At 57.2% G+C, this 56540-nt stretch carries 55 protein-coding genes (1 of these 55 running past the window's edge); 37 read left to right on the forward strand and 18 right to left on the reverse strand.

The window, feature by feature from the left end; all coding sequences use genetic code 11:
- The first annotated feature begins 324 nt into the window (after positions 1-324).
- From mnmG to AC6I79_RS00110, 22 genes are all read left to right on the forward strand, one after another.
- Positions 325-2214, forward strand: coding sequence for a tRNA uridine-5-carboxymethylaminomethyl(34) synthesis enzyme MnmG (mnmG, locus tag AC6I79_RS00005; protein WP_021508183.1), 1890 nt, complete (start codon positions 325-327; stop codon positions 2212-2214).
- A 48-nt stretch (positions 2215-2262) separates the two neighbouring features.
- Positions 2263-2880: a 16S rRNA (guanine(527)-N(7))-methyltransferase RsmG gene (gene rsmG / locus AC6I79_RS00010; RefSeq protein WP_058758219.1), complete on the forward strand. Its 618-nt coding sequence runs from the start codon at positions 2263-2265 to the stop codon at positions 2878-2880.
- Between the two features lie 713 nt (positions 2881-3593).
- Positions 3594-3974 (forward strand): F0F1 ATP synthase subunit I, encoded by a 381-nt coding sequence (atpI, locus tag AC6I79_RS00015; RefSeq protein WP_021508185.1) that lies wholly within the window; start codon positions 3594-3596, stop codon positions 3972-3974.
- Between the two features lie 8 nt (positions 3975-3982).
- Positions 3983-4801, forward strand: a complete 819-nt coding sequence (gene atpB, locus AC6I79_RS00020) for a F0F1 ATP synthase subunit A (protein ID WP_031279833.1) — start codon at positions 3983-3985, stop codon at positions 4799-4801.
- A gap of 49 nt (positions 4802-4850) precedes the next feature.
- Entirely contained in the window at positions 4851-5090 is a 240-nt protein-coding gene (atpE, locus tag AC6I79_RS00025; RefSeq protein ID WP_003849523.1) for a F0F1 ATP synthase subunit C, read from the forward strand.
- Between the two features lie 108 nt (positions 5091-5198).
- Positions 5199-5669: a F0F1 ATP synthase subunit B gene (gene atpF / locus AC6I79_RS00030; RefSeq protein WP_021313757.1), complete on the forward strand. Its 471-nt coding sequence runs from the start codon at positions 5199-5201 to the stop codon at positions 5667-5669.
- 14 nt (positions 5670-5683) lie between these two features.
- Complete coding sequence (gene atpH / locus AC6I79_RS00035; RefSeq protein ID WP_021508187.1) at positions 5684-6217, forward strand: F0F1 ATP synthase subunit delta; 534 nt, start codon at positions 5684-5686, stop codon at positions 6215-6217.
- Positions 6218-6231: 14 nt separating this feature from the next.
- Entirely contained in the window at positions 6232-7773 is a 1542-nt protein-coding gene (gene atpA / locus AC6I79_RS00040) for a F0F1 ATP synthase subunit alpha (RefSeq protein ID WP_021508188.1), read from the forward strand.
- A gap of 52 nt (positions 7774-7825) precedes the next feature.
- Complete coding sequence (gene atpG, locus AC6I79_RS00045; RefSeq protein ID WP_021508189.1) at positions 7826-8692, forward strand: F0F1 ATP synthase subunit gamma; 867 nt, start codon at positions 7826-7828, stop codon at positions 8690-8692.
- 63 nt (positions 8693-8755) lie between these two features.
- Positions 8756-10153, forward strand: a complete 1398-nt coding sequence (atpD, locus tag AC6I79_RS00050; protein WP_021508190.1) for a F0F1 ATP synthase subunit beta — start codon at positions 8756-8758, stop codon at positions 10151-10153.
- 24 nt (positions 10154-10177) lie between these two features.
- Positions 10178-10597 (forward strand): F0F1 ATP synthase subunit epsilon, encoded by a 420-nt coding sequence (locus tag AC6I79_RS00055; protein WP_021508191.1) that lies wholly within the window; start codon positions 10178-10180, stop codon positions 10595-10597.
- A gap of 430 nt (positions 10598-11027) precedes the next feature.
- Positions 11028-12398: a bifunctional UDP-N-acetylglucosamine diphosphorylase/glucosamine-1-phosphate N-acetyltransferase GlmU gene (gene glmU, locus AC6I79_RS00060; protein WP_031279605.1), complete on the forward strand. Its 1371-nt coding sequence runs from the start codon at positions 11028-11030 to the stop codon at positions 12396-12398.
- Positions 12399-12578: 180 nt separating this feature from the next.
- Positions 12579-14408 carry a glutamine--fructose-6-phosphate transaminase (isomerizing) gene (glmS, locus tag AC6I79_RS00065; RefSeq protein WP_058775624.1) on the forward strand — a complete coding sequence of 610 codons (1830 nt, stop codon included), beginning with the start codon at positions 12579-12581 and terminating at the stop codon, positions 14406-14408.
- Positions 14409-14641: 233 nt separating this feature from the next.
- Positions 14642-15124: a fimbrial protein gene (locus AC6I79_RS00070; RefSeq protein WP_150361072.1), complete on the forward strand. Its 483-nt coding sequence runs from the start codon at positions 14642-14644 to the stop codon at positions 15122-15124.
- Positions 15125-15616 carry a fimbrial protein gene (locus AC6I79_RS00075; RefSeq protein ID WP_031279604.1) on the forward strand — a complete coding sequence of 164 codons (492 nt, stop codon included), beginning with the start codon at positions 15125-15127 and terminating at the stop codon, positions 15614-15616.
- A gap of 35 nt (positions 15617-15651) precedes the next feature.
- Complete coding sequence (locus AC6I79_RS00080) at positions 15652-16461, forward strand: MrpH family fimbial adhesin (protein WP_104094320.1); 810 nt, start codon at positions 15652-15654, stop codon at positions 16459-16461.
- A 143-nt stretch (positions 16462-16604) separates the two neighbouring features.
- Complete coding sequence (pstS, locus tag AC6I79_RS00085) at positions 16605-17648, forward strand: phosphate ABC transporter substrate-binding protein PstS (protein WP_127833474.1); 1044 nt, start codon at positions 16605-16607, stop codon at positions 17646-17648.
- Between the two features lie 86 nt (positions 17649-17734).
- Positions 17735-18697, forward strand: a complete 963-nt coding sequence (gene pstC, locus AC6I79_RS00090; RefSeq protein WP_150059680.1) for a phosphate ABC transporter permease PstC — start codon at positions 17735-17737, stop codon at positions 18695-18697.
- Positions 18694-19581, forward strand: coding sequence for a phosphate ABC transporter permease PstA (gene pstA / locus AC6I79_RS00095; protein WP_021506926.1), 888 nt, complete (start codon positions 18694-18696; stop codon positions 19579-19581). Before pstC ends, pstA begins: the two co-directional genes overlap by 4 nt.
- Before the next feature lie 44 nt (positions 19582-19625).
- A complete protein-coding gene (pstB, locus tag AC6I79_RS00100) occupies positions 19626-20399 on the forward strand; it encodes a phosphate ABC transporter ATP-binding protein PstB (RefSeq protein ID WP_021506925.1) in 774 nt (257 codons plus the stop codon).
- A gap of 14 nt (positions 20400-20413) precedes the next feature.
- Positions 20414-21148: a phosphate signaling complex protein PhoU gene (phoU, locus tag AC6I79_RS00105; RefSeq protein ID WP_021506924.1), complete on the forward strand. Its 735-nt coding sequence runs from the start codon at positions 20414-20416 to the stop codon at positions 21146-21148.
- Between the two features lie 119 nt (positions 21149-21267).
- The gene (locus AC6I79_RS00110) at positions 21268-22506 is read left to right on the forward strand and encodes an MFS transporter (RefSeq protein ID WP_136546230.1); all 1239 of its coding nucleotides are present in this window, start codon (positions 21268-21270) and stop codon (positions 22504-22506) included.
- Positions 22507-22655: 149 nt separating this feature from the next.
- On the opposite strand, the gene yieH is transcribed toward AC6I79_RS00110, so the two are convergent.
- A complete protein-coding gene (gene yieH / locus AC6I79_RS00115) occupies positions 22656-23318 on the reverse strand; it encodes a 6-phosphogluconate phosphatase (RefSeq protein ID WP_058758205.1) in 663 nt (220 codons plus the stop codon).
- Between the two features lie 151 nt (positions 23319-23469).
- Between yieH and AC6I79_RS00120 the strand changes: the two genes are divergently transcribed.
- On the forward strand, positions 23470-24783 hold the full coding sequence (locus AC6I79_RS00120) for an NCS2 family permease (protein WP_159377270.1): 1314 nt from the start codon (positions 23470-23472) through the stop codon (positions 24781-24783).
- Between the two features lie 27 nt (positions 24784-24810).
- Here the strand turns inward: AC6I79_RS00120 and AC6I79_RS00125 are convergent, their stop codons facing one another.
- Complete coding sequence (locus tag AC6I79_RS00125; RefSeq protein ID WP_031279602.1) at positions 24811-25575, reverse strand: 4'-phosphopantetheinyl transferase family protein; 765 nt, start codon at positions 25573-25575, stop codon at positions 24811-24813.
- A gap of 293 nt (positions 25576-25868) precedes the next feature.
- Here AC6I79_RS00125 and AC6I79_RS00130 point away from each other — a divergent pair, with 293 nt between their 5' ends.
- A complete protein-coding gene (locus tag AC6I79_RS00130) occupies positions 25869-26378 on the forward strand; it encodes a flavin reductase family protein (RefSeq protein WP_031279601.1) in 510 nt (169 codons plus the stop codon).
- Between the two features lie 41 nt (positions 26379-26419).
- Here AC6I79_RS00130 and AC6I79_RS00135 read toward each other — a convergent pair whose 3' ends face one another.
- The 8 genes from AC6I79_RS00135 to rpmH form a co-directional block, all read right to left on the reverse strand.
- Positions 26420-27010 (reverse strand): malonic semialdehyde reductase, encoded by a 591-nt coding sequence (locus AC6I79_RS00135; RefSeq protein ID WP_021506918.1) that lies wholly within the window; start codon positions 27008-27010, stop codon positions 26420-26422.
- 149 nt (positions 27011-27159) lie between these two features.
- Positions 27160-28470, reverse strand: coding sequence for a type II toxin-antitoxin system HipA family toxin (locus AC6I79_RS00140; RefSeq protein ID WP_159377269.1), 1311 nt, complete (start codon positions 28468-28470; stop codon positions 27160-27162).
- The gene (locus tag AC6I79_RS00145; protein WP_104094318.1) at positions 28470-28727 is read right to left on the reverse strand and encodes a helix-turn-helix domain-containing protein; all 258 of its coding nucleotides are present in this window, start codon (positions 28725-28727) and stop codon (positions 28470-28472) included. Before AC6I79_RS00145 ends, AC6I79_RS00140 begins: the two co-directional genes overlap by 1 nt.
- Positions 28728-28932: 205 nt before the next feature.
- Positions 28933-30297: a tRNA uridine-5-carboxymethylaminomethyl(34) synthesis GTPase MnmE gene (gene mnmE, locus AC6I79_RS00150; protein ID WP_021506917.1), complete on the reverse strand. Its 1365-nt coding sequence runs from the start codon at positions 30295-30297 to the stop codon at positions 28933-28935.
- An 80-nt stretch (positions 30298-30377) separates the two neighbouring features.
- Positions 30378-32024, reverse strand: coding sequence for a membrane protein insertase YidC (yidC, locus tag AC6I79_RS00155; protein WP_159377268.1), 1647 nt, complete (start codon positions 32022-32024; stop codon positions 30378-30380).
- 2 nt (positions 32025-32026) lie between these two features.
- On the reverse strand, positions 32027-32284 hold the full coding sequence (yidD, locus tag AC6I79_RS00160; RefSeq protein ID WP_071813586.1) for a membrane protein insertion efficiency factor YidD: 258 nt from the start codon (positions 32282-32284) through the stop codon (positions 32027-32029).
- Positions 32248-32607 (reverse strand): ribonuclease P protein component, encoded by a 360-nt coding sequence (gene rnpA / locus AC6I79_RS00165; RefSeq protein ID WP_040679622.1) that lies wholly within the window; start codon positions 32605-32607, stop codon positions 32248-32250. Before rnpA ends, yidD begins: the two co-directional genes overlap by 37 nt.
- Positions 32608-32622: 15 nt before the next feature.
- Positions 32623-32763: a 50S ribosomal protein L34 gene (gene rpmH, locus AC6I79_RS00170; RefSeq protein WP_000831330.1), complete on the reverse strand. Its 141-nt coding sequence runs from the start codon at positions 32761-32763 to the stop codon at positions 32623-32625.
- Positions 32764-33364: 601 nt separating this feature from the next.
- Between rpmH and dnaA the strand changes: the two genes are divergently transcribed.
- From dnaA to AC6I79_RS00225, 11 genes are all read left to right on the forward strand, one after another.
- Positions 33365-34768, forward strand: a complete 1404-nt coding sequence (dnaA, locus tag AC6I79_RS00175; protein ID WP_031279599.1) for a chromosomal replication initiator protein DnaA — start codon at positions 33365-33367, stop codon at positions 34766-34768.
- A gap of 5 nt (positions 34769-34773) precedes the next feature.
- On the forward strand, positions 34774-35874 hold the full coding sequence (gene dnaN / locus AC6I79_RS00180) for a DNA polymerase III subunit beta (protein WP_010617831.1): 1101 nt from the start codon (positions 34774-34776) through the stop codon (positions 35872-35874).
- A 171-nt stretch (positions 35875-36045) separates the two neighbouring features.
- Complete coding sequence (gene recF, locus AC6I79_RS00185) at positions 36046-37131, forward strand: DNA replication/repair protein RecF (RefSeq protein WP_136546224.1); 1086 nt, start codon at positions 36046-36048, stop codon at positions 37129-37131.
- A 17-nt stretch (positions 37132-37148) separates the two neighbouring features.
- Positions 37149-39557, forward strand: a complete 2409-nt coding sequence (gene gyrB / locus AC6I79_RS00190) for a DNA topoisomerase (ATP-hydrolyzing) subunit B (RefSeq protein ID WP_058758200.1) — start codon at positions 37149-37151, stop codon at positions 39555-39557.
- Between the two features lie 174 nt (positions 39558-39731).
- Positions 39732-40541 (forward strand): sugar-phosphatase, encoded by an 810-nt coding sequence (gene yidA / locus AC6I79_RS00195; protein WP_159377266.1) that lies wholly within the window; start codon positions 39732-39734, stop codon positions 40539-40541.
- 216 nt (positions 40542-40757) lie between these two features.
- On the forward strand, positions 40758-41456 hold the full coding sequence (locus tag AC6I79_RS00200) for a FadR/GntR family transcriptional regulator (protein ID WP_058770730.1): 699 nt from the start codon (positions 40758-40760) through the stop codon (positions 41454-41456).
- Entirely contained in the window at positions 41453-42331 is an 879-nt protein-coding gene (locus tag AC6I79_RS00205; RefSeq protein ID WP_058758195.1) for a 2-dehydro-3-deoxygalactonokinase, read from the forward strand. The genes AC6I79_RS00200 and AC6I79_RS00205 overlap by 4 nt, the downstream gene beginning before the upstream one ends.
- A complete protein-coding gene (locus AC6I79_RS00210) occupies positions 42315-42932 on the forward strand; it encodes a 2-dehydro-3-deoxy-6-phosphogalactonate aldolase (RefSeq protein ID WP_021506907.1) in 618 nt (205 codons plus the stop codon). The genes AC6I79_RS00205 and AC6I79_RS00210 overlap by 17 nt, the downstream gene beginning before the upstream one ends.
- Entirely contained in the window at positions 42929-44077 is a 1149-nt protein-coding gene (gene dgoD / locus AC6I79_RS00215; protein WP_058758194.1) for a galactonate dehydratase, read from the forward strand. The genes AC6I79_RS00210 and dgoD overlap by 4 nt, the downstream gene beginning before the upstream one ends.
- Before the next feature lie 244 nt (positions 44078-44321).
- Positions 44322-45614 (forward strand): MFS transporter, encoded by a 1293-nt coding sequence (locus AC6I79_RS00220; RefSeq protein WP_058758193.1) that lies wholly within the window; start codon positions 44322-44324, stop codon positions 45612-45614.
- A gap of 106 nt (positions 45615-45720) precedes the next feature.
- The gene (locus AC6I79_RS00225) at positions 45721-46983 is read left to right on the forward strand and encodes a YidR family protein (protein ID WP_159377265.1); all 1263 of its coding nucleotides are present in this window, start codon (positions 45721-45723) and stop codon (positions 46981-46983) included.
- On the opposite strand, the gene AC6I79_RS00230 is transcribed toward AC6I79_RS00225, so the two are convergent.
- Positions 46961-47320, reverse strand: coding sequence for a YceK/YidQ family lipoprotein (locus AC6I79_RS00230; RefSeq protein WP_040679624.1), 360 nt, complete (start codon positions 47318-47320; stop codon positions 46961-46963). The genes AC6I79_RS00225 and AC6I79_RS00230 overlap by 23 nt on opposite strands.
- Before the next feature lie 285 nt (positions 47321-47605).
- Here AC6I79_RS00230 and ibpA point away from each other — a divergent pair, with 285 nt between their 5' ends.
- The gene (gene ibpA, locus AC6I79_RS00235; RefSeq protein ID WP_010617843.1) at positions 47606-48022 is read left to right on the forward strand and encodes a small heat shock chaperone IbpA; all 417 of its coding nucleotides are present in this window, start codon (positions 47606-47608) and stop codon (positions 48020-48022) included.
- A gap of 58 nt (positions 48023-48080) precedes the next feature.
- Here ibpA and AC6I79_RS00240 read toward each other — a convergent pair whose 3' ends face one another.
- From AC6I79_RS00240 to AC6I79_RS00265, 6 genes are read right to left on the reverse strand one after another with little or no spacing between them, the layout of a single operon-like run.
- Positions 48081-48986: an EamA family transporter gene (locus AC6I79_RS00240; protein WP_021506902.1), complete on the reverse strand. Its 906-nt coding sequence runs from the start codon at positions 48984-48986 to the stop codon at positions 48081-48083.
- Between the two features lie 21 nt (positions 48987-49007).
- Positions 49008-49508, reverse strand: coding sequence for a YbaK/EbsC family protein (locus AC6I79_RS00245; RefSeq protein WP_058775617.1), 501 nt, complete (start codon positions 49506-49508; stop codon positions 49008-49010).
- Positions 49509-49534: 26 nt separating this feature from the next.
- Positions 49535-50335 carry a 2OG-Fe(II)-dependent halogenase WelO5 family protein gene (locus tag AC6I79_RS00250; RefSeq protein WP_159377278.1) on the reverse strand — a complete coding sequence of 267 codons (801 nt, stop codon included), beginning with the start codon at positions 50333-50335 and terminating at the stop codon, positions 49535-49537.
- Positions 50336-50339: 4 nt separating this feature from the next.
- A complete protein-coding gene (locus AC6I79_RS00255) occupies positions 50340-51050 on the reverse strand; it encodes a class II glutamine amidotransferase (RefSeq protein WP_058775615.1) in 711 nt (236 codons plus the stop codon).
- Positions 51038-52315, reverse strand: coding sequence for an ATP-grasp domain-containing protein (locus AC6I79_RS00260; protein ID WP_498027494.1), 1278 nt, complete (start codon positions 52313-52315; stop codon positions 51038-51040). Before AC6I79_RS00260 ends, AC6I79_RS00255 begins: the two co-directional genes overlap by 13 nt.
- Positions 52316-52332: 17 nt before the next feature.
- Positions 52333-53799 (reverse strand): hypothetical protein, encoded by a 1467-nt coding sequence (locus AC6I79_RS00265; protein ID WP_058775613.1) that lies wholly within the window; start codon positions 53797-53799, stop codon positions 52333-52335.
- A 171-nt stretch (positions 53800-53970) separates the two neighbouring features.
- Between AC6I79_RS00265 and AC6I79_RS00270 the strand changes: the two genes are divergently transcribed.
- Positions 53971-55416, forward strand: coding sequence for an aminotransferase-like domain-containing protein (locus AC6I79_RS00270; protein WP_058775612.1), 1446 nt, complete (start codon positions 53971-53973; stop codon positions 55414-55416).
- On the opposite strand, the gene AC6I79_RS00275 is transcribed toward AC6I79_RS00270, so the two are convergent.
- Positions 55413-56540: the 3' portion of a valine--pyruvate transaminase gene (locus AC6I79_RS00275; RefSeq protein ID WP_159377261.1), read on the reverse strand. 120 nt of this gene lie beyond the right edge of the window; 1128 of the gene's 1248 nt are visible here — the last part of the coding sequence; its start codon lies off the right edge, out of view — the gene reads right to left on this strand; the stop codon is at positions 55413-55415. The two genes, AC6I79_RS00270 and AC6I79_RS00275, sit on opposite strands and share 4 nt — an antisense overlap.

A 56540-nucleotide genomic window follows, 5' to 3' on the forward strand; every position in this document is an offset into this window, starting at 1 on the left:
CCAGTAGTTATCCAAAGAACAACCGCTGATGCTTTTTTACGCTGTGCATAAGTAGCAAAGTTGATCTCAGCTTATACGGATCAGGATCACCGATCATTCACAGTAAACGATCCTCGCTAATCCTCTGTTGCCACAACGCTTTTCCGGGTTATCAACAGCCAGGGGCGATCCTAATAAGAGATCTAACAGAGAGATCATATAAAAGACTTAAGATCCTTTCTTTTAAACCGCAGGATCCCGCGACTTTCGCCCTGAACAGAATTTCAGTAGAATCCACCGCCCAGGGCAACGATCCCTGTCCGAACACTAACGAGGACCCACTTCATGTTTTATCCAGATCCTTTTGACGTCATCGTAATCGGTGGTGGTCATGCGGGCACAGAAGCCGCGATGGCCGCTGCCCGAATGGGTCAGCAAACCCTGTTACTCACCCATAATATTGATACGCTGGGACAAATGTCCTGTAACCCGGCGATCGGTGGCATCGGGAAAGGACACCTGGTTAAGGAAGTGGATGCCTTAGGCGGTTTGATGGCCAGCGCGATCGATCAGGCCGGTATCCAGTTTAGGATACTAAACGCCAGCAAAGGCCCGGCGGTGCGCGCCACGCGTGCACAGGCAGACCGGGTACTGTATCGCCAGGCGGTACGCACTGCGCTGGAAAACCAGCCGAACCTGATGATCTTCCAGCAGGCGGTTGACGATCTGATTGTGGAGAACGATCGCGTTGTCGGCGCCGTGACCCAGATGGGCCTGAAGTTCCGGGCGAAAACCGTCGTTCTGACGGTCGGCACCTTCCTGGACGGCAAAATCCACATCGGTCTCGATAACTACAGCGGTGGTCGTGCAGGCGATCCGCCGTCGATTCCGCTGGCTAAACGCCTGCGTGCGCTGCCGCTGCGCGTAAACCGCCTGAAAACCGGTACGCCACCGCGTATCGATGCCCGCACCATCGACTTTTCGGTGCTCACGCCGCAGCACGGGGATGACCCGATGCCGGTGTTCTCGTTTATGGGCCATGCCGGACAGCATCCGCAGCAGGTGCCATGCTGGATCACCCACACCAACGAGCAGACACATGAAGTGATCCGCAATAACCTCGATCGCAGCCCGATGTATGCCGGGATCATTGAGGGGATCGGACCACGCTACTGCCCGTCGATTGAAGACAAAGTAATGCGCTTTGCCGATCGTAACGCGCATCAGATTTTCCTTGAGCCGGAAGGGCTGACCAGCAACGAAATCTACCCGAACGGTATCTCCACCAGCCTGCCGTTTGATGTGCAGATGCAGATCGTGCGCTCGATGAAAGGTCTGGAGAACGCGAAGATCGTGCGCCCGGGCTACGCCATCGAGTACGACTTCTTCGATCCGCGCGATCTCAAGCCGACGCTGGAGAGTAAATTTATCCACGGCCTGTTCTTTGCCGGCCAGATCAACGGCACCACCGGTTATGAAGAAGCGGCGGCGCAGGGGCTGCTGGCCGGCCTTAACGCTGCGCGTCAGTCAGCGGACAAAGAGGGTTGGGCGCCGCGTCGCGATCAGGCCTATCTTGGCGTGCTGGTCGACGATCTGTGTACGCTGGGCACCAAAGAGCCGTATCGCATGTTTACCTCGCGCGCCGAGTATCGTCTGATGCTGCGTGAAGATAACGCCGATCTGCGCCTGACCGAAACCGGACGTGAACTCGGCCTGGTCGACGACGCGCGCTGGGCTCGCTATAACCAGAAGCTGGAAGCGATTGAGCAGGAGCGTCAGCGTCTGCGTGACCTGTGGGTGCATCCGAAGTCTGAAAACGTCAGCGAAGTGAACACGGTAATCAGCGCGCCGCTCACCAAAGAAGCCAGCGCGGAAGATCTGCTGCGTCGTCCGGAGATGACCTACGAACTGCTGATGTCGCTGCCGAGCTACGGTCCGGCGCTGGCGGATGAGCAGGCCGCAGAGCAGGTAGAGATTCAGGTGAAGTATGAAGGTTACATCGCGCGTCAGCAGGAGGAGATCGATCGCCAGCAGCGCAATGAAAACACCTTACTCCCGGCCGACCTCGACTATCGCCAGGTGAATGGACTGTCGAATGAAGTGATCGCCAAACTCAACGACCACAAACCGACTTCCATTGGCCAGGCATCGCGTATTTCCGGCATCACGCCGGCGGCAATTTCAATTCTGCTGATTTACCTGAAAAAACAGGGCCTGCTGCGTAAAAGCGCCTGATCGACCCCCGGGGCGGGCATGCTCGCCCCTGTTAATGGAATTCTCGTCGTGATTAATAAACTCTCCCGGCTGCTGCAAGCGGCAAACATTTCCCTCTCCGATCAGCAAAAACAGCAGCTGGTGGGTTATGTCGAACTGCTGCACAAGTGGAATAAAGCCTACAACCTGACCTCGGTGCGCGATCCGCAGCAGATGCTGGTGCGCCACATTCTCGACAGCATCGTGGTAGAACCCCACCTGCAGGGTGAGCGCTTTATTGATGTCGGTACCGGACCGGGCCTGCCGGGGATCCCGCTGGCGATTGTCCGCCCGCAGGCGCACTTTACGCTGCTGGACAGCCTCGGGAAACGCGTGCGTTTCCTGCGTCAGGTGCAACATGAGTTAGGGCTTACTAACGTCACGCCGGTGCAGAGCCGGGTGGAAGAGTTCCCGGCTGAGCCGCCGTTTGACGGGGTGATCAGCCGCGCCTTCGCGTCGCTGGAGGACATGCTGAACTGGTGTCATCATCTGCCGGGCGCGACAGGCCACTTCTATGCACTGAAAGGCGTCAGGCCGGATGACGAAATTGCCGCGCTGCCTGCCGGCTTCGCCATCGAAAAAATTGAGCCACTGCGGGTGCCGGAACTGGAAGGTGAGCGTCATCTGGTGGTGATCAGGCGGCAATAGTCGCGCAAACGGTGTGGATTTATCGTGATTCATGCCGTTTGGCTTAGCGCAGCAGCCGGCTAAAAAAACAGCGGTTGAACGCGTCACGATAAACGCTTTTATTCAACAGGGCAGGGGAAGCAGGTTAACATCCGCCGCGGAAATTATCCGAAAACCTCTGTTACATTTAACGAATAATTCACATTTCATTATCAGTTACATCACTTTAACCGCTGTATTTACTGTGCCGAATAATCACGGCGGAAAATATAACTCTGCAATAAATCGGCGGACGTAATATCAGTTTTACGTTTTTATTGCGGTGGGTGATGTCAATAGAGTGTTTTTATCGAAAATCTGGCGCTAATCCTGGAACAATAATTCTATCTCACTGATAGAAAAGTAAATTACGGGTTTGATTAATTGCGCGGCAGGGGTTAAAAAGCAAATTATCGCTGCCGGGGGTGCTTATAATGTGATCTGAAGCACGCTTTAAAAGCAAGTCTGCCGGGCAATTTCAAGCCTGTTTCGTCAGGCAGGCCGAAGCGGATGTTTTGAAAAATAGCCCTCCAGAAAGAAATTTAAATAATTGTTCACCTTTTCGCTACTTACCGATTGAAATCGCAGGTGCGGCCCGTATAATTTGCACGGCTTTTGCTGCTTGACTCAAAAGAGTAAAGGCAGTCTTATACGACACGCGACATACCCCGTTCGGGGCAGGAGAGTTAAGCGTCATGTCAGTGTCTCTTTACAGTGTGAAATTAGCCCGAACCGTGCTGGTGATCCAGCTGGTGACCTTTGTCGTAATCGGTGCGCTGTTTGCCCTGAAAGATGTCACCTGGGGCGCCTCTGCCATCGCGGGTGGTGCGGCAGCCTGGCTGCCAAACGTACTGTTTATGTTTTTAGCCTGGCGCCTGCAGGATCAAACTCCGGCAAAAGGGCGTGTCGCCTGGAGCTTCGCCTTTGGTGAAGTGCTCAAGGTGTTTGCCACCGTTGTTTTTCTCGTTGTGGCGTTAGGTGGATTTGGAGCGGTCTTCTGGCCACTCGCAATCACCTGGTTATCGGTGCTGGTGGTACAAATCGTCGCGCCGGCTGTAATTAACAACAAAGGGTAAGAGGCATCATGGCCGCAGGAGAGATCTCAACGCCGCAGGAATACATAGGTCATCATCTGACACATCTTCAGATGGACCTGCGTACTTTCGAGCTGGTGAATGCACACGACGCGCCAGCAACGTTCTGGACGTTAAACCTGGACTCCATGTTTTTCTCTGTTGTACTGGGACTGGTGTTCCTGGTGCTGTTCCGTAAAGTGGCGAAAAGTGCCACCAGCGGTGTGCCAGGGAAAATGCAGGCGGCTATCGAGCTGGTCGTTGGCTTTGTTGATAGCAACGTCCGCGACATGTACCACGGTAAGAGTAAAGTTATCGCCCCGCTGGCTCTGACGATTTTCGTCTGGGTCTTCCTGATGAACTTCATGGATCTGCTGCCTATCGATTTGCTGCCGTTTATCGGCGAGCACTATCTGGGCCTGCCGGCGCTGCGCGTCGTGCCGTCTGCAGACGTGAACATCACGCTGTCTATGGCGCTGGGCGTATTTATTTTGATTCTGTTCTACAGCATCAAAATGAAAGGTGTAGGTGGCTTCGCCAAAGAGCTGACGCTGCAGCCTTTTAATCACCCGATCTTCATCCCCATCAACCTGATTCTTGAAGGTGTTAGCCTGCTGTCTAAACCGGTTTCGCTCGGTCTGCGACTGTTCGGCAACATGTATGCGGGTGAGCTGATCTTTATCCTGATTGCCGGTCTGCTGCCGTGGTGGTCGCAGTGGGTGCTGAATGTGCCATGGGCCATTTTCCACATCCTGATTATTTCGCTGCAGGCTTTCATTTTCATGGTCCTCACGATTGTCTATCTGTCGATGGCATCTGAAGAGCATTGATTTTTATCTCAACAACTTAGCTTTTAACTGAAACAAACTGGAGACTGTCATGGAAAACCTGAATATGGATCTGCTGTACATGGCTGCCGCTGTGATGATGGGTCTGGCGGCAATCGGTGCTGCGATCGGTATCGGCATCCTCGGAGGTAAATTCCTGGAAGGCGCAGCGCGTCAGCCGGATCTGATTCCTCTGCTGCGTACGCAGTTCTTTGTTGTAATGGGTCTGGTGGATGCAATCCCAATGATCGCTGTTGGTCTGGGTCTCTACGTGATGTTTGCTGTCGCCTAAAGCCTGTAGCCGTGGTTCACTCATGGCACGCAGTGTGATGAGGAACGGATTCTGCCGTTTATCGCTGATAGCGGCAGAGCAAGTTAACTTAATAAGAGGCATTGTGCTGTGAACATTAATGCAACAATCCTCGGCCAGGCCATCGCGTTCATCCTGTTTGTCGCGTTCTGCATGAAGTACGTATGGCCGCCGATTATGGCTGCCATCGAAAAGCGCCAGAAAGAAATTGCTGAAGGCCTTGCTTCTGCTGAACGCGCGAAGAAAGATTTGGATCTCGCGCAGGCCAATGCGACCGACCAGCTGAAAAAAGCCAAAGAAGAAGCTCAGGTCATTATCGAGCAGGCGAACAAACGCCGTGCCCAGATTCTGGACGAAGCCAAAACTGAAGCTGAGACTGAACGTAACCGCATCGTGTCTCAGGCGCAGGCAGAAATCGAAGCCGAGCGCTCACGTGCACGTGAAGAGCTGCGTAAGCAAGTCGCGCTGCTGGCCTTAGCTGGCGCCGAGAAGATCATCGAACGTTCCGTGGATGAAGCTGCTAACAGCGACATCGTTGATAAACTGGTCGCTGAACTGTAAGGAGGGAGGGGCTGATGTCTGATCTGATTACTGTAGCTCGCCCCTACGCCAAAGCAGCTTTTGACTTTGCTGTTGAGCATCAAAGTATCGACCGCTGGCAGACCATGCTGGCGTTTGCCGCAGAAGTGGCTCGCAACGAACAGATGGCAGAACTCCTTTCCGGTGCATTGGCACCGGAAGCCTTGTCTGCTTCTTTCAACGCAGTCTGTGGTGATCAACTTGATGAACACGCTCAGAACCTGATTAAGGTTATGGCGGAGAACGGACGTTTGACAGCGCTTCCAGCGGTACTGGAACAGTTCATTCAACTGCGTGACGCTTATGAAGCGACAGCCGAAGTTGATGTGATCTCCGCCAGTGCGCTGAGTGACAGCCAGCTGAGTAAAATCAGCGCCGCGATGGAAAAACGTCTGTCACGCAAAGTTAAGCTGAATTGCAAAATTGATAAGTCTGTAATGGCAGGTGTGGTTATCCGTGCGGGTGACCTGGTGATTGATGGCAGCGTGCGCGGCCGTCTTGACCGTCTGGCAGACGTCTTGCAGTCTTAAGGGGACTGGAGCATATGCAACTGAATTCCACCGAAATCAGCGAACTGATCAAGCAGCGCATTGCTCAGTTCAATGTCGTGAGCGAAGCTCACAACGAAGGTACTATTGTTTCTGTAAGTGACGGTATCATCCGCGTACACGGCCTGGCCGATGTAATGCAGGGTGAGATGATTGCTCTGCCGGGCAACCGTTACGCTATCGCACTGAACCTCGAGCGTGACTCTGTAGGTGCAGTAGTGATGGGTCCGTACGCTGACCTCGCCGAAGGCATGAAGGTGAAGTGTACTGGCCGTATCCTGGAAGTGCCGGTTGGCCGTGGCCTGCTGGGCCGCGTGGTTAACACCCTGGGTGCACCCATCGACGGTAAAGGCGCTATCGACAACGATGGCTTCTCACCGGTTGAAGTGATTGCACCAGGCGTTATCGACCGTCAGTCAGTCGACCAGCCTGTTCAGACCGGTTACAAATCTGTCGATGCGATGATTCCAATCGGCCGTGGCCAGCGTGAGCTGATCATCGGTGACCGTCAGACCGGTAAAACTGCGATGGCCATCGACGCCATCATCAACCAGCGCGATTCTGGCATCAAGTGTGTCTACGTCGCGATCGGTCAGAAAGCCTCTACCATCTCTAACGTGGTACGTAAGCTGGAAGAGCACGGTGCGCTGTCTAACACCATCGTGGTTGTCGCTTCCGCTTCTGAATCCGCTGCGCTGCAGTACCTGGCTCCGTATGCCGGTTGCGCAATGGGTGAATACTTCCGTGACCGCGGTGAAGATGCGCTGATCGTGTATGATGACCTGTCTAAGCAGGCTGTTGCTTACCGTCAGATTTCTCTGCTGCTGCGCCGTCCGCCGGGTCGTGAAGCATTCCCGGGCGACGTGTTCTACCTCCACTCTCGTCTGCTGGAGCGTGCATCACGCGTTAGCGCTGACTACGTAGAGCGTTTCACCAACGGTGAAGTGAAAGGCCAGACCGGTTCTCTGACCGCGCTGCCGATCATCGAAACCCAGGCGGGTGACGTTTCTGCGTTCGTTCCGACCAACGTAATCTCGATTACCGATGGTCAGATCTTCCTGGAATCGAACCTGTTCAACTCCGGTATCCGTCCAGCCGTTAACCCGGGTATTTCGGTATCCCGTGTTGGTGGTGCTGCACAGACCAAGATCATCAAGAAACTGTCCGGTGGTATCCGTACCGCGCTGGCACAGTATCGTGAACTGGCAGCGTTCTCTCAGTTCGCTTCCGATCTGGACGATGCAACGCGCAAACAGCTGAGCCACGGTCAGAAAGTGACCGAACTGCTGAAGCAGAAACAGTATGCACCGATGTCTGTTGCACAGCAGGGTCTGGTACTGTTCGCTGCCGAGCGCGGCTTCCTGAACGACGTTGAACTGGCGAAAATCGGCAGCTTCGAAGCCGCTCTGCTGGCGTTCGCCGATCGCGAACACGCGGAGCTGATGGCTGAAATCAACCAGGCGGGTAACTACAACAACGAAATCGAAGAGAAGCTGAAAGGCCTCCTCGAAACGTTTAAAGCAACCCAGTCCTGGTAATGTCTGGCGGCTTGTCTGAAAAGGCAGGCCGCAAGGCTTTGAGGAGAAGCTAATGGCCGGCGCAAAAGAAATACGTACCAAGATCGGAAGCGTGAAAAACACGCAGAAGATCACCAAAGCGATGGAAATGGTCGCCGCCTCCAAAATGCGTAAAACGCAGGAACGCATGGCGGCCAGCCGTCCGTATGCAGATACCATGCGCAAAGTGATTGGTCACCTTGCTCTGGGTAATCTGGAATACAAGCACCCTTACCTGGATGAGCGCGACGTTAAGCGCGTCGGCTACCTGGTCGTTTCGACTGACCGCGGGCTTTGTGGTGGTTTGAACGTTAACCTGTTCAAAAAATTGCTGGCAGAAATGAAAGGCTGGTCTGATAAAGGCGTGCAGAGCGATCTGGCGATTATCGGTTCCAAAGGCGTTTCTTTCTTCGGCTCTGTAGGTGGCAACGTCGTGGCTCAGGTTACCGGCATGGGCGATAAGCCTGCGCTGTCCGACCTGATCGGCCCGGTAAAAGTGATGTTGCAGGCTTATGATGAAGGCCGCATCGACAAGCTGTATATCGTCAGCAATAAGTTTAATAACACCATGTCTCAGACTCCGACCATTACCCAACTGCTGCCGTTACCGCCAGCGGAAGGTGAAGAAGAGATGAAGGCGAAGACCTGGGATTACCTGTACGAACCCGATCCGAAAGCGCTGCTGGATACCCTGCTGCGTCGTTATGTCGAATCGCAGGTTTATCAGGGTGTGGTGGAAAACCTGGCCAGTGAGCAGGCTGCACGTATGGTGGCCATGAAAGCGGCAACCGATAACGGCGGAAACCTGATCAAAGAGCTGCAGTTGGTGTACAACAAAGCTCGTCAGGCCAGCATCACTCAGGAACTTACCGAGATCGTCTCGGGAGCCTCCGCGGTTTAACCAGGCATATATCCCGTCGCGCGAGCGCGGCCGGATATTCTCGTATTAGGTAGAGGATTCAAGATGGCAGCTGGAAAGATTGTCCAGATTATCGGCGCCGTAGTTGACGTCGAATTCCCTCAGGACGCGGTACCGCAGGTATACAGCGCTCTCGAGGTAAAAAATGGTGATGCTCGTCTGGTGCTGGAAGTTCAGCAGCAGCTGGGCGGTGGCGTGGTGCGTACCATCGCCATGGGTTCTTCTGACGGCCTGAAGCGCGGTCTGGAAGTCACCGACCTGAAAAAACCTATCCAGGTTCCGGTTGGTAAAGCAACACTCGGCCGTATCATGAACGTGCTGGGTGAGCCAATCGACATGAAAGGCGACCTGAAAGAAGAAGACGGCAGCGCTGTAGAGGTTTCCTCTATTCACCGCGCAGCGCCTTCTTATGAAGATCAGTCAAACTCGCAGGAACTGCTGGAAACCGGCATCAAGGTTATCGACCTGATGTGTCCGTTCGCGAAGGGCGGTAAAGTCGGTCTGTTCGGTGGTGCGGGTGTAGGTAAAACCGTAAACATGATGGAGCTGATCCGTAACATCGCGGCTGAGCACTCAGGTTATTCGGTCTTTGCCGGCGTGGGTGAGCGTACTCGTGAGGGTAACGACTTCTACCACGAAATGACGGACTCCAACGTTATCGATAAAGTAGCACTGGTGTATGGCCAGATGAACGAGCCGCCGGGTAACCGTCTGCGCGTAGCACTGACCGGTCTGACCATGGCGGAAAAATTCCGTGATGAAGGCCGTGACGTTCTGCTGTTCATCGACAACATCTACCGTTACACCCTGGCCGGTACAGAGGTTTCTGCACTGCTGGGTCGTATGCCATCGGCGGTAGGTTATCAGCCAACGCTGGCTGAAGAGATGGGTGTGCTGCAGGAGCGTATTACCTCCACCAAGACCGGTTCAATCACCTCCGTACAGGCCGTTTACGTTCCTGCGGATGACCTGACTGACCCGTCACCAGCAACCACCTTTGCTCACTTAGACTCAACCGTTACGCTGAGCCGTCAGATCGCGTCACTGGGTATCTACCCGGCCGTTGACCCGCTGGACTCTACCAGCCGTCAGCTGGATCCGCTGATCGTCGGTCAGGAGCACTACGACGTCGCGCGTGGCGTTCAGTCGCTGCTGCAGCGTTACCAGGAGCTGAAAGACATCATCGCCATCCTCGGCATGGACGAGCTGTCTGAAGAAGACAAACTGCTGGTGGCACGTGCGCGTAAGATTCAGCGCTTCCTGTCTCAGCCGTTCTTCGTAGCAGAAGTCTTCACCGGTTCTCCGGGTAAATACGTGACGCTGAAAGACACCATCCGTGGCTTCAAAGGCATCATGGAAGGCGAATTCGACCACCTGCCAGAGCAGGCGTTCTACATGGTCGGCGCGATCGAAGAAGCTGTCGAAAAAGCGAAGAAACTGTAATAACGGTTTCCCAGGAGGAGTGGTATGGCTATGACTTATCATCTGGACGTGGTCAGCGCGGAGCAGCAAATGTTCTCCGGTCTGGTGCAGCGTATCCAGGTGTCAGGTAGCGAAGGTGAGCTGGGTATTTACCCGGGCCACGCCCCGCTGCTGACTGCCATCAAGCCTGGTATGATTCGCATCGTTAAACAGCACGGCGAAGAGGAGTATATCTACCTCTCTGGCGGCGTGCTGGAAGTACAGCCGGGCAGCACGACCGTTCTGGCCGACACTGCAATTCGCGGTGAAGACCTCGACGAAGCGCGCGCGCTGGAAGCGAAACGTAAAGCAGAAGAGCACATGAACAGCAGCCACGGCGACGTGGACTATGCTCAGGCCTCTGCGGAGCTGGCGAAAGCTATCGCGAAACTGCGCGTCATCGAGCTGACCAAAAAAGCGATGTAATCAGGCTTTATGCGTCACGAAATGCCAGCCCCCGGGCTGGCATTTTTTTTGCCTGCTGCCGGTGCGCATAAATGCGCACCCTACGAATAGCTATGCTAGTGGGCGCCATTCATGGCGACCAAATGTCGGTACGCATAAATGCACACGCTGTCCAAAACCGCACAATCACCCCGTAGGGGCGCCATTCATGGCGACCAAATGTCGGTACGCATAAATGCGCACGCTGTCCAAAACCGCACAATCACCCCGTAGGGGCGCCATTTATGGCGACCGAAAATGGCGCAACGCCCTTACCTTATGTCCTCCCCGGCAACCCGTGCTGGCCACTCACCGCCGCTCATCCTCTTCCGCTAATTTCGCACGGAGAAAAATGTAGTAATCTCAGGGGTAAACCTTACACTTTCGAAAGCTAAATTGAGTCAGGATAGTTATGTCGACAAGCGCAATGAGCGTGGTGATCCTCGCCGCTGGCAAAGGCACCCGCATGTATTCCGATCTGCCCAAGGTGCTGCACAGCCTGGCAGGTAAACCGATGGTGCAACACGTTATTGATGCCGCTACCGGCCTCGGCGCACAGCAGGTGCATCTGGTCTACGGCCACGGCGGTGAATTGCTGCAGGAGAAACTGGCGCATAATCCGCTGAACTGGGTGTTGCAGGCGGAGCAGCTCGGCACCGGCCATGCCATGCAGCAGGCGGCACCGTTCTTCGCCGATGACGAAGATATCCTGATGCTGTACGGCGATGTCCCGCTGATCGCCCAGGAAACCCTGCAGCGTCTGCGCGACGCCAAACCTGCAGGCGGCATCGGGCTGCTCACTGTGGTGCTGGATAACCCCACCGGCTACGGACGCATCGTGCGTGAAAACGGCACCATCACCGGCATTGTGGAGCAAAAAGATGCGTCAGCCGAACAGCTAAAGATTCAGGAGATCAACACCGGCATCCTGATTGCCAACGGTGCCGACCTGAAGCGCTGGCTGGCGCAGCTCAACAATCACAATGCGCAGGGCGAATTTTACATCACTGATATCATCGCCATGGCGCATCAGGAAGGCCGCGTGATCAACGCAGTGCACCCGGCGCGTATCAGCGAAACCGATGGCGTGAACAATCGTCTGCAGCTTTCCACCCTGGAGCGCACTTATCAACGCGAGCAGGCAGAAAAGCTGCTGCTGGCTGGCGTCATGCTGCGCGATCCGGCGCGCTTCGATCTGCGCGGTACGCTGCAGCACGGTCGTGATGTCGATATTGATACCAACGTGATCATTGAAGGCAACGTCACGCTGGGCCATCGGGTAAAAATTGGCGCTGGCTGCATCATTAAAAACAGCGTGATTGCCGATGACTGCGAAATCAGCCCTTATTCGGTGATTGAAGATGCCACGCTGGCCGCCGCCTGCACCGTCGGGCCGTTTGCGCGCCTGCGTCCGGGCAGCGAACTGGCCGAACAGGCGCACGTCGGCAACTTCGTCGAGATGAAGAAAGCGACGCTGGGCAAAGGCTCAAAGGCCGGCCATCTGTCGTATCTCGGGGATGCGGAGATTGGCGCGGGCGTGAATATCGGTGCCGGCACCATTACCTGCAACTACGACGGTGCCAATAAGTTTAAAACCATTATCGGCGACAACGTGTTTGTCGGCTCGGACACCCAGCTGGTGGCTCCGGTCAGCGTGGCGGCGGGCGCCACCATCGCCGCCGGCACGACGGTGATGAAAGACGTTACCGCTGCCGATCTGGTCTATAACCGCAAAGAGCAAAATCAGAAGTCTGGCTGGCAGCGTCCGGTTAAGAAAAAATAAATGTCAGGGCCGGCAAAGATCGGCCCGGTATTAAAAACCCGACATATTCCGGTTTTCAGGCAGCTAACGCACCTGCAACCTGGAATAGGAAGGGATATCCCCCACTCTCTACAAGGCTCGGGGAACAATCAGGTCAGATGACAACGCAATGGCCGAAAGCCATGACGTCAGGAAATTACTATGTGTGGAATTGTTGGTGCAGTAGCGCAGCGTGATATCGCAGAAATTCTGCTGGAAGGGCTGCGTCGTCTTGAGTATCGCGGTTATGACTCTGCCGGTCTGGCGGTTGTCGATCGCCAGGGCCACATGACGCGGTTGCGTCGTCTGGGTAAAGTGGCCAATCTGGCAGAAGCGGCGGAGCAGCAGCCGCTGATTGGCGGAACCGGCATCGCGCACACCCGCTGGGCGACGCACGGTGAGCCGTCGGAAGCCAATGCGCACCCGCACGTCTCAGAGCACATTATTATTGTGCACAACGGCATCATTGAGAACCACGAACCGCTGCGTGAGCAGATGATCGCACGCGGTTACCGCTTTGCCTCCGAAACCGATACCGAAGTGGTGGCGCACCTGGTGCACTGGGAGCAGAAACAGGGCGGTACGCTGCGCGAAGTGGTACTGCGGGTGATCCCGCAACTGCGCGGGGCGTATGGCATGGTGATCATGGACAGCCGCGATCCGTCGGTGCTGGTGGCTGCGCGTTCCGGCAGCCCGCTGGTGATTGGCCGCGGCGTGGGCGAAAACTTTATCGCTTCCGATCAGCTGGCGCTGCTGCCGGTGACCCGCCGCTTTATCTACCTCGAAGAGGGGGATATTGCCGAAATTACCCGCCGCGAAGTGACGATTATCGATCGCCACGGTAACCAGGCACAGCGCGCGGAGATCGAATCCAATGCGCAGTACGATGCCGGCGACAAAGGCGTTTACCGCCATTACATGCAGAAAGAGATCTACGAACAGCCGAACGCCATCAAAAACACGCTGGCCGGCCGCTTTCATGACGGCATTGTTGATCTCAGCGAACTGGGCGCTAACGCGGAAACGCTGCTGAGCCAGGTGGAACACATCCAGATCATCGCCTGCGGCACTTCCTACAACTCCGGCATGGTGTCGCGTTACTGGTTTGAGTCGCTGGCCAACATCCCGTGTGACGTGGAAATCGCCTCCGAATTCCGCTATCGCAAATCTGCGGTGCGTAAAAACAGCCTGCTGATCACCCTGTCGCAATCCGGTGAAACCGCCGATACGCTGGCAGCGCTGCGCCTGTCCAAAGAGCTGGGCTATCTCGGTTCGCTGGCCATCTGCAACGTGGCCGGTTCGTCACTGGTGCGTGAGTCAGATCTGGCGCTGATGACCAAAGCCGGCACCGAAATTGGCGTGGCCTCGACCAAAGCATTCACCACCCAGCTGACGGTACTGCTGATGCTAGTGGCGAAGCTGGGCCGTCTGCACGGCATGCGCGCTGACACCGAGCATGAGATTGTCCATGCGCTGCAGGCACTGCCGAGCCGCATTGAACAGATGCTGGCGCAGGATAAAGTGATCGAGAATCTCGCCGAAGGCTTCTCTGACAAGCATCACGCGCTGTTCCTCGGCCGTGGCGATCAGTATCCGATTGCCATGGAAGGGGCGCTGAAGCTGAAAGAGATCTCCTATATCCACGCCGAAGCTTATGCGGCGGGCGAGCTGAAGCACGGTCCGCTGGCGCTGATTGATGCCGATATGCCGGTGATTGTGGTGGCACCAAACAACGAGCTGCTGGAGAAGCTGAAATCCAACATCGAAGAGGTGCGCGCGCGCGGCGGTCTGCTGTATGTGTTTGCCGACCAGGATGCCGGTTTCAGCGACAGCGAAGGCATGAAAATCATCCCGCTGCCGCACGTTGAAGAGGTGATTGCCCCAATCTTCTACACCGTGCCGCTGCAGCTGCTCTCCTACCACGTGGCGCTGATCAAAGGCACCGACGTCGACCAGCCGCGTAACCTGGCGAAATCGGTTACGGTGGAATAAGCGTAGCCCGGTCTGGAAACAGGCCGGGTTTTTTAACTCATTGTTGTTTCGATTAAATTAATCGTGAATTCTGTGAACGTTGTGAATTAATTTTTCCCTGATATGTGAAATCAACTTTCATAATTCTCTGGCTGTCCTTCACTTCTGTTTTGTTTAACTTTAATTTAACCTTTCAGTCATAAGCTTTCTGATGCATGTAGCAAGCCAAACTCGTTCTCTGCATGTAGGAATTTATGGCGCGTTATTTCATATTTACTTTTTTGTGTCTGGTGCTTTTATCCGATGCACTGGCATCGTCATTCAGTGTGAATATTTCTGGTAACGTGATGGTACCTGCCGACTGTAAAATAAATAATGGTATGCCGATCAGTGTTAATTTCGGCGATGTGCGCACCGATAAAATAGATGGGAAAGCGTATCAGCAACCTGTGTCATTTACGCTTTCCTGCACTAATCTTCCCTCTAATGCGCTTAAACTCCAGCTACAGGGGAATGCAGCCAGCTTCGATAGCGGCGCGTTACGCGCATCCGTTAGCGGTTTAGGCATTGCGTTTTTTAAGTCTAACGCTGAAAGGTTAAATATTAATACCAGCTGGGTAAACTTTACTTATCCCGCGCTGCCGGTTATTACGGCCGTCCCGGTGAAAGATAACAGCAGCAGTTTAACGGGCGGAAGTTTTACTTCAGCGGCAACACTGGTAGTGGAACTGCAATAAATGAAACGAACGTGGTTAATGGCACTATTGCTGCCCGCTATGCTGAAGTATAGCGCAGTGGCTGCTTTCAGCGTGCAGGCTAACTTCAGTGGACAGCTAATCGAACCACCGTTATGTCAGATTAACGGCGAAAAGCCAATTATGGTGGAGTTTGGTTCAGTGGTTATTTCCCAGATCAATGGTGACAGCTACAGAAAACCTGTCTCCTGGACGTTAACCTGTAGCAATAATCCCGATAAGAGTATGCGTGTACAAATCAGTGGCACCGGAAGCGCATTTAATTCTGCTTTGCTGGCGACCAGCCAGCGTGATTTGGCGATTCAGATATTAAGCGGTAAAAATGGCGAAAATGCCCTGGCACTGAATAACTGGCTGCCGTTTACCTTTCCTGCGCTGCCCGTCATTCAGGTGGTACCGGTGAAAAAAAACGCCGCGGTGTTAACCAGCGGTGACTTTTCTGCTTTTGCTGCGCTGGTGGTTGAGTACCAGTAGATGATCGGCGTTGACGCAACCACAGGATTAGACCAATGCTAACAGGGCTTGTTTTCCGCTATCTGGCTTTTTTCGCTGGCCTGCTGCTGTTCTTTTCAGCGCAAGCGATGGAAGCCCCGCGCGTGGATGGCATTCGCTGGGTCAACGCAAGCCAGGTTGAAATTACCTGGTCAGTGGTGGATGTCGGTATGATATCCGGCTATGCCCGCTGTAACTCTTCAGAGAGAACCTGCGCAGCAGGCATCGGTGTCAGCGCCTGGTTTATCGGGCATGGCACCGTATTCAGCGCTGCGGGCGGGCCACAAATTTACGTCGATCAGGGCGAGAGCCTGGCCTCGGTGGCTGAACGTTTTATCCGTTTTAATGGTCGGGGTGGCAAGTTTCTGCGTAACTCAGATACCCGTTATTACAGTTCATACTGCGGCAGCTTTGTGACAGCCTCCGCGACCGTAACTGACTATTCCGGAATGGTTGCGCCCTGGGCACCTTGCGTCAACATTCCGGTGGTGCCGGTATCCTGTTCGGTAAGCGGAGCCGCGCTGAACATTAATCATGGTACGCTGGCCCCGGCCGCCGTTAATGGCGCCAAAGCCAGCGTTAACTTCTCGCTTTTCTGCAACCGTGATGTGAATATCAGTTTTGCGCTTGCCGGTGGGATCAATATCCTCAAACTGAGCAACAACATCAGTACGCTGTTATCACTGGCTGACGGGAGCCTGAATAAACCGCGATTAGTGCGGGCTAACGTGACGACGCCGTTCACGCTGATTTCGACGCTCTCCTCAACAACCCCCAGTCCCGGTAACTTTACCGGCAGCACGGTGGTTTTCATTAATTACCTCTGATTTGCCAGCCGACCCGGTTGTCATATAACTGTCACAATTCGTACATTTCACTGTCATCAAACTGTCCTATTTTGCCTCCAGCAGCAATCACTGACTCTTACTAAAACGGCGTCAAGCCTGATTTTTAATCCCCTGGAGGGAACATGACACTGATGCGTAGCACCGTAGCCCGAATTCTCGCCGCCACCTTCGCAGTAAGCGCGGTTTCTGCTTTTGCAGCCACCGACCTGACAGGCGCAGGCGGGACGTTCCCGGCACCGGTTTATGCCAAGTGGGCAGCAGAGTATCAGCAAGCCACCGGTAGCAAAATCAACTATCAGGGTATTGGTTCCTCGGGTGGCGTGAAGCAAATCATTGCCAAAACCGTGGATTTCGGTGCGTCCGATGCGCCGATGAAAGAAGAAGATCTGCAGAAAAATGGGCTGTTCCAGTTCCCGACGGTGATCGGTGGCGTGGTGCTGGCGGTGAACATTCCCGGCGTTAAATCTGGTGAGCTGACGCTCGACGGTAAAACGGTCGGCGACATCTATCTCGGCACCATCAAAAAGTGGAACGATCCGGCGATCACCAAACTGAACCCGGGCGTGAAGCTGCCAGACACCAACATCAACGTGGTGCGCCGCGCAGATGGTTCCGGCACCTCTTTCGTCTTCACCAGCTACCTGTCTAAAGTGAACGAGACCTGGAACAGCAAAATCGGTAAAGGCAACACCGTTAACTGGCCAACCGGCTTGGGCGGTAAAGGTAACGACGGCGTGGCCGCGTTTGTACAGCGTCTGCCGGGCTCGATTGGCTACGTAGAGTACGCCTACGCCAAACAGAACAACCTGACTTACACCAAACTGGTTGATGCCGATGGTAAGCCAGTGGCACCGAGCGAAGCCAGCTTTGCTAATGCCGCCAAAGGCGCTGACTGGAGCAAAACCTTTGCCCAGGATCTGACCTTCCAGAAAGGCAACGATGCATGGCCGATCACCTCAACCACCTTCATCTTGATCTACAAAGAGCAGGCGAATGCGGAGAAGGGCAGTGAAGTGCTGAAGTTCTTTGACTGGGCGTACAAAGGCGGCAGCAAAACCGCTACGGCGCTGGATTACGCAGCGCTGCCAGAGAGCGTCGCGAATCAGATTCGTGCTGCCTGGAAAGCCAACATCAAAGACAGTTCCGGTAAAGCGCTGTACCAGTAAGTGTATGACTCGGCCAGCGCCCGCGCTGGCCAGCCTGATGGGCGGCCTCGTTGCCGCCCTGATTACCCTCTGAGATCGAGAATTCTATGGCTGCCACTAAGCCGACGTTTAAAGCACCGGGCAAGCAAGGCGACATGATATTCGGCGCGCTGGTGAAGCTCTCCGCGCTGATTGTGTTACTGCTGCTGGGTGGCATTATCGTCTCCCTGATTTTCTCCTCCTGGCCGAGCATCCAGAAATTTGGCTTCTCCTTTCTGTGGAGCAAAACCTGGGATGCGCCAAACGAAGAATTTGGTGCGCTGGTGCCGATTTACGGCACCCTCGTAACCTCACTGATTGCCTTAATCATCGCGGTGCCGGTGAGTTTCGGTATTGCCCTGTTTCTGACCGAGCTGGCACCAAACTGGCTGCGCCGTCCGCTGGGTACCGCGATTGAGCTGCTGGCGGCCATTCCCAGCATCGTGTACGGCATGTGGGGCCTGTTTATCTTTGCTCCGCTGTTCGCGGAGTATTTCCAGACGCCGGTTGGCGACGTGCTGGCAAATATCCCGATCGTCGGCGCGCTGTTCTCCGGTCCGGCCTTCGGCATCGGCATTCTGGCGGCGGGCGTGATCCTCGCCATCATGATTATCCCTTACATCGCCTCGGTGATGCGCGATGTGTTCGAACAGACGCCGGTGATGATGAAAGAGTCGGCCTACGGCATCGGCTGCACCACCTGGGAAGTGATCTGGCGCATCGTGCTGCCGTTTACCAAAAACGGCGTGATCGGCGGCGTGATGCTGGGTCTCGGCCGCGCGCTGGGCGAAACCATGGCGGTCACCTTTATCATCGGTAATACCTACCAGCTGGACAGCGCGTCGCTGTTTATGCCCGGCAATAGTATCACCTCGGCGCTGGCGAACGAGTTCGCCGAAGCCGAATCCGGCGTGCACGTGGCGGCGCTGATGGAGCTTGGCCTGATTCTGTTCGTGATTACCTTTATCGTACTGGCGATCTCCAAACTGATGATCCTGCGTCTGGCGAAGAGTGAAGGAGCCCGTTCATGACAGCAATTGAAATGCAGGCGCGCGCCGAGCTGGAAGCCTCACGCCGTAAAATGCAGGCGTGGCGCAGCACCAAAAACAAAATTGCCCTGACGCTTTCGCTGCTGACCATGGCGTTCGGCCTGTTCTGGCTGATCTGGATTCTGTTCACCACCGTCACGAAAGGGATCGATGGCCTGAGCTGGACGCTGTTTACCGAATCCACGCCGCCGCCCAACACCGCGGGCGGTGGTCTGGCGAACGCCCTGGCGGGCAGCGGCCTGCTGATCTTCTGGTCCACCTTCTTTGGCACGCCGCTGGGCATTCTGGCGGGTATCTACCTGGCAGAATATGGCCGCAAGCACTGGCTGGCGGAAGTGATTCGCTTCATTAACGACATCCTGCTGTCCGCACCGTCAATTGTGGTCGGCCTGTTCGTGTACACCATCGTGGTGGCGCAGATGCAGCACTTCTCCGGCTGGGCCGGTGTGATAGCGCTGGCGCTGCTGCAGGTGCCTATTGTGATTCGTACCACCGAAAATATGCTGCGGCTGGTGCCGGACAGCATGCGTGAAGCGGCATATGCGCTGGGCACGCCGAAGTGGAAGATGATCTCGGCTATTACGCTGAAAGCCTCGGTCTCCGGCATCATTACCGGTGTGCTGCTGGCGATTGCGCGCATTGCCGGTGAAACCGCACCGCTGCTGTTCACCGCGCTGTCGAACCAGTTCTGGAGCACCGACATGATGCAGCCGCTGGCCAACCTGCCGGTGACCATCTTCAAATTCGCCATGAGCCCGTTTGCCGAATGGCAGAGCCTGGCGTGGGCCGGTGTGCTGATTATTACGCTGTGCGTGCTGCTGCTGAACATCGTGGCGCGCGTGATTTTCGCCAAAGGCAAACACTAATTTTCCGGCGCGGCTTCGGCGGCGCTGCACATGAGAGATGAGCAATGAGTATGGCAACTCCTTCTGCCGGTAAAATTCAGGTGCGCAATCTGAATTTCCACTACGGTAAGTTCCACGCGCTGAAGAACATTAATCTGGATATCGCCAAAAACCAGGTGACGGCGTTTATCGGTCCGTCGGGCTGCGGCAAATCCACCCTGCTGCGCACCTTCAACAAAATGTACTCGCTCTATCCGGAGCAGCGTGCTGAGGGTGAAATTCTGCTGGATGGCGACAACATTCTGGCATCGCATCAGGATATCGCCCTGCTGCGCGCGCGCGTCGGCATGGTGTTCCAGAAGCCGACGCCGTTTCCGATGTCGATTTATGACAACATCGCCTTTGGCGTGCGGCTGTTTGAGAAGCTGTCGCGTGCCGATATGGATGAGCGCGTGCAGTGGGCGCTGAGCAAAGCCGCGCTGTGGAATGAAACCAAAGACAAGCTGCACCAGAGCGGTTACAGTCTCTCCGGCGGTCAGCAGCAGCGCCTGTGCATCGCGCGCGGCATCGCAATTCGCCCGGAAGTGCTGCTGCTGGATGAGCCATGTTCGGCGCTGGATCCGATCTCCACCGGACGCATCGAAGAGCTGATTACCGAGCTGAAGCAGGATTACACCGTGGTCATCGTGACCCACAACATGCAGCAGGCGGCGCGCTGTTCCGATCACACGGCGTTTATGTATCTGGGCGAGCTGATTGAGTTCAGCGACACCGACACGCTGTTTACCAAGCCAGCGCAGAAGCAGACAGAAGATTACATCACCGGTCGTTACGGCTGATTCAGGAGAGAAACATGGATAATTTAAATCTGAACAAACATATCTCCGGTCAGTTCAACGCGGAGCTGGAGCACATTCGTACCCAGGTGATGATCATGGGTGGCATGGTGGAGCAGCAGCTTACCGATGCCATCACCGCGATGCATAACCAGGATGGCGAACTGGCGCGCCGGGTGATCGACGGTGACCAGAAGGTCAACATGATGGAAGTGGAGATTGATGAAGCCTGTGTGCGCATCATCGCCAAGCGTCAGCCTACCGCCAGCGACCTGCGTCTGGTGATGGCGATCATCAAAACCATTTCGGAGCTGGAACGCATCGGCGACGTGGCGGAGAAGATCAGCCGTACCGCGCTGGAGAAGTTCGGTCAGCAGCACCTGCCGCTGCTGGTGAGCCTTGAGTCGCTCGGGCATCACACCGTGCAGATGCTGCACGACGTGCTGGATGCCTTCGCGCGCATGGATCTCAACGAAGCCATCAAGATCTACCGCGAAGACAAAAAGGTGGATAAAGAGTACGAAGGCATTGTGCGCCAGCTGATGACCTACATGATGGAAGATCCGCGCACCATTCCCAGCGTGCTCACCGCGCTGTTCTGCGCGCGCGCCATCGAGCGCATCGGTGACCGCTGCCAGAACATCTGCGAAATTATCTTCTATTTCGTGAAAGGTCAGGATTTCCGTCACGTGGGCGGTGACAAGCTGGATGAACTGCTGTCGGGCGACGACGGCAGTAATAAACCCTCCTGATTGACGTGATGACTGCCTGTTAGCGCTGAGGCTGACAGGCAGTGCGCTTGATTTCTGCCTGTTCTCAACCTGCCGCTCTCTTTATACTTGGCGCACATTTTTCTGCCAGGTGCTGTTTTATGTCCTCTGCAAATAACAACAAAACCGCCGTTACGCCGGCGAAAGCAATGGTGGCTGCCGTCAGCGGCTATGCCATGGATGGATTTGATCTGCTGATTCTGGGATTTATGCTGCCGGCGATCAGCGTGTCGCTGGCGCTGGATGCGTCGCAGGCCGGTTCGCTGGTGACCTGGACGCTGATCGGCGCGGTGGTCGGCGGCATTGTGTTTGGTCATCTGAGCGATCGCTACGGCCGCATCCGCATTCTGACCGTGACGATCCTGATGTTCTCGCTGTTCACCGGGCTGTGCGCCGTGGCGCAGGGCTACTGGGATCTGCTGGCGTATCGTACGCTGGCGGGCATGGGGCTGGGCGGTGAGTTTGGCATCGGCATGGCGCTGATTGCCGAAGCCTGGCCGAAGGAGAAGCGCAACCGCGCCTCGGCGTGGGTGGGTATCGGCTGGCAGCTCGGCGTATTGCTGGCGGCCTTTATCACGCCGCCGCTGCTGAGCGTGATTGGCTGGCGCGGTATGTTCCTGGTTGGCCTGCTGCCGGCGCTGGTGTCGTTTGTGATTCGCCGCAGCATGGGCGAGCCGGAAGCCTTCACCCGCCATGTGGAAAAAACTCCGCAGCTCTCCTTTTCCGCGCGCATTAAACTGCTGTTTGCCGATCGCGCCACCAGCAAAGCCAGCCTCGGCATTCTGATTCTTTGTTCGGTGCAGAATTTCGGTTATTACGGCCTGATGATCTGGATGCCAAGCTATCTCTCTTCCAGCTTCGGCTTCAGCCTGACCAAATCCGGCCTGTGGACGGCCGTTACGGTAGTGGGCATGACGTTCGGCATCTGGCTGTTCGGCGTGCTGGCGGACCGCTTTGCGCGCTGGAAGATTTTCCTGCTGTACCAGTTTGGCGCCGTGGCGATGGTGGTGGTTTACGCCCAGCTGCGCGACCCGACGGTGATGCTGTTTACCGGTGCCATCATGGGGATGTTTGTTAACGGCATGATTGGCGGCTACGGCGCGCTGATATCGGACACTTTCCCACCGCAGGCGCGCGCCACCGCGCAGAACGTGCTGTTCAACCTCGGCCGCGGCGTCGGCGGTTTCGGTCCGCTGGTGATCGGCATGCTGGCCACGCATATTTCGTTCACCGCTGCGATTACGCTGCTGGCGCTGATTTATCTGCTGGATATTGTCGCTACGCTGTTCCTGCTGCCAAAAAGCCAGGGCAATGAGGATTCGCTGGGCGCGATTGGGTGATTTTTTCCCCTCACCCTAACCCTCTCCCGCAAACGGGAGAGGGAACCGTTCAGTGCGGTTTTACAAACCTGTGCTTCACCTTAACACCCGCTCGATCGGCCCCTTCTCCCGCTGGCGGGAGAAGGCTGGGATGAGGGGGCTGCGCGCACTTACCTGACCAGATCCCAGCCACGTGCACGCCACAGCGCTGGCAGCTGCGCCATATCGTCAAAACGCGTCACCAGCGGGTGATCAATCACCGGATTGTGTGCATCGGCACAGTAGTAAAACACCGGTATGCCAGCGGCGATGCCAGCCCGCGCGCCAGCCTCTGAATCATCCACCAGAATGCACTTTTCAATCGGCACCTGCATCTGTTCCGCCGCGTGATACATCAGCTCCGGATCCGGTTTCCAGTGATTAATGTCATAGCCACTGTACAGGCGTCCGCTCAGATACGGCAGCATGCCGGTCAGCCCCAGTGAATGCTCCATCTTCTTCACCGTACCGTTCGACACCACGCACATCGGCACCTTCACGCGCTCCACCAGCGCTCTGGCGCCGGCAATCGGCTGCAGATCAAGATCAAACAGGCGCGCCACTTCCGCGCGGTAGGCACTCTCCACCTCAGCCAGCGGCAGCGTCACCTGATGCTGTGCCGTCACATCGCGGATGATGTCGTAAAGCTTCACCCCTTTGTACTGCTCAAACATCTGCTGCAGCGAGAGTTCGATACCGTAACGGGCAAAGGTGTTGACGTAGGACTGCGTGCAGATCACTTCGCTGTCGACCAGCGTGCCGTCGCAATCAAAAAAGATACATTCAACTGACATCGCACCTCATCCTTTTAGTAAACAACAAGCTGTCACTCTAGCGCACTCAGCGCAGAAAGCGACCCCAGGCAACCGGTTGCGAAAAATCAGTGTTTTGCGGCGCTAAAGTCTATAGGATACGCGGCGATAAATTTTTCATCGGAACAGCGAAATGAACGAGCAGGGCCTTTTGCAGCGTATTTTCAGGCTGCAGGAACACGGAACCACCGCGCGCACCGAAGTGATTGCCGGTTTCACTACTTTCCTGACGATGGTGTACATCGTCTTCGTTAACCCGCAGATTCTTGGTGCCGCAGGCATGGACACCCAGGCGGTGTTTGTTACCACCTGCGTGATTGCTGCGTTCGGCAGCATCCTGATGGGGCTGGTGGCCAATCTGCCGGTGGCGCTGGCACCGGCCATGGGCCTCAACGCCTTCTTTGCCTTTGTGGTGGTGGGTGCTATGGGCTACTCGTGGCAGGTTGGCATGGGTGCAATCTTCTGGGGTGCGCTGGGGCTGCTGATCCTGACGCTGCTGCGCGTACGCTACTGGATGATCGCCAATATTCCGCTCAGCCTGCGCGTGGGCATCACCGCCGGTATTGGTCTGTTCATCGCCATGATGGGGCTGAAAAACGCCGGTATTATTGTGCCCAACGCGGACACCATCGTGACCGTCGGCAACCTGGCCTCGCACAACGTGCTGCTCGGCGCGCTCGGCTTCTTTATCATTGCGATTCTGGCGTCGCGCAATATCCACGCGGCGGTGCTGGTTTCTATTGTAGTGACCACCGCGATCGGTCTGCTGCTGGGCGACGTGAAGTTTACCGGGCTGTTCGCCGCGCCGCCGGCCATCACCTCGGTGGTCGGCCAGGTCGATATCAAAGGCGCGTTCAACGTGAGCATGGCGGGCGTGATCTTCGCCTTCATGCTGGTCAATCTGTTTGACTCATCCGGTACGCTGATTGGCGTAACCGATAAAGCGGGCCTGACCGATGAGAAAGGTACTTTTCCGCGCATGAAACAGGCGCTGTACGTGGATAGCATCAGCTCCGTCACCGGTTCGCTGATCGGCACCTCTTCGGTGACGGCGTACATCGAAAGCTCATCCGGCGTGGCGATTGGTGGCCGTACCGGCCTGATGGCGGTAGTGACCGGCATCCTGTTCCTGCTGGTGATGTTCCTGTCGCCGCTGGCTGCTATGGTGCCCGCCTATGCGGCGGCCGGCGCGCTGATTTATGTTGGCGTACTGATGACGGCTTCGCTGGCGCGCGTGCGCTGGGACGATCTCACCGAAGCGGTGCCGGCATTTGTCACGGCGGCGATGATGCCGTTCAGCTTCTCGATCACCGAAGGTATTGCGCTCGGTTTTATCTCTTACTGCGTGATGAAACTCGGTACCGGACGCTGGCGTGAAATCAGCCCGTGCGTGGTGGTGGTGGCGTTGCTGTTTGTGCTGAAAATCGCTTTTATCGACGGGCACTAAACGCAACAGGCCGCGGGTGCGGCCTGGTTATCCGGGATGCCTGACTTCCGGCTGACTGGCGACACGCTCGCCGGGCAGGCTGGTGAGGCGCAGGGTGCGCGGCCCGATGTTGGGTTTGCTCATCTCCACATCGCGCAGCGACTGCCACTGCTGCTGCGCATCAATCTCCCACAGCCGTAAACGCTCAGTGCCGGGCGACAGCGCGCAGGACCATACCAGCGTCGGCTCGGCATCACACACTGCCTGAATATCGGGATAGACGCTGGATCGCAGCCGGCCGGCCGCCGGATGCAGCCGCAGTGCATCAATACCGCTGTTGGCTTCGCCGGTCAGTTTGAGGATGCTCTGGCGTAGCGTCCAGATCTGCGTCACCGCTTCCATAAAATCCTGCTGGGCGTTAATCCACGCCTTTTCACCCGATGACAGCCCCTGCGTAAGGGCATCCTGCGCCTGACGGCTATGCGCCCGAACGATTTCCATATCCAGGCCAGCGCGCCCGCCTTCTTCCGCCAGCAGCACGCCGACCATATTACCGGCATAGGAGATACTGAAGTCAGGCAGATTAGGATCGGCAAAGCAGGGACGACCGCTGCTGCTGGCGATCAGCGGCGGCAGGTCACGAATACCATAGACGCGCAGCATCAGCTGGGCCAGCAGCGCGCGTGCGGCAAGAAAGCGGCCACGGCGCTTATCAGGCAGGTGCCCGGCGCTGGTCATCACATCCTGTGGAACCCGCATGGTCTCTGGGGTGAGGGGCGGGTTAACCACCCAACGAACAAAATGACTAGCCATCTGTCGCTCCGTGAAAATGGTCGGATAATCATCAGGGCTATTGTAAGAATTTTCTCATGGGTTTGCATCCGACTTACGCTGGATAGCCAGTAAATTCAGATAAGGACGAGGCGAATCTCATTGCCATGAGCTGCAATTGAATATGAGGCTTTTGCACATTGGTGTCGGATGGGGTGCCGAAGCGGCGGATGTGGTGTAGGATTTGGACAGGAAAGAGCTGCACAATGAAGTGCTTAAATTATTCACCTATCTGCCAATCGTGCGCATCGCAAACCATGCACGTCGGAGTTGTTATGTCTGTTACCTCTCTTGCTCGCCAGGAATCGATCTCGCTGGATGAATTTCGTCACGGCATGCGCCGTCTCACTGCCGGTGTCTCGCTGGTGACCACCTCATCCAGCGGAGAAAAGTTCGGGCTGATCGCCACCTCGGTCAGCTCGCTGGCAGCGGAACCGCCCAGCCTGCTGGTCTGCGTTAACCGCAGCGCATCAAGCCACGATGCCATTCTGCAGGCGGGCTACTTTGCCGTGAACGTTCTGCGCGAGCAGCACGATGACCTGTGCGCGCAGTTCAGCTCGCCGACGCGCCGCGCTGAGCGTTTCCAGAGTGGTGAATGGCAAACCCTTAATACGGGCGCGCCCGTGCTGGCTGATGCGCTGGTGAGCTTCGACTGTCAGCTGGAAAAAACGGTGGAGTGGAACACCCACAGCGTGCTGCTGGCGCGTATCGTGGGTATTGCGCTGCCGGGCGAAGCGACAGCGCCGATGGTCTACTTCAACAGCGGTTTTCACTCGCTGGGCTAAGTCATGGCGCAGCGCGTCGTGCGGCTGCGCGGCTTAACGTATCAGGCAAATTTGCTGGCTTCGTCAAAGCTCAGACGCGGCAGGCGCGGATGCAGCTTACTGGCTTCGCCATAGCCAAGGTTGATCAGTAAGTTGACCTGCCAGTTATTTTCGCTGAAGAACGCGGCGTTAACTTTAGCCGGATCAAAACCGGACATCGGGCCGGCATCCAGTCCCAGCGAGCGGGCCGCCAGAATCAGATAGCCCGCCTGCAGGCTGCTGTTGCGAAACGCGGTCTCTTTGGCCAAATCCGGGCTGCTGGTAAACCAGCTGCGTGCATCGCCATGCGGGAACAGTTTTGGCAGTGCTTCATAAAAGGTCGGATCCCACGCCACAATCACCGTCACCGGTGCCGCCATGGTCTTATCTACATTGCCTGAGGAGAGCGCCGGTTTCAGCTTCTCTTTACCTTCCTGAGACGTCACGAACACAAAGCGGCCCGGCGAGCAGTTGGCTGAGGTCGGCCCCAGCGCCGTCAGCGCATAGAGCTGCTTCAGCACCTCCTGCGAAATCGGTTTATCCTGCCAGTAGCTATGGGTGCGGGCTTCAGTAAACAGCGCGTTCAGCGCCACGCTGTCGAGCGGTGTACTCATGTTTCTCTCCTGTTCAGGCAACAACCTGCGCCTGATTTTTAGCATAAATAATGGATGTGGCCGCTGCGTTTACGCGGCGACCCTCAACCGTTATACGACAAAGGCGAGGGCGCGCCAAATAACAAACACGCATGACAACCGTTGAACGTTTACTGCTGAAGACGCGCGGCCCGCGCCTTAAAGCCATTGAGGATGGTCTGGCTCACGCGTAACGGGAAGGCTGCAGGGATTTGCTCCTGCACGCGTTGGATCACTTCTGGCGTCCTGGCTCTGAACTCATCGAGGATATGTGCCATCGCCGTCAGGGCAAATTTTGTCGTTTTTGCGGTTTCTATAAAATGGCGGGGAAAAATGTGTTCGATGGCGGCTTTCCGGCCTTTGCTCCCGTTCAGTCCCATTGCCAGCTTTGCATCACGAATGTGTAATCCCGCACCGCCAATCACGGGATAAACGGAAAGAATGTCGTAAAACGGCGTCAGGCGAAAACGTCCTTCCGCTTCGATAAAAATGGAAAAGTTTTTGGCATGGCCATCGGTGGCCGCCAGCAGCCAAAACAGGACCTGAGCTTTCATGAAATCATATCGATCCTGTTCTGCATTAACTGAATTCAGGAGATAATCCATAATCGCAGAAATGCCCGGGCCGCCGTGGCTTTCATATTTTCCTGCCGCGGGTACATTCAGCACCTGACAAAAATCTTCCTGGGGTAACCGCATGATCCACTGTCCATCCGACGCATAACGCCGATCAAACCGCTCCACGGCCAGTGCTTTAATTTTCCCGGTGTTTACGATAAAGCAAGAGGGAACTGCCAGGCCAAATTCTCTGGCAATCAGCGTACAAAGCCACTCATTCTCCACGCTATCTGAAAGATCGATGCGATGAGAATGGCTCTGAATATTGCCAATCGGCAATTTTAAAATATGGGTGGTGGGCGTATTACCCTGCGGCAGGCACCATTGTTGATTAATGCGTAACAGCGCCGTTTTCTCCTGCGCGCCAGCCAGTGAAATACGAAAATCAGTCAGCTCTTCCAGCATGCCAAGCGGTGCGCCTGACTGATAGCCTGAAAGGATTTTTTCCAGTTCGCTATCGCTTAACCTGCGGTAATCGATCGTTCGGACAGTGTGCGGTTTACTGTCAGGCGGTAACAATTGCAGCGCACCAATGGTGTCGCTGCCGACCTTTGCGAGTAAGTCAAAGGGCTGGGTGGAGCTGGCCTGATAGCGAGACAGAATACGTGCGCGAATTTCAGGGTTATCAGGCAGCAGGTTATCAAAAAAGTTATAGACCTCCGCGCCCTTGTAAGGCTGGTGGCGCAAAGGCATGGAGAGGGATATCGGTCGGCTACCCGGCTGATTCAGCCAGCTCTCATAATATCTGAAGGTGTGTGCACCGGTTTCTGCCCTGCTGAAAACGCCTGTCCGATAGCCGTTCATGTAGACATCCAGTTCTGTCATCACCACTCTTCCTTCCAGCCGTCCGGGTCCTGTTTGGCCGATGGCAAACCACGGGGTTTTATCTCCATTTCCAGATCCAGAGCAGCGAGAATACGAAACAGCGTGTCCAGTCGGGTGGTTTCTGGCTGTAGCTCAAAGCTCGAGACGGTATCCTGACGAATCCCAATTTTGCTGGCGACTTTCGCTTGCGAGAGTGACTCTGTGAGTCTTCTATCTTTGAGATAAGAACTTAATTGTTTGGCGCTGGTGATTTTCATAGCGGCGCTCCAGTCTGGCAACCGTGATACCATTACACGCTATTGCGTGTGAATCAAGGTTTACCCGCTATCACAGGTAATCCCGGCTTCACGCGCAACTGGCGGTAGTGAACTGGGGGTTAACGCGGGTTAATACCGGGAAGAACAGCGTGGAGTGGCTGACGAACGGTAGAGACGCCGCCAGCCATTAATATAAAGGTTTGTTTTACTTACCAATACAAAAGCTGGAGAAAATCCGGCCCAGCAGGTCGTCGGAGGTAAACTCGCCGGTGATTTCGCTCAGCGCCTGCTGCGCCAGCCGCAGCTCTTCGGCCAGCAGTTCGCCCGCCCAGGCTCCCAGCAGCTGATCTTTGCCCTGCTGTAAGTGAGTGGCTGCTAACTCCAGCGCCTGCAGATGGCGGCGACGCGCGAGGAAGCCGCCTTCCATATTGCCAGCGAAGCCCATGCTCTGTTTCAGGTGCTCGCGCAGCGTATCGACGCCAGCACCGGTGCGCGCCGACAGGCGAATAAGTGAGTGGCCATTTACTTCTGTCAGGCCCAGCGTTTCACCGGTCATGTCCGCTTTATTACGTACCACGGTAATCGGCAACGCAGCCGGTAAGCGCGCCACGAAATCAGGCCAGATGGCGGCGGCTTCAGTGGCGTCAGTCGTGGTGCCATCTACCATGAACAGGACGCGATCCGCCTGCTCAATCTCCTGCCAGGCGCGTTCAATGCCGATACGTTCCACTTCGTCGCTGGCTTCACGCAAACCGGCGGTATCGATGATGTGCAGCGGCATGCCATCGATGTGGATGTGCTCGCGCAGCACGTCACGCGTGGTGCCGGCGATATCCGTCACAATCGCCGCTTCGCGTCCGGCCAGTGCGTTGAGCAGGCTCGATTTCCCGGCGTTGGGACGACCGGCAATCACCACTTTCATCCCTTCACGCAGCAGGCTGCCCTGACGCGCTTCGGCGCGCACGCCGTTGAGATCGCCGATCACCGCATTAAGCTGCGCTTCGATTTTGCCGTCGGAAAGGAAGTCGATCTCCTCATCCGGAAAATCAATCGCCGCTTCTACATAGATGCGCAGGTGAGTAAGTGCTTCCACTAACGCATTAACGCGCAGTGAAAAGGCACCCTGCAGCGAGTTGACGGCGGAGCGGGCGGCCTGCTCGGAGCTGGCATCAATCAGATCGGCAATTGCTTCTGCCTGCGCCAGGTCGAGCTTGTCATTCAGAAAGGCGCGTTCCGAGAACTCGCCCGGCTGCGCAATGCGCACACCCGGCAGCGCCACGATGCGCTTCAGCAGCAGATCGAGAATCACCGGACCGCCGTGGCCCTGCAGTTCCAGCACATCTTCGCCGGTAAAGGAGTTCGGACCCGGGAACCACAGCGCGATGCCCTGATCCAGCACGCTGCCATCAGCATCGTTAAAGGGCAGATAGTCGGCGTAGCGCGGCTTCGGCAGCTTGCCCAGCACGGCCTGCGCCACCTCAGCGGCTTTGCCACCGGAAATACGCAGAATACCGACGCCACCACGGCCGGGAGGCGTCGCCTGGGCAACAATAGTGTCACTGTGGCTCATAAGTACCTTCTTCCAAAAAAAACAGGGCGGCATAAATGCCGCCCCTGGAGATGTTGCGTCCTGCTCAGCGTTGCCGGGCGTTACGCTTTCTTCTTGTCGCGGCTGTGTAAACCACGCTTTTCCAGCCCGCGATAAATCAGCTGCTGCTGGAGAATGGTTACCAGGTTGCTGACGATGTAGTACAGCACCAGACCTGACGGGAACCACAGGAAGAACACGGTAAAGATAACCGGCATGTAAGTCATGATCTTCTGCTGCATCGGATCGGTCACGGTGGTCGGTGACATCTTCTGAATGAAGAACATGGTGATACCCATGATGACCGGCAGAATATAGTACGGGTCCTGCGCAGACAGGTCATGGATCCACAGTACAAACGGAGCATGACGCAGTTCAACGGAACCGGACAGCATGTAGTACAGCGCCAGGAAGATTGGCATCTGGATAACCAGTGGCAGACAGCCGCCCAGCGGGTTCACTTTCTCCGCCTTATACAGCGCCATCATCTCCTGGCTCTGCTTCTGCTTATCATCACCCAGACGCTCACGCATGGCCTGAATCTTCGGCTGCAGCATACGCATCTTGGCCATCGAGGTGTACTGCGCTTTGGTCAGCGGGTACATGATGCCACGCACGATGAAGGTGATAACGATAATGGAGAAGCCCCAGTTACCGATAAAGCTGTGCAGGAACTTCAGCAGCTTAAACAGCGGCTGAGAGATGAACCACAGCCAGCCGTAATCCACGGTCAGATCGAGGTGCGGCGCGATAGCGGCCATTTTGTCCTGGATTTCCGGACCGACCCACAGAGTGGCACCGAGATCCTGCTGTGCGCCGGCGGCGATGGTCACAGGCGCCGACTTATAGCCGATTGCCGCCACACCATTGCCGAGATTGCTGGTGTACAGCGTATTGTTACCCTGAGTGCGCGGCACCCATGCGGTCGCAAAGTACTGCTGCAGCATCGCCACCCAGCCGTTGCTGGTGGTGGTGTTCAGGTTCTCGTTATCAGCGATGGTATCGAATTTGTATTTTTCATACTTCGCATCGCTGGTCGAGTAAGCGGCACCACGGAAAGTGTGCAGCGCAAAGTTATTGCTGCCGGTATCGCGATGCTTCGGCAGATCGATCGTCTGCTTCAGCTGACCAAACATCGCCACTTCCAGCGGCTGCTGCGAGGCGTTATTGATGTTGTAGTCAACGTTAACCGCGAATTCGCCACGTTTGAACACGAAGGTTTTGGTGTAAACCACGCCGTTCTCACCGGTCCAGCTCAGCGGCACGCGCAGCTCGGTCTGGCCATCGGCCATCTCGAAGTGATCCTGGGAAGCGGTATACAGCGGACGTGCGCCGTTGTTCGGGTTATCCGGACCGTTACGGCCGGTTAAGCCGCTCTGCGCCTGATAAACGAAGGCCGGAGTGGTTTCCAGCAGCTGGAACGGTGCGTCTGAACCCAGTTTGTCCGGGTAAGTCAGCAGCTGTGCCTGCTCGATATCACCGCCGCGGGTATTAATGTTGAGTGACAGGACATCAGTCTTAACGGTGATCGTTTTGCCCTGGCCGCTAGCCGGCACGCCGGAAGTGGCGGCATCACCCGCTGCGCTGCTTGTGTTCTGCGTGGTCTGGGTCTGCTGTGGCTGCGGAGCGTGGTCCGTCTGCCAGGCTTGCCAGATCATAAAAGACACGAACAGAAAAGCGATGAGAAAGAGATTGCGTTGCGAATCCATCGTTAATGTTCTCTGGTATCAAAGGTTTTTGGCGGCACCGGATCGTCGCCACCCGGGTTCAAAGGGTGGCATTTTAATACGCGTTTAATCGTCAACCAACTGCCTTTTAACATGCCGAAGCGGCGTACAGCTTCCACCCCATACTGCGAGCAGGTGGGATGGAACCGGCAATGAGGTCCCAGCAGTGGGCTGATGGCGCGTTGATAAACGCGTATCAGGGCGATCAGGAGCCGCGCGCCAGGCGACAGTGACGACGCCATAATTTCTCCAACGCTTCCGTCAGTGCACGGTTATCGAGGTCAGCAATCCCTTTTTTCGCCACGATGACAAAATCCATCGGCGGCAGCTCGTGTTGACGCAAACGAAAGCTTTCGCGGGTCAATCGCTTGATCCGGTTGCGTTCATGGGCGCGTTTCACGTGCTTCTTGGCGACGGTAAGACCGATGCGGGGATGCCCCAGCGAATTAAGGCGGCCGAGGATGGTGATTTGCGGCGTGCCAGCCCGAAGAGGTTGCTGGAAGACGAAAGTGAAATGAGCGGGAGTTAACAAACGTAACTCCCTGGGAAATGCGAGCTTAACCACGAGGGTTAGCTTTTATTACTTAGAAACGGTCAGACGAGCACGGCCTTTAGCACGACGACGTGCCAGAACCTGACGACCATTTTTAGTAGCCATACGAGCACGGAAGCCGTGAGAACGGTTGCGCTTCAGTACGGACGGTTGAAAAGTGCGTTTCATGGCGATTTCTACCTAAACTTGAAAAATTTCACTGGGTGACGCGTTTTCGGGCCAGTAAAACGACCGACGCCTCAATGTGTCTTTAATAAAGAGGCGGGATTGTAATAATTGTACAGTCCGGAGTCAATTTACTTCGCTGGGCGCGAGACCTGAAAACTCTGATACAGCCCGCTAATTCCGGGCATCAAAGCTTCACGCGCCAATGCCGGGTGGGGAATTATACGGGCTATAAAGGAAAGCGCAAGGATCGTCCAGGATCTTCTTGCGATCGCCGCGCCGATCGTAACGGCAAAAATGCGAGCGCGGTGGAAAATTTCTCGCTTTCAGCCTGATCCCCGCTCGCTTTTTCCGCAGACGGCGTAAACTGATGCATGCCTGGACACCCTGTGGATAAAATGGATCAAAACTGTGTAGAAAGGGAAGATCTCTGAGGCGCTTTGCGCTATGATCCGCCCTTCCGCTGACGATCCTCCTTGCGATCGCCGGGGATGACTACCGCGGATAGCGGTCGCAGGCGCTTTCTGACCGCCTGTGTCAAAAAAGACAGTTTCTATTATTAGCGCCTGAAATTCTTATCGATTTTGTACGAGTGGAGTCCGCCGTGTCACTTACGCTTTGGCAACAGTGTCTTGCCCGTTTGCAGGATGAGCTTCCTGCCACCGAATTCAGCATGTGGATTCGTCCGCTGCAGGCTGAATTGAACGACAATACGCTGGCCTTGTATGCACCAAATCGGTTTGTACTCGACTGGGTTCGGGATAAATATCTCAATAGTATCAATGGGCTGCTGAATGAATTCTGCGGTGCGAACGTGCCGCTGCTGCGTTTTGAGGTCGGCACGCGCCCGGTTGCGCCGGTGGCTGCTACGCAACCCGCCATGGCCAGCAGCGTCAGCGCGCCCGCACCGGCTGAGAATCGTCCGGCACCGGCACAGCCGCTGCGCCCGAGCTGGGATTCGGTTCCGGCACCGGCTGATGTGACCTACCGCTCGAACGTGAATAACCGCCACAACTTCGACAACTTCGTTGAGGGTAAGTCCAACCAGCTGGCGCGCGCGGCGGCACGTCAGGTGGCGGATAATCCTGGTGGCGCTTATAACCCGCTGTTCCTGTATGGCGGCACCGGCCTCGGCAAAACGCACCTGCTGCACGCGGTGGGCAACGGCATCATCGCGCGCAAGCCGAATGCCAAAGTGGTTTATATGCACTCTGAACGCTTCGTGCAGGATATGGTGAAAGCGCTGCAGAACAACGCCATCGAGGAGTTTAAGCGCTACTACCGTTCGGTGGACGCGTTGCTGATCGATGATATTCAGTTCTTTGCCAATAAAGAGCGCTCGCAGGAAGAGTTTTTCCACACCTTCAACGCGCTGCTGGAAGGTAATCAGCAGATCATCCTGACCTCGGATCGTTACCCGAAAGAGATCAACGGGGTGGAAGATCGTCTGAAATCACGCTTTGGCTGGGGATTAACCGTGGCGATCGAGCCGCCTGAGCTGGAGACGCGTGTCGCGATCCTGATGAAAAAGGCGGACGAAAACGACATCCGTCTGCCGGGCGAAGTGGCCTTCTTTATTGCCAAGCGTCTGCGCTCTAACGTGCGTGAGCTGGAAGGGGCACTGAATCGTGTGATTGCCAATGCCAACTTTACCGGGCGTGCCATTACCATCGATTTTGTGCGCGAAGCGCTGCGCGACCTGCTGGCACTGCAGGAAAAGCTGGTGACCATCGACAACATCCAGAAGACGGTGGCCGAGTACTACAAAATTAAAGTGGCGGATTTGCTGTCGAAGCGCCGTTCGCGCTCGGTAGCGCGTCCGCGTCAAATGGCGATGGCGATGGCCAAAGAGCTCACCAACCACAGCCTGCCGGAAATTGGCGATGCGTTTGGTGGCCGTGACCATACCACCGTGCTTCATGCCTGCCGTAAAATCGAGCAGCTGCGTGAAGAGAGCCACGACATCAAAGAAGATTTCTCTAACCTCATTCGAACATTATCTTCCTGACGCATATGAAATTTATTGTTGAACGTGAGCAGTTGCTGAAGCCGCTGCAACAGGTGAGTGGCCCGCTTGGCGGACGCCCGACGCTGCCGATCCTCGGAAATTTACTGCTGCAGGTGAATGAAGGCACGCTGCTGCTGACCGGTACCGATCTTGAGATGGAGATGGTGGCGCGCGTGGCGCTGACCCAGCCGCACGAACCGGGCGCGACCACCGTGCCGGCGCGTAAGTTTCTTGATATCTGCCGTGGTCTGCCTGAAGGCGCAGAGATCAGTCTGACGCTGGAAGGTGACCGCATGCTGGTGCGCTCCGGCCGCAGCCGCTTTTCGCTGTCGACGCTTCCAGCCAGCGACTTCCCGAATCTCGACGACTGGCAGAGCGAAGTGGAATTCACGTTGCCGCAGGCCACGCTCAAACGCCTGATTGAAGCCACGCAGTTCTCCATGGCGCATCAGGATGTGCGTTACTATCTCAACGGCATGCTGTTTGAGACCGAAGGCGAAGAGCTGCGCACCGTTGCTACTGACGGCCATCGCCTGGCAGTCTGTTCGATGCCTGTCGGACAGGCGCTGCCGAACCATTCGGTGATCGTACCGCGTAAAGGTGTGATTGAGCTGGTTCGTCTGCTGGACGGCGGTGAGACGCCGCTGCAGGTGCAGATTGGCAGCAGCAACATTCGCGCGCATGTCGGCGACTTTATCTTTACGTCGAAGCTGGTTGATGGCCGTTTCCCGGATTATCGCCGCGTATTGCCGAAGAATCCTGACAAAGCGCTGGAAGCGGGCTGCGATCTGCTGAAACAGGCTTTTGCCCGCGCGGCAATCCTGTCGAACGAAAAGTTCCGCGGCGTTCGCATCTATATCACCGAAAATCAGCTGCGCATCACCGCTAATAACCCGGAGCAGGAAGAGGCGGAAGAGATGCTGGATGTGTCGTACAGCGGCACCGAGCTGGAGATTGGCTTTAACGTCAGCTACGTGCTGGATGTGCTGAACGCGCTGAAGTGCGAAAACGTGCGTCTGCTGCTGACGGATTCGGTTTCCAGCGTGCAGATTGAAGATGTAGCCAGTCCGGCTGCGGCCTACGTCGTTATGCCCATGCGTTTGTAATAGAAAATATCGGCCTGGCTTACTTGCCATTCTGGTCCCGGGCAGTGCTCGCCCCTGGTCACATACTTCAGTATGCTCCCAGGGCCTGCGCGCTGGCCGTGGCCAGACTGCCTGCGCCGCCAACGGCCTGGATTGTTAATGTTAGGCAACCCCCTCTGGCTGGATTGATTCATGGCTTTAACCCGCCTCCTGATTAAAGATTTTCGTAATATCGAGCAGGCCGATCTCACGCTGGCGCCGGGCTTTAATTTTCTCGTGGGCGCCAACGGCAGCGGTAAAACCAGCGTGCTGGAGGCGATTTATACGCTGGGTCACGGCCGTGCATTCCGCAGTTTGCAGGCCGGACGCGTAATTCGTCACGATCAGGACGCGTTTGTGTTGCACGGGCGGATTGAAGGCAGCGAGCGCGAGCTGGCGGTCGGCCTGAGTAAAAACCGCGCCGGCGACAGCAAAGTCCGCATCGACGGCAGCGACGGCCACAAAGTCGCCGAGCTGGCGCAGCTGCTGCCGATGCAGCTGATTACGCCAGAGGGGTTTACTTTGCTCAACGGCGGCCCCAAATACCGTAGAGCCTACATCGACTGGGGCTGCTTTCATGCTTATCCCGGTTTCTTTCTGGCCTGGAGCAATCTGCGTCGCCTGCTGAAACAGCGCAACGCGGCGCTGCGCCAGGTCGCGCGCTACAGCCAGATCCGGCCATGGGATCAGGAGCTGGTGCCGCTGGCAGAACAGATCAGCGCCTGGCGCGCTGAATACAGCGCAGCCATTGCCAGCGAAATCACCGTCACCTGCAGCCAGTTTTTACCGGAGTTTGCGCTGAGCTTCTCCTTCCAGCGTGGCTGGGACAAAGAGAGCGACTTCGGCGAGCTGCTGGAGCGCAACTTCGAGCGCGATCGTGCGCTCACCTACACCGCCAGCGGTCCGCACAAAGCCGATTTTCGGATTCGTGCTGAAGGCACGCCGGTGGAAGATTTACTCTCACGCGGTCAGTTAAAGCTGCTGATGTGTGCGTTGCGGTTAGCGCAGGGCGAGTACCTGACGCGCAGCAGCGGACGTCGCTGTTTATACCTGATTGACGACTTCGCCTCCGAGCTGGATGACACCCGTCGTCGCCTGCTGGCGGAACGCCTGAAAGCCACGCAGGCTCAGGTGTTTGTCAGCGCCATTGGTGTCGAGCATGTAATCGATATGAGTGACGAAAAGGGCAAGATGTTCCGCGTGGAACAGGGTAAAATAGCGGTTCAACCTGAAGATTAAATGAGCGAGAAACGTTGATGTCGAATTCTTATGACTCCTCAAGTATCAAAGTCCTGAAAGGGCTTGATGCGGTACGCAAACGCCCGGGTATGTACATCGGCGATACGGATGACGGCACCGGTCTGCATCACATGGTATTCGAGGTCGTGGATAACGCCATCGACGAAGCGCTCGCCGGCCACTGTAGTGATATCGTGGTCACCATCCATGCCGACAACTCTGTCTCCGTGCAGGATGACGGCCGTGGTATTCCGACCGGTATTCACCCGGAAGAGGGCGTTTCTGCCGCCGAAGTGATCATGACCGTACTGCACGCCGGCGGTAAGTTTGATGACAACTCCTATAAAGTCTCTGGTGGTCTGCACGGCGTCGGCGTATCGGTGGTGAACGCCCTGTCGCAGAAGCTGGAACTGACCATTCGTCGCGACGGCAAAGTGCATCAGCAAACCTACGTGCACGGTGTGCCGCAGGCGCCGCTGGCGGTGACCGGCGATACCGACGCTACCGGTACGCGCGTGCGTTTCTGGCCGAGCCACGATACGTTCACCAACGTCACCGATTTTGAATATGAAATCCTGGCGAAGCGTCTGCGCGAGCTGTCATTCCTCAACTCCGGCGTGTCGATTCGCCTGGAAGACAAGCGCGACGATAAAAACGATCACTACCACTACGAAGGTGGTATCAAAGCGTTCGTTGAATATCTCAACCGCAACAAGAACCCGATTCACCCGAATGTGTTCTACTTCTCCACCGAAAAAGACGGTATCGGCGTCGAAGTTGCGCTGCAGTGGAACGACGGTTTCCAGGAAAACATCTACTGCTTCACCAACAATATTCCGCAGCGCGACGGCGGAACGCACCTTGCCGGTTTCCGCGCGGCGATGACGCGTACGCTCAACGCCTACATGGATAAAGAAGGTTACAGCAAAAAAGCCAAAGTCAGCGCTACCGGTGACGACGCGCGTGAAGGGCTGGTGGCAGTGGTTTCGGTCAAGGTGCCGGATCCGAAATTCTCTTCTCAGACCAAAGACAAGCTGGTCTCTTCCGAGGTGAAATCGGCGGTGGAACAGCAGATGAACGAACTGCTGAGCGAATACCTGCTGGAAAATCCGTCTGACGCCAAAATCGTGGTCGGCAAAATTATCGATGCCGCGCGTGCGCGTGAAGCCGCACGTCGTGCACGTGAAATGACCCGCCGTAAAGGCGCGCTGGACCTGGCGGGCCTGCCGGGCAAGCTGGCGGACTGTCAGGAGCGCGATCCGGCGCTGTCTGAAATCTACCTGGTGGAGGGTGACTCTGCAGGCGGTTCCGCCAAGCAGGGACGTAACCGTAAGAATCAGGCGATTCTGCCGCTGAAAGGTAAAATCCTTAACGTGGAGAAAGCGCGTTTCGACAAAATGCTCTCTTCACAGGAAGTCGCCACGCTGATCACCGCACTGGGCTGCGGTATCGGCCGCGATGAGTACAACCCGGACAAGTTGCGCTATCACAGCATCATCATCATGACCGATGCGGACGTCGATGGTTCGCACATCCGTACGCTGCTGCTGACCTTCTTCTATCGCCAGATGCCGGAAATCATCGAGCGTGGCCACGTCTACATCGCGCAGCCACCGCTGTACAAGGTGAAGAAGGGCAAGCAGGAGCAGTACATTAAAGATGACGACGCGATGGATCAGTATCAGATTGCCATCGCGCTGGACGGCGCAACGCTGCACACCAACGCCAGCGCACCGGCGCTGGGCGGCGAGCCGCTGGAAAGCCTGGTAGCGGAATACAACAGCACCCAGAAGATGATCAAGCGTATGGAGCGCCGCTTCCCGTCTGCGCTGCTGCGCGCGCTGGTTTATCATCCAACCCTGAGCGATCTCAGCGATCAGACAGCAGTGACTGCATGGCTGGAGAGCCTGGTGGCTTACCTGAACGAGCGCGAAGCGCATGGCAGCAGCTATGTGGCACAGGTGCGGGAAAACCGCGAACAGCAGCGCTTTGAGCCGGTGCTGCGCGTGCGTACTCACGGTGTTGATACCGATTATCCGCTGGACAGCGAGTTCATTGACGGCGCGGAATACCGCAAAATCTGTGCACTCGGCGCGCATCTGCGTGGTCTGATTGAAGAGGATGCCTACATCGAGCGCGGCGAGCGCCGTCAGCCGGTTGCCAGCTTCGAGCAGGCGATTGACTGGCTGGTGAAAGAGTCGCGCCGCGGTCTGTCAGTGCAGCGCTATAAAGGTCTGGGCGAGATGAACCCGGATCAGCTGTGGGAAACCACCATGGATCCGGACAGCCGCCGCATGCTGCGCGTCACCATCAAAGACGCCATCGCCGCCGACCAGCTGTTCACCACGCTGATGGGCGATGCGGTTGAACCGCGCCGCGCCTTCATCGAAGAGAACGCGCTGAAAGCCGCCAACATCGATATCTGATATCGCAAAACCCTTCCCAAACGGGAAGGGTTTTTTGTTTTAATCACCGTTATTAATTCCCTCCTGAGCACCAACCTCTTTGTTCGCAACGCATCTTCCGCTGCCGATTAACTGGTCAATGTGAGCTGAATCGCGCTAGCATTAAAGCCAGACCCTGAATTAACCGAGGACGTTATGGCGATAAAACTGATTGCGATCGATATGGACGGCACGCTGCTGAATCCGCAGCACGAAATCACGGCGGGCGTCAAAGCGGCGATTGGCCGGGCGCGGGATAAAGGTGTGTCGATCGTGCTGGCCACCGGACGTCCGTTTGTTGGTGTGGAGCGCTACCTGATGGAGCTGGATCTGCGTCAGCCGGGGCAGTATTGCATCAGCAACAACGGCGCACTGGCGCACAGCGCGGACAGCGGTGAGGTGGTGGCCGAGAAGATGCTTGGCTTTGATGACTATCTCTACCTGGAACAGCTGGCGCGCGACCTTGGGGTACATTTTCAGGCGTTCGACAAATCCTTCCTCTACACGCCAAATAAAGACATCAGCGAATACACCATCCACGAAGCCAGCCTGACCGGAATTCCGGTACGCTATCGCGCTGTAGAAGAGATGGATCCGGCGACGCGCTTCCCGAAACTGATGATGATCGACAAACCGGAGCTGCTGGATAAAGCCATCGCCGCCTTACCGGCGCGCGCCCGCGACAGTTATACCATTCTGAAAAGTGCACCTTACTATCTCGAAATCCTTAATCCGCTGGTCAACAAAGGCTACGGCGTAAAAATGCTGGCGGAGAAACTCGGCCTGCAGCCGTCAGAAGTGATGGCGATTGGCGATCAGGAAAACGATCTGGCGATGATTGAATACGCCGGCACAGGCGTGGCGATGGGCAATGCGATTGATTCCGTGAAGCAGATTGCGCAGTTCGTGACCAAGACCAATATGGAAGATGGTGTCGCGCACGCCATTGAAGAGCTAGTGCTGTAACCCTCCTCTGATGCGGGCGGCGTTCTGCTGCCCGTCACTTCTCTGCTGAATTTTTTGCTGCCAGTGTGCCGATGGGTTGTCTGTTTTGTGATCCACATTGTAGTACAAACAATCTATATGGTACTACAATCGCCGCTACAGGATGCGTCAGGGATTGGGCTTTGCACTACGAAAGCAGTAATCTGATTTCTCACGCCTTTCATGGAATCGAACACTATGACGCAGGAACCACTGAGTAAAACAGAGCGCATCATCCAGACGCTGGGTGAAGAGATTGTTGCGGGAAAATATGTGCCGGGCGCCGCGCTGCCGGCGGAAGCGGAGCTGTGCGAGCGATTTTCAACCTCGCGCAACATTATCCGCGAAGTGTATCGCTCCCTGATGGCTAAACGCCTGATGGAGATGAAGCGCTATCGCGGCGCGTTTGTCACCTCACGTAACCAGTGGAACTATCTCGACAGCGATGTACTGCAGTGGGCGCTGGCGCACGATCACGATCCGCGCCTGATTGCGGCCATGAACGAGGTACGCGTGCTGGTGGAGCCGCAGATTGCGCGCTGGTCGGCCGAGCGGGCAACGTCGACCGATCTGGCGGCGATTGAACTGGCCTACAACGAGATGGTGGCCAACCACCTCAACCGTGATGCCTTTAACGACGCAGATATCCGCTATCACGAAGCGGTGATGGCCTCGGTGCATAACCCGGTGCTGCAGCAGCTCAATGTGGCGATCAGCCAGCTGCAAAAAGCGGTGTTTGCGCAAACCTACATGGCAGACTCCGGCAATATGCCGCGCACGTTAGCCGAACATAAAGCGCTGTTCGATGCCATTCGCCACCAGGATGGCGATGCGGCGGAACAGGCGGCGAAGGCGATGATTGCCAGCTCAACCGCCCGACTCAAGGAGATTTTGTGACGCGTTATATCGCCATTGACTGGGGCTCCACCAACCTGCGCGCCTGGTATTACCGCGCCGGTGAATGCGTCGATGAGCGCCGTTCGGAAGCGGGCGTGACGCGCCTCGGCGACCGCACGCCTGCTCAGGTGTTTGCCACCATTACCGACGGCTGGCCGGTGGCCGAAGTCCCGGTGATCATGGCCGGCATGGTGGGCAGCAACGCCGGCTGGCTGGCAGTGCCTTATCTCGCCTGTCCGGTGGCGCTCAATGCATTAAGCGATCGCCTGACCTGCGTGGAAGGAAAAGCGTGGATTGTGCCGGGACTGAGCGTCGAACGTGACGACAACTACAACGTAATGCGCGGTGAAGAAACCCAGCTGCTTGGCGCTGTCACGCTGCAGCCCGCGCCGCTGTATGTCATGCCGGGCACGCACGCCAAGTGGGTGCAGATGGAACAGGATCGCGTCATCGATTTCCGCACCGTGATGACCGGCGAGCTGCACCATTTACTGCTGAAGCAGTCGCTGATTGGCGCCGGTTTACCCGCGCAGGAAGCCTCTCCGGACGCGTTCCGGGACGGTTTGCAGATTGGCAGCCACGACCGCTCAATTCTGGCGCGCCTGTTTGAAGTGCGTGCCGCCCACGTGCTCGGCGCACGCGATCGGCGCCATATCAGTGATTTTCTCTCTGGCCTGTTAATCGGCCATGAAGTGGCGCAGATGACGCAGCAGTTAACGCATAGCCGCCAGCCGATTGTCATTATCGCCGGCAGCGCGCTGGCACAGCGTTATCAGCAGGCGCTGGCCTTTATCGGAACAGATTCAGTCACGCTGGAGGGCGATCGCGCTTTCCAGCACGGAATAAGGAGTATTGCGCATGTCCTGGCCCACTAAACTTCCGCTGATCGCCATTCTGCGTGGCATCACGCCGGATGAAGCTGAAGCGCACGTCGCGGCGTTAATCGACGCCGGTTTCGACGCGATTGAAATTCCGCTCAACTCGCCAGAGTGGGCGAAAAGTATCGGCGCGATGGTGCAAACCTTCGGCGATAAAGCACTGATCGGTGCCGGCACCGTGCTGCAGGCGACGCAGGTCGATCAGCTGGCGGCGCTCAACAGCAAGCTGGTGGTGACGCCCAATACCGATGCTGCGGTGATTCGCCAGGCCGTGGCGCACGGTATGCTGGTTGCCGCAGGCTGTGCCACCGCCAGCGAAGCCTTTACCGCGCTGCAGGCTGGGGCGCAGGCGCTGAAAATTTTCCCGTCGTCGGCGTTTGGTCCGGGCTACATCAAAGCGCTGAAAGCGGTGCTGCCGCCGGAGGTGCCGGTCTTTGCCGTGGGCGGCGTCACGCCGGAAAACCTGCATGAATTTATCGCCGCCGGTTGCGTCGGGGCTGGCCTGGGCAGCGATCTCTATCGCGCCGGTCAGCCGCTGTCGCGCACCGTGGAGAAGGCCCGCGCATTTATTGCTGCCTATAAGGACGCTGTACGATGAAAATTACGAAACTGACCACTTATCGCCTGCCGCCGCGCTGGATGTTCCTGAAAATCGAAACCGACGAAGGCATCATCGGCTGGGGCGAGCCGGTGATTGAAGGGCGCGCGCGCAGCGTCGAAGCGGCGGTGCATGAGCTGTCGGAATATCTGATTGGGCAGGATCCGGCGCGGATTAATGATCTGTGGCAGGTGATGTATCGCGGCGGTTTTTACCGCGGCGGCCCGATTTTAATGAGCGCCATTGCCGGTATCGATCAGGCACTGTGGGATATTAAAGGCAAAGCGCTGGGCGTGCCGGTGTATCAGCTGCTGGGCGGTCTGGTGCGTGACAGCATCAAAGCCTATAGCTGGGTAGGCGGCGATCGTCCGGCTGAAGTGATTGATGGCATTAAGAAATTACGTGGTATCGGCTTTGACACCTTCAAACTCAACGGCTGTGAAGAGATGGGCATCATCGACAATTCTCGTCAGGTTGATGCCGCTGTTAACACCGTAGCGCAGATCCGCGAAGCCTTTGGCAATGACATTGAGTTTGGCCTCGATTTCCACGGTCGCGTCAGCGCGCCGATGGCCAAAGTGCTGATCAAAGAGCTGGAGCCATATCGTCCGCTGTTTATTGAAGAACCGGTGCTGGCCGAGCAGGCAGAATACTATCCGCGCCTGGCGGCGCAGACGCATCTGCCGATTGCCGCAGGCGAACGCATGTTCTCCCGCTTCGAGTTCAAGCGCGTGCTGGAAGCCGGTGGGCTGGCGATTCTGCAGCCGGATCTGTCGCACGCCGGCGGCATCACCGAATGCTACAAAATCGCGGCGATGGCCGAGTCCTACGACGTGGCGCTGGCGCCGCACTGTCCGCTGGGGCCGATTGCGCTGGCTGCCTGTCTGCACGTGGATTTCGTGTCGCGTAACGCGGTGTTCCAGGAGCAGAGCATGGGCATTCACTATAATCAGGGCGCTGAACTGCTCGATTACGTGATCAATAAAGATGATTTTAAAATGGATGACGGCCATTTCTATCCATTAAATAAACCCGGCCTCGGTGTGGAAATTAATGAAGAGCTGGTGATTGCGCGCAGTAAAAATGCGCCAGACTGGCGCAACCCATTATGGCGCTTTCCGGATGGATCGGTAGCCGAGTGGTAATGTTCGTAGTATTGCGCCCGATCGCTACGTTTACCGCTTTATAACAGCACCGATTACCAAGCGATTAAACATCTGACTATTTAAACCATGTGCGGAATATATAAGGCACAGGGCAGCGCTCAACCTGTTTTCACCGCGCTGCCAGTTTGCCGCAGCTGCGGCTTTTATCTTCGATAACCTTACCCTGCGTTGGCTGCGGCGTGTTTCGGCACGTCCGCCAGCTGACATCTGACGGAGAAACACCATGGATCTCTCTGCTGTTCAGGCGAAACCTACGCGTCGCCGTTATATTACGCTGCTGATGATTTTTATTACGGTGGTCATTTGTTATGTCGATCGCGCTAATTTAGCCGTGGCCTCGGCGCATATTCAGCAGGAATTTGGCATCAGCAAAGCAGAAATGGGGTATGTGTTTTCTGCTTTTGCCTGGTTATATACGCTGTGCCAGATTCCCGGCGGCTGGTTTCTCGATCGCGTAGGCTCACGCCTGACCTATTTTATCGCTATTCTCGGCTGGTCGGTGGCGACATTATTGCAGGGATTCGCCAGCGGCTTATTATCGCTGATAGGTCTGCGCGCCATTACCGGTATTTTTGAAGCGCCGGCTTTCCCGACCAATAACCGCCTGGTTACCAGCTGGTTCCCGGAACAGGAGCGCGCTTCGGCCGTCGGTTTTTACACCTCCGGTCAGTTTGTCGGCCTGGCGTTTCTCACGCCGCTGCTGATCTGGATTCAGGAACTGCTGAGCTGGCACTGGGTGTTTATCATCACCGGCGGGATTGGCATTGTCTGGTCGCTGGTGTGGATGAAGGTTTACCAGGCACCGAGCCAGAGCAAAGGCATCAATCAGGCCGAGCTGGATTACATTCGTGCCGGTGGCGCGATGGTCGACGGCGATGCGCCCAGCGAGAAAAAAGCACGCGTTAAACTCACCGCGGCCGACTGGAAACTGGTGTTTCATCGCAAGCTGTGCGGCGTGTATCTCGGCCAGTTCGCGGTGACCTCAACGCTGTGGTTTTTCCTTACCTGGTTCCCCAACTACCTGACGCAGGAGAAACATATTGCCGCGCTGACGGCCGGCTTTATGACTACCGTGCCGTTTCTCGCCGCCTTTATTGGCGTGATCCTCTCCGGGATGGTGGCCGATCGTCTGGTGCGCAGCGGCCGCTCGCTCGGCTTTGCCCGCAAGACGCCGATCATCTGCGGCCTGCTGATCTCCACCTGCATTATGGGCGCAAACTACACCAACGATCCGCTGTGGATTATGGTGCTGATGGCGCTGGCCTTTTTCGGCAACGGGTTCGCGTCCATCACCTGGTCGCTGGTCTCGTCGCTGGCGCCGGTACGCCTGATCGGCCTGACCGGCGGCATGTTTAACTTTATCGGCGGCCTCGGTGGCATCACGGTACCGCTGGTGGTGGGGTATCTGGCGCAGGATTACGGCTTTGCGCCCGCGCTGGTGTACATCTCCGCCGTTGCGCTGATTGGCGCGCTCTCTTACATCCTGCTGGTGGGGGATGTGAAGCGCGTGGGCTAAGCTTCCGGGTGCGCATGCCTGCGCACCCGCATTAGCTGCTCAGCTTTTGCTTAACTGAACGGCATCACGTAATTTGTCCGGCAACGGTTACATCTGAGGTTGCCCCATGTCAGAAAAACAACTCACCTTTACTCAGCGCCATCATCAGCTGACCAATATCAACGTCTGGACCGCCGACAGCCAGTGGCTGGCATTTGATGTGCGGCCGTCCGGCGCCTCGTTTACCAGCCTGACCATTGAGCGCGTCAACGTGCACAGCGGCGCGGTCGAGGTGCTTTATCAGGCGCGCGATGGCGCGTACGTCGGCGTGGTGACCGTGAGTCCGGATCTGCCGCCGCGCTATGTCTGTATTCATGGGCCGGAGCATCCCGATGCGCACTGGCATTATGACTTTCATCACCGGCGCGGCGTGATTGTTCAGCAGGGCATCGCAGAGAACCTCGACGCCTGCGATATCACCGCGCCCTATACGCCAGGTGCGCTGCGTGGTGGCTCGCACGTGCATGTGTTCAGTCCGGATGGCTCGCGGCTGAGCTTTACCTATAACGATCACGTGATGCATGAGCGCGATGTGCGTGACGACCTGCGCAACGTCGGCGTGGCGGTGCCGCTGCATCCGGTGTGCCCGCCGAAGCAGCATCCGCGCGAATATGACGGCAGCCACTACTGCGTGCTGGTGAGCCACACCCGGCGCGATCCACAACCGGGCAGCGATCAGATTGACCGCGCTTATGAAGAGTGCTGGATCGGTGAGCGTGGCTATCAGAAAGCGGACGGCAGCTGGCAGCGCTGGGCCATCGCCTTTATCGGCGATACGCGCAATGCCAGTGGTGAAAAAGTGCCGGAAGTGTTTGTGGTCGATCTGCCTGAGGCGCTGGCGGACTATGCCAGAGCCGGCAATGCACCGCTGCAGGGCACGGCAGAGCAGCTGCCGGCACCGCCGGCTGGCGTGCAGCAGCGGCGCATCACGCACGGTAAAGGGCTGGCGCTGCAGCCGCGCCACTGGTTGCGCGCTGCGCCGGATGGCAGCGCAATCGCCTTTTTGCAGGCTGACGAGCAGGGCATTGTGCAGCTGTGGACAGTCTCACCCAACGGTGGCGCGGCGCGTCAGATCACCTCACTGCGCAGCAGCATTCAGTCTGCTTTCAGCTGGCAGCCGGACGGCGCAGCCATCGCCTTTATCTGTGATAACAGCGTGATGCGTTGTGAGATAGCCAGCGGACAGTGTACGCGCCTTACCGCGCGCAGCGCGCAACCGCCGGGCGGCGACGCGGTGGTGTGGTCGCCGGACGGGAAGCAGATCGCCTACATGCGCGAGGTTGACGGCTGGCGACAGCTGTTCTGCGTCAGTGCGATTCCGCCGGCATAGCCGCCGCGGTGGCCAGGCTGGCCTGGGTGCCAGCCATCTTCTCGCTCTGCAGCACGCGTTCGCGCGGCGAATCTTTGGTTTTATCGTCGTCGGCGCGGAAGTAATCCCACGGCAGCAGCAGCGTATCCATCACCGCCGAAAAGGGCAGATCGATCAGCGCCAGCGGTTTAATCGCCCAGCTGGTATTGTCATCGGTCAGCATCTCTGCGCTGGCGCGCGTGCCGGGGTAGTAACCCTGGCTGGCACCGGTATGCGACATCACGCTGGAGCAGCCTGATGTGGCACAGGCGCAGCAGACCAGCAGGCCGGTGAGCGGAAAGCGTTTCATCATTTTCATCATCATCATCCCTACAGTCATGGCATGGCCCTGGCTGGAGTGTGTCACCTGACATCCGCATAACTCTGTGGTTATGTCCTTCCCGTCAGGCGAAGCGTCCCCTGAGTGTATGCCATATCGTCAGAATTGCTGCAAAAAAAAGCGCATTGCCCCTTGAAAGCGACCTGAGCGCACCCATCTTTAAGCTACGGTCACGACGCGGTCGCCGACAGGGACACCGACGGGCCGGACAACCTGTCCATGGTGGAAGGTTGCCAAAACTTGCTGATTATCAGGAGTCTTATTATGCGTAACTTTGATCTCTCTCCGCTTTATCGTTCTGCTATTGGTTTCGACCGTCTGTTTAACCTGCTTGAGTCCAATCAAAACCAGGCCAACGGCGGCTACCCTCCGTACAACGTCGAGCTGGTAGACGAAAACCACTATCGCATCACCATTGCCGTCGCCGGCTTTGCGCAGAGCGAACTGGATATCACCGCCCATGACAACATGCTGGTGGTGCGCGGCGCCCACCCTGAAGAGCAGCAGGAACGTAAATACCTGTACCAGGGCATCGCAGAACGTAACTTCGAACGCAAATTCCAGCTGGCCGATCACATCGTGGTGCGCGATGCGCGTCTCGAACTGGGCCTGCTGAGTATCGATCTGGAACGCATCGTCCCGGAAGAGGCGAAACCACGCCGGATTGAAATCCTGAAATAAGGCTAACGAAGTAAAGAAAAACGCCGCTGCAACGCGGCGTTTTTTTATGGCTGCATCATCAGGTACGTACCAGCAGGCGCTGGCTCACCATACCGCCAAACACATTCACCAGCAGCCCGAGAATGATCACCGACGCGCCGAGAATCTCCTGTGCCGACAGAGTTTCGCCGAGGATCAGCGCGGCGCTGAGAATACCGACCACCGGCACCAGCAGCGACAGCGGCGCCACGCGCCAGGTTTCGTAGCGGCTGAGCAGATTGCCCCAGATGGCGTAGCCAATGATGGTGGCGAAAAACGCCAGATAGAGCAGTGCCAGCACCGTCTGCAGCGAAATATCCAGCAGGCTGGTGACAATGGCGGATTCGCCCTCGAACCACCACGAACAGGCAAAGAACGGTGCAATCGGCACCAGCGCGCTCCACACCACCAGCGACATCACCGGCACCTTGCGGTTGCGCAGGATAATCTTGTTAGTGATATTGCCCAGCCCCCACGACAGCGCCGCCGCCAGCGTCAGCATCATGGTGGTCAGCGTGATGCCCGCGGTTGTCTGGCCCTCCATACCGGCGGTTGCCAGCATAAACATGCCGAGCGTGGCGACCAGAATGCCGGCGATGTGGTTCCAGCGCAGCTTCTCGGCCAGCAGCAGCGCGCCGAGCAGCAGGGTGAAAAATGCCTGCGCCTGCAGCACCAGCGAAGCCAGCCCGGCTGGCATGCCAAGCTTGATGGCGAGGAACAGAAACGCGAACTGACCAAAGCTGATGGTCATGCCATACACCACCAGCCAGCGCAGCGGAATTGCCGGACGACGCACGAAAAAGATCGCCGGAAACGCCACCAGCGTAAAACGCAGTCCCGCCAGCAAAAAGGGCGGCATGCCCTGCAAACCCAGCTTAATCACCACAAAATTTACGCCCCACGCCACCACGACGCACAGGGCTAACAACATATCTTTCACGGACATACGCATTCCTCAGCGCGGCAATCAGGCGGTTGCCGTCACCGGTGTGGCGATCTCTGCACCGCAGTCATCGCCGATCAGTCGAAAATAATCATCCACATCCAAAGCTACCGAGCGGTCCAGCGCACCGGCGTTAAACCACAGCGTCCCGACATCACGCAGCCGCGCATCCACGCGCAGCGCCAGTCGGTCATCAAAACTAAACGGCGGCACCGCGCCCATCACACACTGCGTCAGCGCTTGTGCCTGCTCAGGGGTGGCAAACGTCGACTTCTTACCGCCAATGGCACGCGCGGCGTGTTTGAAGTTGATTTTGCAGTCGCCGGGTACGATCGCCAGCAGATAGCGCGGCGCGGCGCCGTCCGGCATAGTGACTTCCAGCACCATCGCTTTGGCCGCCTGCTGGAGATCGTTTCCGCGGATGGCGCTGATCACCTCGGTCTGGCCGATGGCCTCATGCTCCACCACGCGGTAGCGGGCCTGCTGCGCATCCAGCAGCGCAATCACTTTGTCATAGGTTGTCATACTGTCTTCCTCGTCTAAGGCCGGGATTAACTCCAGGCAATGGCGTGCTTCATTTTTTTGTCGGTCAGGCCAAAGAAAAAGCCCATGGTGATGCGCGTGTCGCCTTCAACGCGATCGATTTCATGATAAAACGCGGGATTAAACAGATAGATATCGCCACTGCGCGGCGCGAACTCGCAGGTCTCGCTGCCGGCGATGACGCCGCTCTGGTAGCCCAGCTCGCCGGGCGTTTTAAAGCGCTCGTCTTCCGGCTGCCATTTCTTATTGAAGATGCGCAGCGCGCCGCCGGCGTTGCACTCCTGCAGGCACACCACGCAGCTCAGCTGATGCAGAATGTGCGTCACCGCCAGACCGCTGCCAGCGGCATCGCGCACGATGTTGTCGTTATGCAGCGGATTAGCGACGCCGTCAGCGTGGAAACGCACAATCGAGCCGGCGTAATCACCCAGTGCCGGTTCGGTGGCGGTTTGCAGACTCTCAAGGCGCAGCGCATGCTGCACCCAGTGGTAAATCTGCGCGCGCAGTGCGTGCAGCGAGGCCGGCAGCGCCGGCTGGATGTCGCGAAGTTCGGTGAAATAGTTTTCCGGCGCGGCGGTATGCTTCGCCAGATACGGGCCGAGCGTGGTCAGCGCGCCATTTGGATAGTGAGAAACCCGTACCTGCTCGCGGCACTGCTGGAGATCAGCCACCACCGCGTTGCGCACCTCTGGCGTGAGGAAATTGCGCAGTACCAGCAGCGGCACGCGCGCGGTGACGATGTCATCCAGCCAGGTGCTTTCGACGAACATATTGGGGTTAATGACGCGAATCTGATTGAAAATGGCCATGGGTTCACTCTCCAAAAGGAATTTCATGAAGTTCATGGTTGCTCATACGGTGCCATGCTGACGCCGTGCCCAGTGTTGAAACAGGTTCAGAGGAGATAAAGGTGCTGTTGTTCTGCTGACAACGATGCAGGGTGAAATAGTCGGGGTAAGGCGTGTCATCAGGATGCCATTGCCATGCCCAGGCCTTCTCGCGGGTGACGAAAATGGCGTTCGCCGCGCTGCCACCCGGCGCCACCCGGGCCATTTTTTCGCGCAGATAGTCGCGGGTGAAATCGGCGGGCGTGACGCGGTCGACGATATATTCCAGATATTCAGCGGAATCAAAGCGCGACTGCGTCATGCCCAGCTGCGCATAGACGGTCGGCAAAAAGCCGTTGTGCATCATGTACCACTGGGTGGTGCCGCTGGTGCGCCGCAGCGGATGGGAGAACGCAATGCCCTGGTTTTTGCTGAGCGTGGCGTGACGCACGTGCACCGCCAGAAAGCGGCTGTGCTGCATACGCGTGACGTCAATGCCAGGCAGTGCTTCGGCAAAGGTGCCGGTGCCATGCAGCGTACGGATCTGACCGTGCTCCAGCCACAGACAGCCCCAGCCGTTGGGATGTTGTTTAATCGGGCCATCGTGCGCGGCGGTTTCACCGCAGCTCATGGCGCGTGCGGCGTCCAGTACCGCAGCGGCGTCAAACTGGCCGTGTGCCAGAATCATTCTGCACATAGTAAATCTCTCCGTGAGGTCAAAGCGGGAACAGCAAGAAGGGCGTGAAACACCGCCAGAATTTCGTCGCGACTGGCGGCAGGCAGACGCAGCGTGGCGAGAATCCCGGCGTGGCGCGTCAGATCGGCGTACAGTGATGAGCGCGGTGAGACCTCCAGCGCCGGTAAGTTGAGCGGTGGTAACAGCTGGCCGCGCTGGTGGTCGGCAATCCAGCGCTCGGCGGCGTCATACTGCAGCCGCTGGCGCAACCGCAGCCGGCCGACGGCCGGTGACGGTGAAGCGAAGTGCAGTTCAGGCAGGCCGCGTCCGGCTTCAACCTGAAAGGCCACCTCGGCCCAGTTGATGCCGGTGACCTCTTCCACCAGGTTCACCACGCCCATGCCGGACAGGCGAAAGCCCATTTCGAGAAAGTGCGGCTCGCCGTTCACCATAATGAAATCAATGTGGAAAGCGCCGCGCCGGTAGCCGAAGGTTTCACAGCAGAAGCTCATCAGGCTGGTGAAGGCGGCGGGCAGCTGCTGCGCCGCCATCGCCACATGGCCGGATTCGTAAAAGCTGATACAGCCGTCGGCCTCGGTATGCTGCTCAATCACCTTCTGGCAGCAGGTCAGCGCTACCGCGTGTCCATTCTCCACCACGCCCTGCAGCGAATATTCGTCGCCGGCCAGCCAGCTTTCGACGATAAAGCCGGTAAAGCCGCGTCCGCCATAGTTCATGGTGTCGAGCAGCCGGGCAATCACCGCATCCAGCTGGCTGGCCTCTTCCACCAGCCAGATGCCCAGTCCGCCGCCGCCGTCGACCGGTTTGATCACGCAGGGATAAAGCAGCGCATCCCGCGCATCGCCAATGCTGAGCGGTGAGGCAAAGAAGCGAAACTCCGGTTGCGGAAAACGCGGCCAGGCTTTGCGCAGCGCCATGCGCTGTGCGTATTTATCCGGCGGGATGAAGCCCGGACCGGCATCCGGGCCGGCCAGCAGTTCACGCACCCGGCCAGCGCTGGCGTTGTAAGCCTCAAAACCGGCCAGCACCACCTGTGGATGCTCCAGCAGACCGGCGTGCAGACAGGCATTGAGGACATCCCACGGATTTTCCGGGCGATCGAGACGCACAATCAGATCGAACGGCAGGGCGATGCTGAGCGATTGATAGTCGACAAAATCCCCCATTTCGGCCAGTACGGTAAAATAGCCTTCGCGTTTTGCCACCGCGCAGTAGGGATTTTGCCCGTCGCGCGTGGCGCCAATCTGCAGAAAAATCTTTCTCATCGCGTCGCCTTACCGGGTTAACGCCCGGAAATCACTTCAGTAACGATGTCCTGTAACGCACCGTTGTTAACCTGAATCACCGCTTTGTGCGGGTCGAAACGCAACACGCGCGACAGCGCATCGCCGCGTGCGCCGTCCAGCAGCGAACTCACCGCCGCGCTGCGCCAGCAGTGCCGCATCTGCGCCACGCTGAGGCCCGACAGCTGCGTGAGCTGCTGCGCCAGCGCCACATCCTCGCTCTCTCCACTCAGCAAGGCGCGCACTGCGGCTTCTTCCGGCGCGGCCGGCAGCTGCAGCAGCCAGGCTTTCAGCTGCTGGCCGGCGGCGATAAACGGTGAATAGATCATGCATACCAGCTGGGTTTCACTGAGGCCGAAAGCGTCGAGTGCGAACTGCGCGGCGCGCTGGCGTGCGCGGGCAATCGCGGCATCGTCCTGATAGCGCGCGGCCATCTCATCGATCAGCTGCGGCGGAAAGTCCTTCTGCACCATCAGGCCGAGCGCAAAGCGCACATATTCGCGAATGCCTTCGGCGTAGCTGCGCTGCAACAGCGTCTCCGCACGCAGACCGCGAATATGTGCCATTAATGTCGGATTGCCGCAGTCCGACTCGGAGAAGCTGAACATCAGCTCATCGAAGCGGAAATGCATGAATTCGGTCAGCAGCGCCCAGTGCGCGCCAGCCTCATAAGCGGTGTCCTGATAGATGTTGAAGAACAGCGGGTCGCGCGCCAGCTGCCAGGTAATGCGATGTGCCGGCGTGACCTGGTCAGCGCCGTAAATGTCGGCGAAGTAACGCGCCGCCACGCCGTCCAGCGTGTGCAGAAAGCCGCTAAAGCCGCGCGACTTATCGGCCATCGGCGCATCAAACAGTTTTGACAGGTGGCGCGCCCACGCAAGGTAAGCGGTCTGTTCCTGCGGCGAATCGCCGGTGATGATCACATCGACGCCGCCATCGTAATGCGCCGCCAGGCCAAACGAATTCACCATGCTCAGGTTGCAGGCGTTGCAGAAGGTGGAGCGCGCGTCGGCACGGAAGCGGTGACCATTCATCAGCACATCGTCGCGGTTCTGCTGGCGCACGCTCTGCGGCATCGGCAAATGGCGATCGAAGAGACGAATCTGCAGCCCGTCGGTCACCAGGCACTCGGTGAACGCGTCGTCATGGATACGCAGCGCACGATAGACGCGATCGATGTTTTCCATCACGCTATCGTTCATGGCGGCATGGCGGTTAGTGCTGATGCGCAGCTGAAACGTGCTGTTGCGCTGTTGCCAGATTAACCCCTGAATGTAACGTACGTAGGCCACCATATAGCTGCTGTCTTTGCCGCCGCCATAGGCCAGCAGTACGCGGTTACGTTCGGGATGGTCGGGATCGGGCAGGGCGGCGAGCAGTCGCTGAGCACAGTGCTGGGCGGAATCGAGAATCGCGGGCGTCAGGTATTCTTCAATTTCACTCATCATCGCGGACAGATTATTCATTTTTCACTTCATCCTTTGGCTAATAAAATCGCCGCTGCCGTGCGGGCGACAACGGGCTGGAAAACGGGCCACGAAGGTGCTGCGTGAAGCTGAATTAACAGATGCAGCCTAAAGTACTTTGAATGTAATCTGATGAATACGCACAGATCAGCACGATATGGGGTGGAACAGATGGCGGGTGAAACGCAGGAACAGGAGAGTCAGAGCAGTCGTTACCGTCAGATCGCTGAGCAGATAAAACAGGCCATTCACAGCGGATCGCTGCCGCCCGACAGCCGTTTGCCGTCGGTGCGCACGCTGGCGACGCAGTATCGCGTCAGCATGACCACTGCGCTGAAAACATTACGCACGCTGGAGGATGAGCACTACGCGGTGGCGCGGCCGAAGTCCGGCTTTTTTGTCGCACCGCGTCCCACAGAGAAAAAAGTGCCGGCGGTATTCAGCGAGCAGCCGCGCGAAGTGGCGCCGCTGGATGAGCAAACCGAACTGCACCTGGCGATGCTGGGATCGGACTGCCGCGTGCGGCTCGATCTGGCCAACGGCGACATCTCGCTCTATCCGGTGAAAAAAATTGGCCTGCTGATGCGGCAGATGGGTTACAGCAAACCGGCGCTGCTCGGTAATACGGTGAAAGGCACCGGCTATGCGCCGCTCAAGGCGGAAATTGCCCGGCGCGCGGTGGATTATGGCTGCAATATCAGCGCCGATGACATCCTGGTCACTAACGGCTGCATTGAAGCGATTTCGCTGGCGCTGCGCGCCACCACGCGGCCGGGCGATATCGTGGCGGTGGAGTCGCCGTGCTACTTTGTGCTGCTACAGATGTTGCACAATCTCAACCTGCGCGTCATTGAAGTGGAAGCCGGGCCGGAGGGTTACGTTAACGTCGCGAAACTCACCGGGCTGTTCCGGCGTAAAGCGGTGCAGGCCTATCTCACCATCAACAACATTAATAATCCGCTGGGCAAAAGCATCCCCAACGAGCACAAGGCGTATATCGCGCGCCAGGCCGATGAGAATGATGTGGTGATCATTGAGGACGATATCTTTGGCGATACGGCTTTCGGCGAGCGCCGGCCGTTTCCGATGCGCGCCTTCAGCCCCAATGCCATCCTGTGCAGCGGCTTTTCCAAAACCGTGGCACCCGGCATCCGTATTGGCTGGGTGCACAGCACCAAGTACATGCGCAAAATCGCCTCGCTGAAGTACACCACCAGCATGGGCACGTCGGTGCTGTCGCAGGCGGCGATTGCCGAACTGCTGCGCAGTGGCGGTTACGATGCGCACCTGCGCAAGCTGCGGCGCGAGCTGAAAAATCAGATTCACCATATGCGCCAGGCGGTGCTGCGCTACTTCCCGGCGGGCACGCGTGTGTCGGATCCGGAGGGCGGTTACGTGCTGTGGGTGGAGATGCCGCAACAGGCGCTGAACGTGCGCGCGCTGTTTCTCAAGGCGCGCAACGCGGGCATCGGCATCGCGCCTGGACACATCTTCGCCACCGATCACCGCTACGATCACTGCTTCCGGCTCAACGCCGGTTTTGGCTGGAATGCCGAAGTCGAACAGGCGATTCAGCAGCTGGCGCAGTGGTGCCAGCTGTCGTTAAGCGCGGATTAAGCGTTCCAGGCGTTATCCAGCTCTTCCGCCAGAATCTGTACCGCACGCTCAATCTTGTCGCTGTCCGGTACGTAATTCATGCGCATGCACTGATGGGTGTGCGGCCAGGCCTGTTCCAGCCCCGGGAAGAAGAAGTGGCCCGGCACCATCAGCACGCCGCGCGCTTTCAGGCGCTGATACAGCGCTTCGGTGCTGATCGGCAGGTCGCGGAACCACAGCCACAGGAAGATAGCACCTTCCGGTTTGTGGATCAGGCAGCGATCTTCGCTGATATAGCGGCGAATAATGGCGATAGTTTCGCTAACCTTGGCCTGATAGAACGGTTTAATCACTTCCTGCGACAGGCGCAGCAGATCGCCACGCACAATCATCTCAGTAGCAATCGCCGGACCGATGCTGCCTGGTGCCAGGCTGATAATGCCATTCATGTTACCAATGGCACCGATCGTGCTCTCATCGGCAACGATAATCCCGCAACGTGCGCCCGGCAGGCCCAGCTTCGACAGGCTCATGCACAGAATGGTGTTGGGGTTCCACAGCGGACGTGCCTCACTGAAGATGATGCCGGGGAACGGCACGCCGTAGGCGTTATCGATTAGCAGCGGGACGCCGTGCTGCTGTGCCAGCGCATCCAGCTGCAGCAGTTCGTGGTCGGTGATGACGTTGCCGGTTGGATTGGTCGGACGCGACACGCAAATCAGGCCAATCTCATCATTCAGCGGCAGATGGTCGAAATCGACGTGGTATTTGAACTGGCCTTCCGGCAGCAGTTCAATGTTGGGTTTGGCGGAGATGAACAGATCCTCCTCCAGCCCGGCATCGGCATAGCCGAGGTATTCCGGTGCCAGCGGGAACAGCACGCGCTTTTTGCTGCCGTCGGCGCGGCGGCCGGCAAACAGATTAAACAGGTAAAAGAACGCGCTCTGGCTGCCGTTGGTGAGCGCGATATTTTGTGGCGTCACCGGCCAGCCGAGTTCCTCGCGCAGTAGCGTAGCCAGCGCCTCCAGCAGCAGCGCTTTGCCGCGCGGGCCGTCGTAGTTGCACAGCGCTTCGTTCAGCTTGCCGTCCTGATGCATCTGCAGCAGCAGCTGACTGAAATAATCATTGATGGCCGGAATCTGCGC

Source organism: gamma proteobacterium symbiont of Scutellera amethystina (assembly GCF_059730845.1).

Excerpts from the sequence above, each read along its gene's own strand:
- phoU (WP_021506924.1), top strand. The coding sequence starts at position 20,414 with ATGGATAATTTAAATCTGAACAAACATATCTCCGGTCAGTTCAACGCG.
- pstC (WP_150059680.1), top strand. The coding sequence starts at position 17,735 with ATGGCTGCCACTAAGCCGACGTTTAAAGCACCGGGCAAGCAAGGCGAC.
- AC6I79_RS00070 (WP_150361072.1), top strand. The coding sequence starts at position 14,642 with ATGGCGCGTTATTTCATATTTACTTTTTTGTGTCTGGTGCTTTTATCC.
- AC6I79_RS00140 (WP_159377269.1), bottom strand. The coding sequence starts at position 28,470 with ATGACAGAACTGGATGTCTACATGAACGGCTATCGGACAGGCGTTTTC.
- AC6I79_RS00080 (WP_104094320.1), top strand. The coding sequence starts at position 15,652 with ATGCTAACAGGGCTTGTTTTCCGCTATCTGGCTTTTTTCGCTGGCCTG.
- dnaN (WP_010617831.1), top strand. The coding sequence starts at position 34,774 with ATGAAATTTATTGTTGAACGTGAGCAGTTGCTGAAGCCGCTGCAACAG.
- AC6I79_RS00225 (WP_159377265.1), top strand. The coding sequence starts at position 45,721 with ATGTCAGAAAAACAACTCACCTTTACTCAGCGCCATCATCAGCTGACC.
- AC6I79_RS00260 (WP_498027494.1), bottom strand. The coding sequence starts at position 52,315 with ATGAGAAAGATTTTTCTGCAGATTGGCGCCACGCGCGACGGGCAAAAT.
- AC6I79_RS00125 (WP_031279602.1), bottom strand. The coding sequence starts at position 25,575 with ATGGCTAGTCATTTTGTTCGTTGGGTGGTTAACCCGCCCCTCACCCCA.
- AC6I79_RS00200 (WP_058770730.1), top strand. The coding sequence starts at position 40,758 with ATGACGCAGGAACCACTGAGTAAAACAGAGCGCATCATCCAGACGCTG.
- AC6I79_RS00270 (WP_058775612.1), top strand. The coding sequence starts at position 53,971 with ATGGCGGGTGAAACGCAGGAACAGGAGAGTCAGAGCAGTCGTTACCGT.
- AC6I79_RS00240 (WP_021506902.1), bottom strand. The coding sequence starts at position 48,986 with ATGTCCGTGAAAGATATGTTGTTAGCCCTGTGCGTCGTGGTGGCGTGG.
- AC6I79_RS00230 (WP_040679624.1), bottom strand. The coding sequence starts at position 47,320 with ATGAAAATGATGAAACGCTTTCCGCTCACCGGCCTGCTGGTCTGCTGC.
- yidD (WP_071813586.1), bottom strand. The coding sequence starts at position 32,284 with ATGGCGTCGTCACTGTCGCCTGGCGCGCGGCTCCTGATCGCCCTGATA.
- AC6I79_RS00135 (WP_021506918.1), bottom strand. The coding sequence starts at position 27,010 with ATGAGTACACCGCTCGACAGCGTGGCGCTGAACGCGCTGTTTACTGAA.
- AC6I79_RS00265 (WP_058775613.1), bottom strand. The coding sequence starts at position 53,799 with ATGAATAATCTGTCCGCGATGATGAGTGAAATTGAAGAATACCTGACG.
- mnmG (WP_021508183.1), top strand. The coding sequence starts at position 325 with ATGTTTTATCCAGATCCTTTTGACGTCATCGTAATCGGTGGTGGTCAT.
- atpA (WP_021508188.1), top strand. The coding sequence starts at position 6,232 with ATGCAACTGAATTCCACCGAAATCAGCGAACTGATCAAGCAGCGCATT.
- AC6I79_RS00245 (WP_058775617.1), bottom strand. The coding sequence starts at position 49,508 with ATGACAACCTATGACAAAGTGATTGCGCTGCTGGATGCGCAGCAGGCC.
- glmU (WP_031279605.1), top strand. The coding sequence starts at position 11,028 with ATGTCGACAAGCGCAATGAGCGTGGTGATCCTCGCCGCTGGCAAAGGC.
- AC6I79_RS00210 (WP_021506907.1), top strand. The coding sequence starts at position 42,315 with ATGTCCTGGCCCACTAAACTTCCGCTGATCGCCATTCTGCGTGGCATC.
- rpmH (WP_000831330.1), bottom strand. The coding sequence starts at position 32,763 with ATGAAACGCACTTTTCAACCGTCCGTACTGAAGCGCAACCGTTCTCAC.
- atpE (WP_003849523.1), top strand. The coding sequence starts at position 4,851 with ATGGAAAACCTGAATATGGATCTGCTGTACATGGCTGCCGCTGTGATG.
- AC6I79_RS00120 (WP_159377270.1), top strand. The coding sequence starts at position 23,470 with ATGAACGAGCAGGGCCTTTTGCAGCGTATTTTCAGGCTGCAGGAACAC.
- recF (WP_136546224.1), top strand. The coding sequence starts at position 36,046 with ATGGCTTTAACCCGCCTCCTGATTAAAGATTTTCGTAATATCGAGCAG.
- AC6I79_RS00220 (WP_058758193.1), top strand. The coding sequence starts at position 44,322 with ATGGATCTCTCTGCTGTTCAGGCGAAACCTACGCGTCGCCGTTATATT.
- yidC (WP_159377268.1), bottom strand. The coding sequence starts at position 32,024 with ATGGATTCGCAACGCAATCTCTTTCTCATCGCTTTTCTGTTCGTGTCT.
- pstS (WP_127833474.1), top strand. The coding sequence starts at position 16,605 with ATGACACTGATGCGTAGCACCGTAGCCCGAATTCTCGCCGCCACCTTC.
- atpD (WP_021508190.1), top strand. The coding sequence starts at position 8,756 with ATGGCAGCTGGAAAGATTGTCCAGATTATCGGCGCCGTAGTTGACGTC.
- AC6I79_RS00250 (WP_159377278.1), bottom strand. The coding sequence starts at position 50,335 with ATGGCCATTTTCAATCAGATTCGCGTCATTAACCCCAATATGTTCGTC.
- glmS (WP_058775624.1), top strand. The coding sequence starts at position 12,579 with ATGTGTGGAATTGTTGGTGCAGTAGCGCAGCGTGATATCGCAGAAATT.
- AC6I79_RS00055 (WP_021508191.1), top strand. The coding sequence starts at position 10,178 with ATGGCTATGACTTATCATCTGGACGTGGTCAGCGCGGAGCAGCAAATG.
- mnmE (WP_021506917.1), bottom strand. The coding sequence starts at position 30,297 with ATGAGCCACAGTGACACTATTGTTGCCCAGGCGACGCCTCCCGGCCGT.
- AC6I79_RS00145 (WP_104094318.1), bottom strand. The coding sequence starts at position 28,727 with ATGAAAATCACCAGCGCCAAACAATTAAGTTCTTATCTCAAAGATAGA.
- atpH (WP_021508187.1), top strand. The coding sequence starts at position 5,684 with ATGTCTGATCTGATTACTGTAGCTCGCCCCTACGCCAAAGCAGCTTTT.
- pstB (WP_021506925.1), top strand. The coding sequence starts at position 19,626 with ATGAGTATGGCAACTCCTTCTGCCGGTAAAATTCAGGTGCGCAATCTG.
- atpI (WP_021508185.1), top strand. The coding sequence starts at position 3,594 with ATGTCAGTGTCTCTTTACAGTGTGAAATTAGCCCGAACCGTGCTGGTG.
- AC6I79_RS00075 (WP_031279604.1), top strand. The coding sequence starts at position 15,125 with ATGAAACGAACGTGGTTAATGGCACTATTGCTGCCCGCTATGCTGAAG.
- AC6I79_RS00110 (WP_136546230.1), top strand. The coding sequence starts at position 21,268 with ATGTCCTCTGCAAATAACAACAAAACCGCCGTTACGCCGGCGAAAGCA.
- yidA (WP_159377266.1), top strand. The coding sequence starts at position 39,732 with ATGGCGATAAAACTGATTGCGATCGATATGGACGGCACGCTGCTGAAT.
- dgoD (WP_058758194.1), top strand. The coding sequence starts at position 42,929 with ATGAAAATTACGAAACTGACCACTTATCGCCTGCCGCCGCGCTGGATG.
- pstA (WP_021506926.1), top strand. The coding sequence starts at position 18,694 with ATGACAGCAATTGAAATGCAGGCGCGCGCCGAGCTGGAAGCCTCACGC.
- AC6I79_RS00130 (WP_031279601.1), top strand. The coding sequence starts at position 25,869 with ATGTCTGTTACCTCTCTTGCTCGCCAGGAATCGATCTCGCTGGATGAA.
- atpG (WP_021508189.1), top strand. The coding sequence starts at position 7,826 with ATGGCCGGCGCAAAAGAAATACGTACCAAGATCGGAAGCGTGAAAAAC.
- AC6I79_RS00255 (WP_058775615.1), bottom strand. The coding sequence starts at position 51,050 with ATGTGCAGAATGATTCTGGCACACGGCCAGTTTGACGCCGCTGCGGTA.
- ibpA (WP_010617843.1), top strand. The coding sequence starts at position 47,606 with ATGCGTAACTTTGATCTCTCTCCGCTTTATCGTTCTGCTATTGGTTTC.
- yieH (WP_058758205.1), bottom strand. The coding sequence starts at position 23,318 with ATGTCAGTTGAATGTATCTTTTTTGATTGCGACGGCACGCTGGTCGAC.
- atpB (WP_031279833.1), top strand. The coding sequence starts at position 3,983 with ATGGCCGCAGGAGAGATCTCAACGCCGCAGGAATACATAGGTCATCAT.
- gyrB (WP_058758200.1), top strand. The coding sequence starts at position 37,149 with ATGTCGAATTCTTATGACTCCTCAAGTATCAAAGTCCTGAAAGGGCTT.